Origin of the sequence: Pseudomonas sp. fls2-241-R2A-110 (assembly GCF_030209165.1) — a bacterium.
Classification (GTDB): domain Bacteria; phylum Pseudomonadota; class Gammaproteobacteria; order Pseudomonadales; family Pseudomonadaceae; genus Aquipseudomonas.
This window is the reverse complement of the sequence record NZ_JARVSN010000031.1, coordinates 1-57671: the sequence shown is the minus strand read 5'-3', so window position 1 is coordinate 57671 and position 57671 is coordinate 1. Positions and strand designations below refer to the sequence as shown.

General features: G+C 59.6%; 51 protein-coding genes, 2 tRNA genes and 2 pseudogenes (1 of these 55 running past the window's edge). 36 read left to right on the top strand and 19 right to left on the bottom strand.

Going from position 1 to position 57671, the window contains the following annotated elements:
* From QRN31_RS25165 to QRN31_RS25110, 12 genes are all read left to right on the top strand, one after another.
* Positions 1-959, top strand: the 3' portion of a protein-coding gene (locus QRN31_RS25165) for an NAD(P)/FAD-dependent oxidoreductase (protein ID WP_090180134.1). Its footprint begins 28 nt before the window's first position; 959 of the gene's 987 nt are visible here — the last part of the coding sequence; the start codon falls outside the window, past its left edge; its stop codon occupies positions 957-959.
* Positions 956-1171, top strand: coding sequence for a TIGR02450 family Trp-rich protein (locus QRN31_RS25160; protein WP_285435236.1), 216 nt, complete (start codon positions 956-958; stop codon positions 1169-1171). The genes QRN31_RS25165 and QRN31_RS25160 overlap by 4 nt, the downstream gene beginning before the upstream one ends.
* A 131-nt stretch (positions 1172-1302) precedes the next feature.
* The gene (locus tag QRN31_RS25155) at positions 1303-2265 is read left to right on the top strand and encodes a YbgA family protein (RefSeq protein WP_285435234.1); all 963 of its coding nucleotides are present in this window, start codon (positions 1303-1305) and stop codon (positions 2263-2265) included.
* A gap of 10 nt (positions 2266-2275) precedes the next feature.
* On the top strand, positions 2276-3217 hold the full coding sequence (locus QRN31_RS25150; protein ID WP_285435232.1) for a MerR family transcriptional regulator: 942 nt from the start codon (positions 2276-2278) through the stop codon (positions 3215-3217).
* Between the two features lie 21 nt (positions 3218-3238).
* Complete coding sequence (phrB, locus tag QRN31_RS25145) at positions 3239-4684, top strand: deoxyribodipyrimidine photo-lyase (protein WP_285435331.1); 1446 nt, start codon at positions 3239-3241, stop codon at positions 4682-4684.
* Positions 4677-5099, top strand: coding sequence for a nuclear transport factor 2 family protein (locus QRN31_RS25140; RefSeq protein WP_285435230.1), 423 nt, complete (start codon positions 4677-4679; stop codon positions 5097-5099). Before phrB ends, QRN31_RS25140 begins: the two co-directional genes overlap by 8 nt.
* Entirely contained in the window at positions 5096-5878 is a 783-nt protein-coding gene (locus QRN31_RS25135; protein WP_285435228.1) for an SDR family NAD(P)-dependent oxidoreductase, read from the top strand. The genes QRN31_RS25140 and QRN31_RS25135 overlap by 4 nt, the downstream gene beginning before the upstream one ends.
* Entirely contained in the window at positions 5875-7122 is a 1248-nt protein-coding gene (locus tag QRN31_RS25130) for an NAD(P)/FAD-dependent oxidoreductase (protein ID WP_285435226.1), read from the top strand. The genes QRN31_RS25135 and QRN31_RS25130 overlap by 4 nt, the downstream gene beginning before the upstream one ends.
* Entirely contained in the window at positions 7119-7934 is an 816-nt protein-coding gene (locus QRN31_RS25125) for a DUF1365 domain-containing protein (protein ID WP_285435224.1), read from the top strand. Before QRN31_RS25130 ends, QRN31_RS25125 begins: the two co-directional genes overlap by 4 nt.
* Positions 7921-9192 (top strand): SAM-dependent methyltransferase, encoded by a 1272-nt coding sequence (locus QRN31_RS25120; protein ID WP_285435223.1) that lies wholly within the window; start codon positions 7921-7923, stop codon positions 9190-9192. Before QRN31_RS25125 ends, QRN31_RS25120 begins: the two co-directional genes overlap by 14 nt.
* Positions 9185-9688: a DUF2878 domain-containing protein gene (locus QRN31_RS25115; RefSeq protein ID WP_285435222.1), complete on the top strand. Its 504-nt coding sequence runs from the start codon at positions 9185-9187 to the stop codon at positions 9686-9688. Before QRN31_RS25120 ends, QRN31_RS25115 begins: the two co-directional genes overlap by 8 nt.
* Positions 9689-9740: 52 nt before the next feature.
* Positions 9741-10046, top strand: coding sequence for a YkgJ family cysteine cluster protein (locus tag QRN31_RS25110; protein ID WP_208671463.1), 306 nt, complete (start codon positions 9741-9743; stop codon positions 10044-10046).
* 128 nt (positions 10047-10174) lie between these two features.
* Here QRN31_RS25110 and QRN31_RS25105 read toward each other — a convergent pair whose 3' ends face one another.
* From QRN31_RS25105 to hemA, 6 genes are all read right to left on the bottom strand, one after another.
* The gene (locus tag QRN31_RS25105; protein ID WP_285435221.1) at positions 10175-10693 is read right to left on the bottom strand and encodes an acyloxyacyl hydrolase; all 519 of its coding nucleotides are present in this window, start codon (positions 10691-10693) and stop codon (positions 10175-10177) included.
* 115 nt (positions 10694-10808) lie between these two features.
* Complete coding sequence (gene murI, locus QRN31_RS25100) at positions 10809-11600, bottom strand: glutamate racemase (RefSeq protein ID WP_285435219.1); 792 nt, start codon at positions 11598-11600, stop codon at positions 10809-10811.
* Positions 11593-12348 carry a molybdopterin-synthase adenylyltransferase MoeB gene (locus tag QRN31_RS25095; RefSeq protein WP_285435218.1) on the bottom strand — a complete coding sequence of 252 codons (756 nt, stop codon included), beginning with the start codon at positions 12346-12348 and terminating at the stop codon, positions 11593-11595. Before QRN31_RS25095 ends, murI begins: the two co-directional genes overlap by 8 nt.
* The gene (prmC, locus tag QRN31_RS25090) at positions 12342-13172 is read right to left on the bottom strand and encodes a peptide chain release factor N(5)-glutamine methyltransferase (RefSeq protein WP_285435217.1); all 831 of its coding nucleotides are present in this window, start codon (positions 13170-13172) and stop codon (positions 12342-12344) included. Before prmC ends, QRN31_RS25095 begins: the two co-directional genes overlap by 7 nt.
* A complete protein-coding gene (gene prfA / locus QRN31_RS25085; RefSeq protein ID WP_285435216.1) occupies positions 13173-14255 on the bottom strand; it encodes a peptide chain release factor 1 in 1083 nt (360 codons plus the stop codon).
* Entirely contained in the window at positions 14252-15541 is a 1290-nt protein-coding gene (hemA, locus tag QRN31_RS25080) for a glutamyl-tRNA reductase (RefSeq protein WP_285435214.1), read from the bottom strand. The genes prfA and hemA overlap by 4 nt, the downstream gene beginning before the upstream one ends.
* Before the next feature lie 182 nt (positions 15542-15723).
* On the opposite strand from hemA, the gene QRN31_RS25075 reads away from it, so the two are divergent.
* The 8 genes from QRN31_RS25075 (at position 15724) to ychF (ending at position 22644) form a co-directional block, all read left to right on the top strand.
* On the top strand, positions 15724-17448 hold the full coding sequence (locus QRN31_RS25075; protein WP_285435213.1) for a tetratricopeptide repeat protein: 1725 nt from the start codon (positions 15724-15726) through the stop codon (positions 17446-17448).
* Positions 17449-17451: 3 nt separating this feature from the next.
* Positions 17452-18069, top strand: a complete 618-nt coding sequence (gene lolB / locus QRN31_RS25070) for a lipoprotein insertase outer membrane protein LolB (protein WP_285435211.1) — start codon at positions 17452-17454, stop codon at positions 18067-18069.
* A 2-nt stretch (positions 18070-18071) separates the two neighbouring features.
* Positions 18072-18923: a 4-(cytidine 5'-diphospho)-2-C-methyl-D-erythritol kinase gene (gene ispE / locus QRN31_RS25065; protein WP_285435330.1), complete on the top strand. Its 852-nt coding sequence runs from the start codon at positions 18072-18074 to the stop codon at positions 18921-18923.
* Between the two features lie 36 nt (positions 18924-18959).
* Positions 18960-19034: transfer RNA gene (locus QRN31_RS25060), tRNA-Gln, on the top strand.
* Between the two features lie 46 nt (positions 19035-19080).
* The gene (locus QRN31_RS25055; RefSeq protein ID WP_003208392.1) at positions 19081-20022 is read left to right on the top strand and encodes a ribose-phosphate pyrophosphokinase; all 942 of its coding nucleotides are present in this window, start codon (positions 19081-19083) and stop codon (positions 20020-20022) included.
* Positions 20023-20163: 141 nt separating this feature from the next.
* Positions 20164-20766, top strand: a complete 603-nt coding sequence (locus tag QRN31_RS25050; protein WP_131059496.1) for a 50S ribosomal protein L25/general stress protein Ctc — start codon at positions 20164-20166, stop codon at positions 20764-20766.
* Between the two features lie 169 nt (positions 20767-20935).
* Entirely contained in the window at positions 20936-21520 is a 585-nt protein-coding gene (pth, locus tag QRN31_RS25045) for an aminoacyl-tRNA hydrolase (protein WP_046818954.1), read from the top strand.
* A 23-nt stretch (positions 21521-21543) separates the two neighbouring features.
* Positions 21544-22644, top strand: a complete 1101-nt coding sequence (gene ychF / locus QRN31_RS25040) for a redox-regulated ATPase YchF (protein ID WP_008011955.1) — start codon at positions 21544-21546, stop codon at positions 22642-22644.
* A gap of 188 nt (positions 22645-22832) precedes the next feature.
* Here ychF and QRN31_RS25035 read toward each other — a convergent pair whose 3' ends face one another.
* Positions 22833-24050, bottom strand: a complete 1218-nt coding sequence (locus QRN31_RS25035; protein ID WP_285435208.1) for an MFS transporter — start codon at positions 24048-24050, stop codon at positions 22833-22835.
* A 332-nt stretch (positions 24051-24382) separates the two neighbouring features.
* Between QRN31_RS25035 and QRN31_RS25030 the strand changes: the two genes are divergently transcribed.
* Complete coding sequence (locus QRN31_RS25030) at positions 24383-26437, top strand: methyl-accepting chemotaxis protein (RefSeq protein ID WP_285435207.1); 2055 nt, start codon at positions 24383-24385, stop codon at positions 26435-26437.
* A gap of 116 nt (positions 26438-26553) precedes the next feature.
* Positions 26554-26630, top strand: a tRNA-Met gene (locus QRN31_RS25025).
* A 71-nt stretch (positions 26631-26701) separates the two neighbouring features.
* On the opposite strand, the gene QRN31_RS25020 is transcribed toward QRN31_RS25025, so the two are convergent.
* Entirely contained in the window at positions 26702-27811 is a 1110-nt protein-coding gene (locus QRN31_RS25020; protein WP_285435205.1) for a DUF2817 domain-containing protein, read from the bottom strand.
* Positions 27812-27975: 164 nt separating this feature from the next.
* Here QRN31_RS25020 and ggt point away from each other — a divergent pair, with 164 nt between their 5' ends.
* Positions 27976-29820, top strand: a complete 1845-nt coding sequence (gene ggt, locus QRN31_RS25015; protein WP_285435203.1) for a gamma-glutamyltransferase — start codon at positions 27976-27978, stop codon at positions 29818-29820.
* A gap of 54 nt (positions 29821-29874) precedes the next feature.
* On the opposite strand, the gene ddlA is transcribed toward ggt, so the two are convergent.
* On the bottom strand, positions 29875-30969 hold the full coding sequence (gene ddlA / locus QRN31_RS25010; protein ID WP_285435201.1) for a D-alanine--D-alanine ligase: 1095 nt from the start codon (positions 30967-30969) through the stop codon (positions 29875-29877).
* Positions 30970-31107: 138 nt separating this feature from the next.
* Here ddlA and QRN31_RS25005 point away from each other — a divergent pair, with 138 nt between their 5' ends.
* The 4 genes from QRN31_RS25005 (at position 31108) to QRN31_RS24990 (ending at position 34430) form a co-directional block, all read left to right on the top strand.
* Entirely contained in the window at positions 31108-32358 is a 1251-nt protein-coding gene (locus tag QRN31_RS25005; protein WP_285435199.1) for an MFS transporter, read from the top strand.
* Positions 32359-32449: 91 nt separating this feature from the next.
* On the top strand, positions 32450-33262 hold the full coding sequence (locus QRN31_RS25000) for an AraC family transcriptional regulator (RefSeq protein WP_285435198.1): 813 nt from the start codon (positions 32450-32452) through the stop codon (positions 33260-33262).
* An 88-nt stretch (positions 33263-33350) separates the two neighbouring features.
* Positions 33351-33719: a cupin domain-containing protein gene (locus tag QRN31_RS24995; RefSeq protein ID WP_285435197.1), complete on the top strand. Its 369-nt coding sequence runs from the start codon at positions 33351-33353 to the stop codon at positions 33717-33719.
* A gap of 186 nt (positions 33720-33905) precedes the next feature.
* Positions 33906-34430 (top strand): hypothetical protein, encoded by a 525-nt coding sequence (locus tag QRN31_RS24990; protein ID WP_090179997.1) that lies wholly within the window; start codon positions 33906-33908, stop codon positions 34428-34430.
* A 10-nt stretch (positions 34431-34440) separates the two neighbouring features.
* On the opposite strand, the gene QRN31_RS24985 is transcribed toward QRN31_RS24990, so the two are convergent.
* The 4 genes and pseudogenes from QRN31_RS24985 to QRN31_RS24975 all read right to left on the bottom strand — a co-directional run bounded on the left by QRN31_RS24985 (position 34441) and on the right by QRN31_RS24975 (position 37862).
* Positions 34441-35040: a flavin reductase family protein gene (locus tag QRN31_RS24985; RefSeq protein ID WP_285435194.1), complete on the bottom strand. Its 600-nt coding sequence runs from the start codon at positions 35038-35040 to the stop codon at positions 34441-34443.
* A 57-nt stretch (positions 35041-35097) separates the two neighbouring features.
* Positions 35098-35535: pseudogene (locus QRN31_RS31695) on the bottom strand (methyl-accepting chemotaxis protein); the annotation flags it as partial.
* Between the two features lie 150 nt (positions 35536-35685).
* A pseudogene (locus QRN31_RS31690) lies at positions 35686-36324 on the bottom strand (PAS domain-containing protein); the annotation flags it as partial.
* A 224-nt stretch (positions 36325-36548) separates the two neighbouring features.
* A complete protein-coding gene (locus tag QRN31_RS24975; protein WP_285435191.1) occupies positions 36549-37862 on the bottom strand; it encodes an MFS transporter in 1314 nt (437 codons plus the stop codon).
* 216 nt (positions 37863-38078) lie between these two features.
* Between QRN31_RS24975 and QRN31_RS24970 the strand changes: the two genes are divergently transcribed.
* The 5 genes from QRN31_RS24970 to QRN31_RS24950 all read left to right on the top strand — a co-directional run bounded on the left by QRN31_RS24970 (position 38079) and on the right by QRN31_RS24950 (position 46196).
* Complete coding sequence (locus QRN31_RS24970) at positions 38079-39497, top strand: short-chain fatty acid transporter (protein WP_285435189.1); 1419 nt, start codon at positions 38079-38081, stop codon at positions 39495-39497.
* 218 nt (positions 39498-39715) lie between these two features.
* Positions 39716-41416: an acid phosphatase gene (locus QRN31_RS24965; protein WP_285435188.1), complete on the top strand. Its 1701-nt coding sequence runs from the start codon at positions 39716-39718 to the stop codon at positions 41414-41416.
* A gap of 117 nt (positions 41417-41533) precedes the next feature.
* The gene (locus QRN31_RS24960; RefSeq protein ID WP_285435187.1) at positions 41534-43231 is read left to right on the top strand and encodes a molecular chaperone HscC; all 1698 of its coding nucleotides are present in this window, start codon (positions 41534-41536) and stop codon (positions 43229-43231) included.
* An 11-nt stretch (positions 43232-43242) separates the two neighbouring features.
* A complete protein-coding gene (locus QRN31_RS24955; protein ID WP_285435185.1) occupies positions 43243-44949 on the top strand; it encodes a J domain-containing protein in 1707 nt (568 codons plus the stop codon).
* A gap of 74 nt (positions 44950-45023) precedes the next feature.
* Complete coding sequence (locus QRN31_RS24950; RefSeq protein ID WP_285435183.1) at positions 45024-46196, top strand: hypothetical protein; 1173 nt, start codon at positions 45024-45026, stop codon at positions 46194-46196.
* Between the two features lie 107 nt (positions 46197-46303).
* Here QRN31_RS24950 and can read toward each other — a convergent pair whose 3' ends face one another.
* On the bottom strand, positions 46304-46948 hold the full coding sequence (can, locus tag QRN31_RS24945; protein WP_285435181.1) for a carbonate dehydratase: 645 nt from the start codon (positions 46946-46948) through the stop codon (positions 46304-46306).
* 141 nt (positions 46949-47089) lie between these two features.
* Here can and QRN31_RS24940 point away from each other — a divergent pair, with 141 nt between their 5' ends.
* Entirely contained in the window at positions 47090-47494 is a 405-nt protein-coding gene (locus QRN31_RS24940; RefSeq protein WP_285435179.1) for a serine kinase/phosphatase, read from the top strand.
* Positions 47495-47551: 57 nt separating this feature from the next.
* Here QRN31_RS24940 and rimI read toward each other — a convergent pair whose 3' ends face one another.
* Together rimI and QRN31_RS24930 are read right to left on the bottom strand one after the other, a co-directional pair.
* On the bottom strand, positions 47552-48004 hold the full coding sequence (gene rimI / locus QRN31_RS24935; protein WP_090179968.1) for a ribosomal protein S18-alanine N-acetyltransferase: 453 nt from the start codon (positions 48002-48004) through the stop codon (positions 47552-47554).
* Complete coding sequence (locus tag QRN31_RS24930; RefSeq protein ID WP_285435325.1) at positions 47997-48737, bottom strand: energy transducer TonB; 741 nt, start codon at positions 48735-48737, stop codon at positions 47997-47999. The genes rimI and QRN31_RS24930 overlap by 8 nt, the downstream gene beginning before the upstream one ends.
* A 206-nt stretch (positions 48738-48943) precedes the next feature.
* Here QRN31_RS24930 and mksB point away from each other — a divergent pair, with 206 nt between their 5' ends.
* From mksB to mksF, 3 genes are read left to right on the top strand one after another with little or no spacing between them, the layout of a single operon-like run.
* Entirely contained in the window at positions 48944-50218 is a 1275-nt protein-coding gene (gene mksB / locus QRN31_RS24925) for an Mks condensin complex protein MksB (protein ID WP_285435178.1), read from the top strand.
* Positions 50208-50909, top strand: a complete 702-nt coding sequence (mksE, locus tag QRN31_RS24920) for an Mks condensin complex protein MksE (RefSeq protein WP_222588453.1) — start codon at positions 50208-50210, stop codon at positions 50907-50909. Before mksB ends, mksE begins: the two co-directional genes overlap by 11 nt.
* The gene (gene mksF, locus QRN31_RS24915; protein WP_285435177.1) at positions 50906-53746 is read left to right on the top strand and encodes an Mks condensin complex protein MksF; all 2841 of its coding nucleotides are present in this window, start codon (positions 50906-50908) and stop codon (positions 53744-53746) included. The genes mksE and mksF overlap by 4 nt, the downstream gene beginning before the upstream one ends.
* Positions 53747-53958: 212 nt before the next feature.
* On the opposite strand, the gene QRN31_RS24910 is transcribed toward mksF, so the two are convergent.
* The 3 genes from QRN31_RS24910 to QRN31_RS24900 are packed head-to-tail and all read right to left on the bottom strand — an operon-like array spanning position 53959 to position 57527.
* Positions 53959-56265 (bottom strand): PqiB family protein, encoded by a 2307-nt coding sequence (locus QRN31_RS24910; RefSeq protein WP_285435175.1) that lies wholly within the window; start codon positions 56263-56265, stop codon positions 53959-53961.
* Positions 56258-56881 (bottom strand): paraquat-inducible protein A, encoded by a 624-nt coding sequence (locus tag QRN31_RS24905; protein ID WP_285435174.1) that lies wholly within the window; start codon positions 56879-56881, stop codon positions 56258-56260. Before QRN31_RS24905 ends, QRN31_RS24910 begins: the two co-directional genes overlap by 8 nt.
* A complete protein-coding gene (locus QRN31_RS24900) occupies positions 56868-57527 on the bottom strand; it encodes a paraquat-inducible protein A (RefSeq protein ID WP_285435172.1) in 660 nt (219 codons plus the stop codon). Before QRN31_RS24900 ends, QRN31_RS24905 begins: the two co-directional genes overlap by 14 nt.
* Positions 57528-57671 lie beyond the last annotated feature (144 nt).

Below are 57671 nucleotides of genomic sequence, written 5' to 3'. Positions count from 1 at the left end.
CCGGCATCGCCGGGCTCTCAGCCGCTCAAGCCCTGACAGACGTCGGGCATGTCGTTCAACTTTTCGATAAAAGCCGCGGCAGTGGCGGACGCATGTCGAGCAAGCGCAGTGATGCGGGTGCTCTGGACATGGGCGCCCAGTATTTCACTGCCCGCGACCGTCGCTTCGTCACCGAGGTCCAGCGCTGGCAAGCCAAAGGCTGGGTCGCCGAATGGACGCCGCAGCTTTACACCTTCCATGGCGGCCAGCTCAATCTGTCGCCCGATGAACAGACCCGCTGGGTCGGCACACCCCGCATGAGCGCCATCACGCGCGGCTTGCTCGGCGACCTGGAAGTGCATTTCGCTTGCCGGATCACTGAGGTCTATCGCGGTGAAGAACACTGGCATCTGCAAGACGCCGAAGGCTTCACGCATGGTCCGTTCAGCCACGTGATCATCGCAACGCCAGCCCCTCAGGCCACAGCTTTGCTGGCTGCCGCCTCGAAACTGGCAGGCGCCGCCGCCGGGGTCAAAATGGAACCGACCTGGGCGGTCGCGCTGGCGTTCGATACGCCGCTGGACACCCCCATGGAAGGTTGCTTCGTGCAGGACAGCCCACTGGACTGGCTGGCTCGCAACCGCAGCAAGCCGGGACGCGACAACACCATGGACACTTGGGTGCTGCACGCCACAAGCGCCTGGAGCCGGCAACACATCGACCTGTCCAAGGAAGCGGTGATCGAGCAATTGCACGGCGCGTTCGCCGAACTGTTGCACGATTCCATGCCCGCCCCGACCTTCAGCCTGGCCCACCGCTGGCTCTACGCCCGCCCCGCCAGCAGTCATGAATGGGGCGCACTGGCGGACGCCGATCTGGGCTTGTACGTGTGTGGCGACTGGTGCTTGTCCGGGCGTGTCGAAGGCGCCTGGCTCAGCGGTCAGGAAGCCGCTCGCCGCTTGCATGAACACTTGCAATGAACCGCATTAACCCCAGCAAATTGCTGCTGTCGAAATGGACAGCAGCCCACCCGCAAAAGCGCGAAAAACACTTTCTGGTGACCGAGCTGTTCCGCGATGAGGCGGGCACTGTGCTGACCGTCGAGTTGCAGGCAGTGTTGACCCAACGCAATCAGCGACTCGAATGGCAAGCCCTCAAAGACAGCGACACCTGGTTGTCGGGCTGGAAATAGCGCCCACGCCGGAAATGCCCCTCCGCGAAAAACTTATACAAACAATTTGACTTGTACACCTTTGAACCTATGATGAAGTCATGTTGTACAGAGCCATCACTTTGTACAGGTTTAGATTCGAGGTGTTTCCAATGTGCGAACAGCCAGCGACCAAACCGAAAATCGCCATCAGCGCCTGCTTGATGGGGGCTGAGGTGCGCTTCAATGGTGGGCACAAGGAATCACGGTTGTGCAGCCGAACCCTGACTGACTATTTCGAGTTTGTTCCAGTGTGCCCCGAAGTCGCCATTGGCCTTGGCATACCGCGCGAACCGATTCGGTTGGTCGGCAATGGTGACCATCCCGAGGCGGTCGGCACCGTCAATCCCCAGATCAACGTTACCCGACCGCTCGCCGAGTACGGACAGAAAATGGCCGCGGAACTGGACGATATCTGCGGCTACATCTTCATGCAGAAATCCCCGTCCTGCGGCCTCGATCGGGTCAAGGTCTATCACCCTAACGGTTCTCCGGTGGACGGGGGTGGACGCGGCATTTACGCCCAGGCGTTCTGCACGCTGCACCCCGACTTGCCGGTGGAAGAAGACGGTCGGCTCAACGACCCGGTATTGCGCGAAAACTTTCTCACCCGGGTGTTCGCCTACAGTGCCTGGCAGCAACTGTTGCAGGAAGGCCTGACCCGCCGTGGCCTGACCGACTTTCACTCGCGTTACAAATACCTGTTGATGGCCCACAACCCGGTGCAATACAAAACCCTGGGTAATCTGCTGGGCAACATGGGGCAGACCGATCCGCAGGAACTGGGCCCGCGCTATTTCAGCGAGTTGATGGCGGCATTGAAAAAATGCGCCACACGCCGCACCCACACCAACGTCCTGCAACACATCAGTGGCTATCTCAAACAAGCCATCAGCCCTGAAGACAAACAGGAAATGCAGCACGTCATTGGCCAGTATCGCCACGGCATCGTTCCGCTGGTGGTGCCACTGACTCTGCTCAAACATTTCTTTCGCCAACACCCGGATCCGTACATTGCGCAGCAGGTTTACCTGCAGCCGCACCCGGAAAACCTCAGCCTGCGAAACGCAATTTAATGGCAATGTCATGAAAAGCCCCCTCGACAGCAGCGCCATCGAAGACCTGGGCGCCGACTTCAAGAAAGCCCTGGACGAAGGCTGGCTGCCGATACGTGAAGTAGCGCGCCAAACCGGAGTCAACGCCGTGACACTGCGAGCCTGGGAGCGGCGTTATGGCCTGATCGTGCCCCAGCGCACGCCCAAGGGTCATCGCCTGTTTTCTGCCGAACACGTGCAACGGATTTTGACGATTCTGACCTGGCTCAATCGCGGTGTCGCCGTCAGCCAGGTCAAGCAACTGCTCGATACGCCCCAGGCCTTTTCCGAAGTCGTCGAGAACGACTGGCAGGTGCTCTGCCAGACGTTGCTGCAGGCCGTCACACACCTCAACGAACGCACCCTGGATGACACCGTCAACCAGGCCATGGCGCTGTATCCGCCCCGCACATTGTGCGAACAACTGCTGATGCCATTACTGGCAGAACTGGAACAACGCTGGCAGGGCCAGTTCGGCGCGCAGATGGAACGCGTGTTTTTCTATTCCTGGCTGCGCAGCAAATTCGGTGCGCGCATCTACCATAACAATCGCCAGTTGCGCACTGCGCCGCTGCTGTTGATCAATCAATCGGACCTGCCACTGGAACCTCACCTGTGGCTCACCGCCTGGCTGGTCAGCAGCGCCGATTGCCCAGTGGAAGTCTTCGACTGGCCACTGCCGGCGGGTGAACTCGCCTTGGCGGTCGATCACCTGCAAGCACGCGGCGTACTGCTGTATTCCAGCAAAGCCATGAATCTTGCGCAGCTGCCGAAACTATTGAACGGCATCAGTTGCCCAAAAATGATTGCCGGACCAACGGTATGCATCCACCTCGCCGAGTTGTCCGTAAAAACCAGTGAGATCGCTGATTTGTTCTTGGCCGAAGACCCGTTATCGGCCCAACAGGACCTGGTTCAGCGAGGACTTATTTAAATGAAACGTGCGGACACCACCATGCAATTGATCTGGCTGCGCAGCGACTTGCGCCTGCATGACAACACCGCCCTGTCGGCGGCCGCCGAGCGCGGCCCGACAGTGGCGGTTTACCTGTTGAGCCCCGAGCAATGGCTGGAGCACGATGACGCGCCGTGCAAAGTGGATTTCTGGCTACGCAACCTCAGTGAGCTTAGCCGCGAGTTGGCCGAGCTGAACATCCCCTTGCTGATCCGCGAGGCGTCGCGCTGGGATGATGCTCCCAAAGTGCTGCTCGATCTGTGTCGGCAATTGAAGATCGACGCGGTGCACGTCAACGAGGAATACGGCATTCATGAGAGCCGTCGTGACACGGCCGTGGCTGAAACGCTGAAAGCCAACGGCATCGACTTCTCTAGTTACCTCGATCAATTGCTGTTCAAGCCGGGCACTGTGCTGACCAAGACCGGTACGTATTTCCAGGTGTTCAGCCAGTTCCGCAAGGTCTGTTACGAGCGCCTCCACCGTTCGCTCCCCCGGTTGGTTGCAGCCCCCGCTGCGCAGACGCCGCTGGCGATCAGCAGCGACCTGATCCCGTCAAACGTTCCCGGTTTCGAAACCCCGGGCGACAGCTTGCGCGCGCTCTGGCCGGCCGGTGAACGCGAGGCCTGCCGGCGCCTCGACTCCTTCGCCGATGCCCAGATCGACTATTACAAGAACGAGCGCGACTTCCCGGCCAAACCCGGCACCAGTCAACTCTCGGCGTATCTCGCCGCCGGCGTGATTTCCCCTCGCCAGTGTTTGCACGCCGCACTGCACAGCAATCAGGGCGAGTTCGAAAGCGGCAAGGTCGGCGCGGTCACCTGGATCAATGAACTGTTGTGGCGTGAGTTCTATAAACACATTCTGGTGGGCTACCCACGTGTTTCGCGTCACCGCGCCTTCCGCCCTGAAACCGAAGCGTTGGCCTGGCGCGATGCCCCAGAGGAACTGGCCGCCTGGCAAGAAGCCCGCACCGGCCTGCCGATCATCGACGCCGCCATGCGCCAACTGCTCGAGACCGGCTGGATGCACAATCGCTTGCGCATGGTAGTGGCGATGTTCCTGACCAAGAACCTGCTGATCGACTGGCGTGAGGGCGAACGTTTTTTCATGCGCCACTTGATCGACGGCGACCTGGCGGCGAACAACGGTGGCTGGCAGTGGAGTGCTTCGACAGGGACTGACTCAGCGCCCTATTTCCGTATTTTCAATCCGCTGAGCCAGTCGGAGAAGTTCGACGCCGAAGGCGTGTTCATCAAGCACTGGCTTCCAGAACTGGCCGGTCTGAACAAAAAAGAAGTGCACAACCCGGCGAACCTTGGCGGCCTGTTCGGCGTGGCAGATTATCCATCACCGATCGTCAACCTCAGCACTTCACGCCAGCGGGCCTTGGCCGCGTTCAAAAACCTGCCATCACGACAAGACGCAGGAGGGGCTCATGAGTGATTTCCTGCGGCGTTTTGCCCAGCTCTTCGTGCAGTTGAACAAAGACAATTTGCAGCGTCTGGGTGAGCTTTACACCGACGACGTGCGCTTCACCGATCCTCTGCACGAAGTGCAAGGTCTCGGACAACTGAGCCACTACTTCGGCGAGCTCTACGCCAACGTCAGCGACCTGCGTTTCGACTTTCACGGCTTTGACCAGATTGGCGATGGCGAGGGTTACTTGCGCTGGATCATGAGCTACCGTCATCCACGCCTGGGGGGCGGCCGGCTGATTCGCGTCGAAGGATGCTCGCACCTGCGCTGGCGCGACAAGGTTTATTGCCAACGGGATTATTTCGATGCCGGGGCACTGCTTTACGAACATTTACCCGTATTGGGTCGGGCGATTGCCTGGCTGAAAAGGAGAATGGGATGAATCTTGTACCTCCACGGCGGTACTGGCTGACCGGAGCCAGCAGTGGCATCGGCGCCTCGCTGGCCGAAGAAATTCTGAAGACCGGCGCTCATCTGGCCGTGAGTTCGCGCACTACAGCGGTATTGAAAGTTCTGTCCCAGCGCTATCCCGGGCAAGTGCTGGTGGTACCGGGAGACCTGACCAACAGCCAGGAAGTACGCGAGATCGGTGAGCAAATTGCCCGGCAATGGGGCTCTCTGGACACCGTCATTCTCAACGCTGGCACCTGCGAATACGTCGACGTTCAGCAGTTCGATTCGTCGATTGTCGAGCACGTGGTGCGCACCAACCTGCTGGCGAGCGCCTATTGCATCGAGGCCGCGTTGCCGCTGCTACGCAAGGGCACGGCGGCGCATCTCGTCGGTATGGCTAGTTCGGTGACGTACCTGCCGCTTCCGCGGGCCGAAGCCTATGGCGCATCGAAGGCCGGGTTGCGTTACCTGTTCGAATCCCTGCGCATTGATCTTGCGCCCGAAGGCATCGATGTCACGGTGGTCAGCCCGGGGTTTGTCGAAACGCCGCTGACCGCGAAAAACGACTTCCCGATGCCGCTCAGTTGGCCGGTCGCCAAAGCCGCCCGGCACATCTTCGCCAAACTCAAACACCACCCACTGGAAATCGCCTTTCCGGGGCTGTTCATGGCGGTTCTCTGGCCACTGTCGAAAATGCCCAACCGCGTCAAACTGGCAATCGGCAAGCGTATGGTGCGCAGACCTCCACCGATGCAGGATGTGCCATGAACATCGCCATTATCGGCAGTGGCATCTCGGGGCTGACCAGCGCCTACCTGCTCAATCGCAGTCACGAGATCACCCTCTTCGAGGCCAGCGACAGGATCGGTGGGCACACGCACACCGAGGACGTGAGCGTCGATGGCCAGCGCCACGCCGTGGACATGGGTTTCATCGTCTTCAACGACTGGACCTACCCCAATTTCATTCGCCTGCTGGGTCAGATCGGGGTGGCGTTCAAGCCGACGCAAATGAGCTTTTCGGTCACGGACCCGGACTCAGGCCTGGAGTACAACGGCAATACCCTCAACAGCCTGTTCGCCCAACGTCGAAACCTGTTGTCGCCAGGGTTCTGGGGCATGCTGCGCGACATCCTGCGCTTCAACAAACAAGCCCGGCGCGACCTGGATGAAGGCCGCATCGCTGCCGACATCACGCTGGACCAATACCTGAAAACCAACGGCTACGGCGAGCGATTCATCCTGCATTACATCGTGCCGATGGGGGCCGCGATCTGGTCGATGTCCATGGCCGACATGCTGGGGTTCCCGCTGCAATTCTTTATCAGGTTCTTCAAGAACCACGGCCTGCTGTCCGTCAATAATCGCCCGCAATGGCAGGTAATTGAAGGTGGTTCCAGTGCTTACATCAAGCCATTGACGGCGAGCTTCAAAGACAACATCCGCCTCAACTGCCCAGTGACCCGGGTCGAGCGCGACGAAGCAGGTGTAATCATCCACAGCGCCGCCGGCAGCGAGCGATTCGACAAAGTGGTCTTTGCGTGCCACAGCGATCAAGCCCTGAAGTTGCTGGCCAAGCCCAGCGATGCCGAAAGCTCCATTCTCGGTGCCCTGCCCTACGCCGACAACGAAGTGGTGCTGCACACCGACACAGGCCTGTTGCCCGTGCGAAAACTGGCCTGGGCCAGCTGGAATTATCGACTCGGCGGTCCCGGCCACATACGGACTGCGGTCACCTATGACATGAACATTTTGCAGGGCATCCAGAGCGATACCACGTTCTGCGTCAGCCTCAATCAGAGCGCCGGCATCAGCCCGGGCAAAGTGCTCGCCAAAACCACCTTCGCCCATCCGCAATACAGCCTGGCTGCCGTCACCGCGCAAAACCGCTGGGAAGAACTGGATGGCGCGCAACACACTTGGTATTGCGGCGCCTATTGGGCCAGCGGCTTTCATGAAGACGGCGTGGTCAGCGCCTTGCGCGTGGCGCGCTCGTTTGGAGAGGTGTTGTGAACAGCGCCCTCTATAGCGGCTGGATCGCCCATCGGCGATTCGTCCCCAAGCCTCATGCATTCCGTTACCGGATCGGCCTGCTGTACCTGGACCTCAGCGAGCAAGACGCCGTGCTCGGCCTGTCCCCGCTCTCGGGGCGCAGTCGCTTTGCGCCGTTTTCATTTCGCCAGAGCGATTATCTGAAAACCTATACCGGCAGCGGCACGCCTCTGATTGATGCGGTGCGAACCCTTGTCAGCCAAGCCATTGGCCACGCGCCACAAGGTTCGATCTGTCTGCTGACCCAGCCACGCAGTTGGGGCCTGTCGTTCAACCCGGTGAGTTTTTTCTACTGCCATGAAGCAGACGGGCAACTGGCGGCAATTCTCTGTGAAGTCACTAACACCCCGTGGCGCGAGCGATATCACTATGTCCTGCCAGCCAAAGCCCCGGAGGACCTTGGCGATTTCCATCAGCATTTCGCCGTGGCGAAGGCATTTCACGTGTCGCCGTTTTTGCCTCCGGATCTGGAATACCGAATGAGCTTCAGCCCGGCCGCGCAAAAGCTTGGCGTGCACATGGCGGACTGGCAGGGCGAACTGAAAGTGTTCGACGCCACGCTCAACCTCAAACGCGAAACGCTGGATCGCCGCAGCCTGCACCGTTACCTGTGGCGTTTTCCCTGGATGACAGCGAAAACCTGTCTGGCGATCTACTGGCAGGCCCTGCGCTTGCTGCTCAAGCGTATGCCGATCTTTGCTCATCAGGCTGCCGATGGCAGCTTTAAAACCGCCCTGATTCCGCCCAAGGATCGCCGTCATGAAATCCTCTAGTGCTTCGGCCAAATTCAATCTGCTCAGCACCCACGGCCTGACCGGATCGTTACTGCGCCGCGGTGTGTTGCGGCAACTGGCGCATCTGCAACACGGGCAACTGGTGGTCATCGAGGACGGCGACAGGCAGGTCTTCGGTAACGCGGGCAGTCATTTGCTGGGGGAAATCCATATTCTCGACGCGGCTGCGTGGGGACTGGTAGCCAGCAATGGATCGATCGGCGCCGGCGAAGCGTTTATCCACGGCTACTGGACTTCGCCGGACCTGACCGCTGTGGTGCGTGTTTTTGTCAGCAACCTTGAGGTGCTCGATGCGCTGGAAGGTGGCTTGGCAAAGCTTGGCCGGCCGTTCGTTCAAGGCCTGCACTGGCTCAATCGCAACACCCGCGAGGGCTCGCAGAAAAACATCGCGGCGCACTACGACCTGGGCAACGACCTGTTTGAGCAGTTTCTCGACCCGACCATGATGTATTCAGCCGCGCAGTTCCTCACGGACGAAGACACCCTGGAGCAGGCCCAACTGAACAAACTGGAACGGATCTGCCAAAAACTCGCGCTGAAACCGAGCGACCACTTGCTGGAAATCGGCACCGGATGGGGCAGCATGGCGCTCTATGCGGCACAGCAATACGGCTGCAAGGTCACCACCACCACGCTTTCAAAAGAGCAGTACGCGTATACCGCACAACGAATCGAATCCCTTGGCCTGCAAGACCAGGTCACGCTACTGCTCAAGGATTACCGCGACCTCACCGGGCAGTACGACAAACTGGTGTCGATCGAAATGATTGAGGCGGTGGGGCATCGCTTCTTGCCGGTGTATTTCAAGCAATGCGCGCACCTGCTCAAAAGTAACGGCTTGATGCTCCTGCAGGCGATCACTATCCGCGAACAACGGTACGAGCAGGCCAAAGGCAGCGTCGACTTCATTCAGCGTTACATCTTTCCCGGCGGCGCCCTGCCCTGTGTGCAGAAGATGCTGGAAGTCATCAGTCGCGACACCGACATGAACCTGTTGCACATGGAAGATTTCGGCCTGCACTACGCACGAACCCTGCGCCTGTGGCACGAGAATTTTCGCCGCGCCCACGGTCGCCTGAGTGAATTGGGCTACGACGAGGCGTTCTTGCGGCTGTGGGAATTTTACCTGTGCTACTGCGAAGGGGGATTTCTGGAGCGCACCATTGGCACCGCGCAACTGTTGTTGGCTAAACCGTCGGCGATGCCGGCGCCACTGCTGGGCCGCTTTGATGCTTGAACGCCTCGCCAATGCCCTGTTGTTTCAGCTTGGCTGGTTTGCCTGCGTGCTCGGAGGTGACAGTCTGTGGTTGTTGGTGGCGCTCACGGCGCTGGTGATTCATCTGCTGTGGATAAGTCGTTGGGCCGATGAAGGCCGATTGATCCTCAGCATTGTGCTGCTGGGCACCACCGTCGACAGTTCACTGCGCTGGCTGGGCGTGTTCGAGTTCAAACAGATCGCGCCCTTGATTCCGCTTTGGCTGATGCTGTTGTGGGCATTACTGGCAACCACGCTGCGTCATTGCCTGCAATGGAGCGCTAATCCATGGTGGCTCGCCAGCTTGCTGGGCGCCGTGGGTGGGCCGTTGTCGTATTACGCCGGCGGACAACTGGCTGGCGTGCAGTTCCCCTACGGTGAGGTGCCAACGCTGCTGGGCATTGCAGTGCTCTGGGCAGGACTATTTCCCACCTTGCACTTCATGGCCCAGCGGCTGGCGTCAGACACGCGCAGCTAGCGTCCGTCAGGCCTTTCACACAGCATCGCCCCACTGCCTTACACTGCGCGCCATGAAAACCATTCCCCACACGCAAATCGCCGAATCGGCCGTCACGTGCTCGACCTGCGCGGCATGCTGCTGCCAGCTCGAAGTGATGCTGATCACGGACACAGGCGTGCCTGAACGTTTTATCGATACCGATGATTGGGGTGGGGAAGTCATGCTGCGGCTGGATGACGGCTGGTGTGCGGCGCTGGACCGCAACAGCATGATGTGCACCATCTACGAAAAACGCCCGCTGATCTGCCGGGAATTCGAGATGGGCGCGCCGGAATGCATCGAAGAACGCCAAGGGATCACCACGGCGTATCGCTAGACTCGAATTCACTTAAGACCAATGTGGGAGCGAGCCTGCTCGCGATGGCTGCTCACCAGCCAACATTCGTGTCGAATGTTAAACCGCAATCGCGAGCAGGCTCGCTCCCACCTTTAATGCATCGAGTCTTACAACGGCATCGTGTAGTGCAATGCATAACTCTCTACACCGTCGTTCCAGCTACTCAGCCCGGCGTTGGAATAGTGCGTCGCACGAATCCCGACTTCATGTCCGCCCGCGAAGCGCACGCCAAACCCTATCCGGTCTTCAAACTGGAAGGACTCGCCCATTCTGCTGTCATCAAGTTTGGTATGGGAGAAAAATGCGACACCAACCCCCGCCTCGACATAAGGTTTGACGGTCTGGCCGGCAAACTCATAAACGAACACCGGAGAGAAAGACAAGCTGTTGTTGTTGGAGGTCTTGTCGGCTTCCCAATAGGTGTAGGCACCACTCCAGTAACCGGTCAGACGACCGACGTCACTTTGCAACCAACTCTTGTCCCAGTCGAACTGCATGCCCAGTCGATAGGTCATGGTTGAATTACCGGTCTCGCCGACCCCGAACTCCACGCCTGCCGCCTGCGCGGTAATGCTTTGCCCCATCAGTGCGGCCGCAATCGCAGCCAAGCAGAATAGTCGCTTCACTAGAAACATCCTTTTGCGAACGATGTCGTATGGTTTTTTTGTTGCTTCTCGCTATAGAAGTCGACGTTTAATCAGAAGTTCACCCCAATTATTCGTTGTTCCTCCAACGTTTCACTTACTGCTCAAAGCTTCGCACAACACCAGACGAATTCCACAGGATCGGCAAGATATTTCTGAAATGTTCCGGATCGGAACTCGTCCAGAACTGTGCAGCACTAGCAGGTCCTTGGGCGAGCAATTCACGCTCGGCCAACAGGCGCTGAAGTTGCCGCGCTACAGCGGCGCCGGTGTCGATCAGGCTGATGTCTTCTGGGATCATCTGCTTAAGCAACGGCTTTAGGAAGGGGTAATGCGTGCAACCGAGAATAATTGTGTCGCATCCGGCACCGAGCAGCGGCCCGACATAACTGGCCAGTAACTGACGCAATGCCTCGCTGTGCAGATCGCCGTTTTCAATCAGCTCTACCAGGCCCGGGCATGGCTGGGTAATGACCCGCACATCCGTGGCGAAACGGTCGAGCAAAGCGGCGAACTTGGCACTCTGCAACGTGCCGGTTGTGGCGAGCACGCCGACCACGCCGCTGCGGGTGGCGGCAGCGGCCGGTTTGACTGCGGGCTCCATGCCGACGATGGGCCATTGCGGGTAATCGCGCCGCAAGTCCGCGACTCCGGCGACCGTCGCCGTGTTGCAGGCCAGCACCAGGGCCTTCGCGCCTTGCTGCTGAAAAAATTCGGCCATGACACTGCAGCGCTGTTGGATGAAGGCGGGGGTTTTCTCGCCGTAGGGAACATTGCCGCAGTCGGCGACGTACAGCAAAGACTCGTTGGGCAGCAGACGCTGGATTTCGGCCAGCACCGAGAGCCCACCGACGCCGGAGTCGAACACGCCGATCGGCGCTTCACGCATGTGTCGAACCACAGACGCTGCAACCCGGATCACGTTTGACCCGCAACTCACGAAAGCGCGAACCCAGGGCATCGATCAATAACAGGCGACCTACCAGCGGCTCGCCGAAGCCGACCAGCAGCTTCATCGCCTCCAGCGCTTGAAGACTGCCCACCAGCCCCACCAAAGGCCCGACGACCCCGGCTTCGCTGCACGTCAATTCGGCTTCGCTGCCATGCCCGTATAAACAGTGGTAGCACGGACTTTCCGGGCGGCGCGGGTCGAACACCGACAATTGCCCTTCGAGCCGAATCGCCGCACCACTGACCAGGGGTTTGCGAGCAGCCACACACGCAGCGTTGACCGCTTCGCGGGTAGAGAAATTGTCGGAGCAGTCCAGCACCAGATCCACGGCGGCCACCGCGGCGGCCAGGGAGTCTTCGTCCAGTGCGGTACGGTGGGCGACCAGTTGAATCTCGGGATTGATCGCAGCCAGCCGGCGAATCGCCGAGTCGACCTTGCTCAGGCCAACGCTGTCGGTGTCGTGAATGATCTGACGTTGCAGGTTGGTCAGATCCACACTGTCGAAGTCCGCCAGATGCAGCTCGCCGACGCCGGCCGCCGCCAGGTACAGCGCAACCGGTGAGCCAAGTCCGCCGAGACCAACGATCAATACACGGCTTTCCTTGAGTCGCAACTGGCCGTCAATGTCGACGTGCTGCAACAGAATCTGCCGACTGTAGCGCAACAATTCCTGATCATTCAGCACGGCAGGCGCCCCAGGCTGATACGTTCGTGACCGCCCAGATCGGTGCGGCTGTGGACTTCTTCAAAACCACGACTGAGCAGCAAATCACGCACGGCCGTGGCTTGATCGTAACCGTGTTCGAGCATCAGCCAGCCACCCGCCTCAAGATGATCCGGCGCCTGGGCCACGATCAGCCGCAGGTCATCCAGCCCATCGACGCCTGCGACCAAGGCACTGGCCGGCTCAAAGCGCACGTCACCTTCCACCAGATGTGGATCGGCCGAGGCGATGTAAGGCGGGTTGCTGATGATCAGTTGAAACTGCTGACCTTGCAGGGCGCTGAACCAATGGCTGCTCAGCACGCTGGCGTTGTTCAGGCGCAGGCGCTGGCGATTGCGTTCTGCCAGGGCCACGGCTTCGAGCACGCGATCCACCGCGGTGACTCGCCAGGCCGGACGTTCGCTGGCCAGGGCCAGGGCAATGGCGCCGCTGCCGGTGCCGAGGTCGAGGACCTTGGCGGGGGTGGCTGGCAACAGTTCCAGAGCGGCTTCCACCAGCAATTCAGTGTCCGGGCGCGGAATCAGTGTGTGCGGCGCGACTTCCAGATCGAGCTTCCAGAAACCTTGCTGGCCGAGAATGTACGCCACCGGCTCACCGCCACGGCGACGTTGCAGGTATTCGGCAAACTTCAGCGCCGCCTCGCTCGGGACAATGCGCTCGGGCCAGGTGTGCAGGAAACTGCGGGACTTGCCCAACGCCGCAGCCAGCAGCAATTCGGCATCCAGGCGCGCCGTGGGCGAGTCGGGTAAATCGGCGGCGCGCAACAAACTGGCAATGATCGTCATTTACTCACCTATCGCCGCCAGTTGGTCGGCCTGGAACTCGGCGAGCAACGGCTCGATCACCGCGTCGACGCCACCCGCGAGGATTTCGTCGAGGGAATACAGCGTCAGGTTGACCCGGTGGTCGGTGACCCGGCCCTGGGCAAAGTTATACGTGCGAATCCGCTCGGAGCGATCGCCCGAGCCGACCAGCAACTTGCGCTCGCTGGCGATGGCATTGGCCGCTGCGCTGGTCTGCTGGTCATTGAGTTTGGCCGACAGCCAGGACATCGCCCGGGCACGGTTCTTGTGCTGGGAACGTTCTTCCTGGCACTCAACGACAATACCCGACGGCAAGTGCGTGATGCGGATCGCCGAGTCGGTCTTGTTGACGTGCTGGCCGCCGGCACCGGAAGAGCGGTAAGTATCGACCCGCAAATCCGCCGGGTTGATCTCGATCGCTTCCTGCTCGTCAGGTTCAGGCAACACGGCCACGGTGCAGGCCGAGGTGTGGATGCGCCCTTGGGATTCGGTGGCCGGAACCCGTTGTACGCGGTGCGCGCCGGATTCGAATTTCAGCTTGCCGTAGACGTTGTCGCCTTCAACCCGGGCGATGACTTCTTTATAGCCGCCGTGCTCGCCGATGTTCTCCGAGAGGATTTCCACCCGCCAGCCACGACGCTCGGCATAACGCGAATACATGCGGAACAGGTCGCCGGAAAAGATCGCCGCTTCGTCACCGCCGGTGCCGGCGCGGATTTCGAGGAACACGTTACGGCCGTCGTTCGGGTCCTTGGGCAGCAGCATGCGTTGCAGGCTGGCTTCGATCTCGATCAGTTGCTCCTTGGCTTCGCGGACTTCTTCCACGGCCATTTCGCGCATGTCCGGGTCGCTGTCCTTGAGCAGTGCCTGGGCGCCTTCGAGGTCACCTTGCACCTTGAGCAACTGTTTATAGGTTTCGACAATCGGCTCGACTTCCGCGTATTCCTTGGAATACATGCGGAATTTGTTCTGATCGGAAATGACTTCGCCGTCGCCAAGCAAGGCGGTCAATTCCTCGAAACGGTCCTGGAGGATGTCCAGCTTATTGAGCAGTGACGCTTTCATTGCGGTTTCTTATCCGAAAAGCTATCCGATGAGCCCTCATTCAGGGCAAAGAGTTCCTGGGCCATGGCCAGCGCATCAAGGCGGCCTTCGGCAGAGAGCTTTTTCAACTGCACGCTCGGTGCGTGCATCAGTTTGTTGGTCAAGGCGCGCGCCATTTGCACCAGCACGTCTTCGGCGCTGCTGCCGTTGGCCAGCATGCGCTGGGCCTTTTGCAATTCTTCGTCGCGCATGCGCTCGCTTTGTTGACGATATGCCTTGAGCACATCCACCGCCGCGAGTTCGCGCAGGCGCACCATGAAATCTTCGGCGCCCACCGCGACCATCTCTTCCGCCGCCTGGGCTGCACCTTGGCGACTCTTGAGGTTTTCGGCGACCACTTCGTGGAGATCATCGACGCTATAGAGGTAAACGTCGTCCAACTCGCCGACTTCAGGCTCGATATCGCGCGGTACGGCAATGTCTACCATGAAGATCGGTTTGTGCTTACGCAGTTTCAACGCGCTTTCTACCGCGCCTTTGCCGAGGATCGGCAACTGGCTAGCGGTGGAGCTGATGACGATGTCGCTGCGCACCAGTTCGGCCGGAATCTCCGAGAGCAGGACCGCATGAGCGCCAAACTGCTCGGCCAGAATGCTGGCGCGCTCCAGGGTACGGTTGGCGACAACGATGCGCTTTACACCCAGTTCATGCAGATGACGGGCGACCAGCGTGATGGTCTCGCCGGCGCCGATCAGCAAGGCCTGGCTGCGCTGCAGGTCACTGAAAATCTGTTTAGCCAGGCTGACCGCGGCAAACGCCACGGACACCGGGTTTTCGCCAATGGCGGTGTCCGTACGCACCTGCTTGGCCGCATTGAAGGTGGCCTGGAACAGGCGACCGAGCAGCGGACCGATGGTCCCGGCCTCGCGCGCCACGGCGTAGGCCGATTTCATCTGGCCGAGAATCTGCGGTTCGCCCAACACCAGCGAGTCGAGCCCGGAGGCGACCCGCATCATGTGACGAACTGCCGCATCATCTTCGTGCACATAACTGCTCGCGCGCAGCTCTTCGAGGCTCAAATGATGGTAATCGGCCAGCCAGCGCAACACGATGTCAGCCGAAAGGTGATCCTGTTCTATATAGAGTTCACTGCGATTGCAGGTGGAGAGGATCGCAGCTTCGCGGCTGTCGGTGAGGCGGCAGAGCTGCTGCAAGGCCTCCACCAGCTGCTCAGGGGTAAAGGCCACGCGCTCGCGGACGTCTACTGAAGCAGTCTTGTGGTTAATACCGAGTGCAAGGAAGGCCATTCAAGGTCGCTGATGGTGACGTGAAGCCGGCAATTGTCCTACTTCGACAGAGCCAGAACAACTACCGCTGACTATTGTCCCAATGACCTGCCTCTATAAAGGCCTCATTCGAGACTCGGTTATGTTTGGCCGAAGGCTTGTGTCATGATGATCTGACCGCAGGTTAGTCGTCCTCTTCCTATATGAATAGATCTTCCGCGTTGCTCCTCGCTTTTGTCTTCCTCAGCGGCTGCCATGCCTTGGCACCCGTTTCGTCGGACGGTACGTCGCCGGTCGAAGACAGCACTCCAGCCCCTGAAAAGCCCAAGGTTTACAGCTCATTCAGTGAAGAAACCATCTTCAGCCTGCTGAGCGCCGAACTGGCTGGCCAGCGCAATCGTTTCGACATTGCGCTGGACAACTACGTGACCCAGGCCATCAACACCCAGGATCCGGGCATTTCCGAGCGGGCCTTCCGCATCGCCGAATACCTGGGCGCCGACCAGGCCGCTCTGGACACCGCGTTGATCTGGGCGAAAAACGCCCCCAACGATCTCGAGGCGCAACGAGCCGCTGCCGTGCAACTGGCTCGCGCCGGGCGTTATGACGACTCCATGGCTTATATGGAGAAGGTCCTGCAAGGCAAGGGCGACACGCATTTCGACTTCCTTGCCCTGTCCGCGGCCGATACCGACCAGGACACGCGCAATGGCCTGATGAAAAGCTTTGACCGCTTACTGCAGCGCCATCCGAACAACAGCCAGTTGATATTCGGCAAGGCCCTGTTGCTGCAACAGGACGGTGACGCCAAGGGCGCACTGACCCTGCTGGAAAAAAATCCCCCGGAAGAAGGCGAAATTGCGCCGATCCTGTTGCGCGCGCGCCTGCTGCAATCGCTCAATCGTGGCGACGAAGCCCTGCCGTTGCTGCAAAAAAGCATCAAGAAATACCCGGACGACAAGCGCCTGCGCCTGACTTACGCGCGCATGCTGGTTGAACAGGACCGTATGGATGACGCCAAAGTCGAATTCTCAAGCCTGGTTCAGCAATACCCGGAAGACGATGAACTGCGTTATTCCCTGGCACTGGTCTGCCTGGAAGCCAAGGCGTGGACTGAAGCCAAGGGCTACCTGGAAGACCTGATCGCCCGGGAAAGCCACGTCGACTCCGCGCACCTGAACCTGGGCCGTATTGCTGAAGAGCGCAATGACCCACAAGGCGCGCTGATCGAATACGCCCAGGTCGGCCCCGGTAACGACTATCTGCCGGCGCAGTTACGCCAGACCGACATTCTGATCAACAACGGCAGGACTGCCGAAGCGCAGCGACGCCTGGCGGCGGAGCGCGACGCGCAGCCCGATTACGCGATCCAGCTGTACCTGGTCGAAGCCGAAACCTTGTCTGCCAACAAACAGCCCGACAAAGCCTGGCAAGTGCTGCAAACAGCACTGCAAAAATACCCGGACGACCTGAACCTGCTTTACACCCGCGCCATGCAGGCGGAAAAACGCAATGACCTGGCGCAGATGGAAAAAGACCTGCGACTGATCATCAAGCGCGACCCGGACAATGCGATGGCGTTGAACGCCCTCGGCTACACCCTGTCCGACCGTACGACGCGTTACGCTGAAGCCAAGGCCCTGATCGAACAGGCGCACCACATCAATCCGGAAGACCCGGCGGTGCTCGACAGCCTGGGCTGGGTGAATTTCCGCCTGGGCAATCTCGATGAAGCCGAGCGGTATCTGCGCCAGGCCCTGGAGCGTTTTCCCGATCAGGAGGTGGCCGCCCACCTGGGCGAAGTCCTGTGGGCCAACGGCAAGCAACGCGAAGCCAAGCAAATCTGGGGCAAGTTCCTCAAGGAACAACCCGACAGCCCCGCCCTGCGCAGCACCATCAAGCGCCTGACCGGATCAGAGACTCTTTAAGTTATGTTTTTGCGCCACCTCATCGTTTTCAGCTTCATCGCCCTGCTCGCCGGTTGCGCGGGCTTCGGCGCCCGCGAATCGGTCCAGGGTCAAGGCAACCCGGCCCAATGGCGCCAATACAAACAGCAATTGACCAGCCTCGACGGCTGGCAGATCAACGGCAAAATCGGCATCCGTGCGCCCAAGGATTCGGGCAGCGGCACTCTGTACTGGCTGCAGCGACAGGATTACTACGACATCCGCCTTTCCGGCCCGCTGGGTCGAGGCGCAGCTCGCTTGACCGGTCGCCCGGGCAAAGTGTCGCTTGAAGTGGCCAATCAGGGTCGCTATGACTCAACGACGCCCGAGGCGCTGGTCGAAGAACAGCTCGGCTGGAAACTACCGGTGTCCAATCTGGCCTGGTGGGTTCGCGGGCTCCCGGCCCCGGACAGCAAAAGTCGCCTGACGCTGGATGCCGACAGCCGCCTGGCCAATCTCGAGCAAGATGGCTGGCAGGTGGAATACCTCAGTTACGCCGAACAAAACGGCTATTGGCTGCCCGAGCGGATCAAACTGCACGGCACCGACCTTGATGTCACGCTGGTGATCAAGGAATGGCAACCACGCAAACTGGGGCAGTGAACATGACAGCTCATCGCTTGACGCTGCCCTCCCCGGCCAAACTCAATCTGATGCTGCACATTCTCGGTCGCCGTGCAGACGGCTATCACGAGTTGCAGACGATTTTTCAGTTTCTCGATTACGGCGATGAAATCACCTTCGCCGTTCGCGATGACGGCGTGATTCGTTTGCACACCGAATTCGATGGCGTTCCTCACGACAGCAACCTGATTGTTCGAGCCGCAAAAAAACTTCAGGAGCAATCCGGTTGTGCGCTCGGGATCGACATCTGGATCGAAAAAATATTACCCATGGGCGGTGGCATCGGTGGCGGCAGTTCAAATGCCGCGACAACTTTGCTGGGCCTCAACCATCTCTGGCAACTGGGTTGGGATGAGGATCGGCTGGCCGCTTTGGGCTTGACGCTGGGCGCGGACGTCCCGGTTTTCGTGCGTGGGCACGCGGCTTTCGCCGAAGGCGTGGGGGAGAAACTGACCCCTGTAGACCCCGAAGAACCGTGGTATCTCGTGCTTGTGCCGCAAGTCTCTGTAAGTACAGCAGAAATTTTTTCAGATCCGTTGTTGACACGTAACTCTTCTCCCATTAAAGTGCGCCCCGTTCCCAAGGGAAACAGTCGAAATGACTGCTTACCGGTGGTAGCAAGGCGTTATCCAGATGTACGTAACGCTTTGAATTTGTTAGGTAAATTTACCGAAGCAAAACTCACCGGAACTGGAAGTTGTGTGTTTGGGGGCTTCCCAAGCAAAGCTGAAGCTGATAAAGTCTCGGCCCTTCTTACAGAGACCCTTACAGGGTTTGTAGCAAAGGGAAGCAACGTTTCGATGTTGCATCGCAAGCTGCAAAGTCTGCTCTAAAGGAATCGATTACTGGGTAATCGTTGCAACAGATACAGGGGCGTCGCCAAGCGGTAAGGCAGCAGGTTTTGATCCTGCCATGCGTTGGTTCGAATCCAGCCGCCCCTGCCATTTTCCTATACTCATCCAGGTTACCCTCAGCCTTCAGGTACTGCGCGTGTCCAAGATGATGGTCTTTACGGGGAACGCTAACCCCGATCTGGCTCGGCGTGTTGTACGTCAGCTGCATATCCCTCTCGGTGACATCTCTGTTGGAAAATTTTCCGACGGCGAAATTACAGCCGAGATCAATGAAAACGTCCGCGGTAAAGACGTCTTCATTATTCAGCCGACTTGCGCTCCGACCAACGATAACCTGATGGAACTGGTAGTGATGGCTGATGCCTTCCGCCGCTCCTCGGCTACTCGTATCACTGCTGTTATTCCTTACTTTGGTTATGCCCGTCAGGATCGCCGTCCGCGTTCCGCACGTGTGGCTATCAGCGCGAAAGTCGTTGCTGACATGCTTACCGTAGTCGGCATCGACCGTGTTCTCACGGTTGATCTGCATGCTGACCAAATCCAGGGTTTCTTCGATATTCCGGTAGATAACATCTACGGCTCCCCGGTTCTGGTGGATGACATCGAAGATCAGCGCTTCGAAAACCTGATGATCGTGTCCCCGGACATTGGTGGCGTCGTGCGTGCACGTGCTGTTGCCAAATCCCTGGGCGTTGATCTCGGGATCATCGACAAACGCCGTGAGAAAGCCAATCACTCTGAAGTGATGCATATCATCGGTGATGTCGAAGGGCGTACCTGTATTCTGGTCGATGACATGGTCGATACCGCCGGCACTCTGTGCCACGCGGCAAAGGCCCTGAAAGAGCATGGCGCTGCCAAGGTTTTCGCCTACTGCACACACCCTGTGCTGTCCGGTCGGGCGATCGAAAACATCGAAAATTCCATGCTGGACGAACTGGTGGTGACTAACACCATCCCGTTGTCCGCTGCTGCACAAGCCTGCTCGCGTATCCGTCAACTGGATATCGCGCCGGTAGTTGCCGAAGCGGTTCGCCGCATCAGCAATGAAGAATCGATCAGCGCGATGTTCCGTTAAGGGCCCTGCCCTTCTCGACCCTCTCGTTGACGAAAAGCGCCCCGCCCCGGCATTCCTGTCGGGGCGGGGCTTTTTTGCCCATATCGCCTTTAGCGCTGGTCGCAAACGCTGGGGCGAATGTGGTTATTTTGGAGATACAACATGAACGATTTTACTCTGAATGCTGAAGTGCGTTCCGACCTGGGGAAAGGTGCGAGCCGCCGCCTGCGTCGTCTCGCAAGCCTGGTTCCAGCTGTAGTTTACGGTGGCGAAAAAGCCCCTGAATCCATCAGCATGCTGGCTAAAGAAGTTGCCAAACTGCTCGAAAACGAAGCGGCTTACAGCCACATCATCGAGCTGAACGTTGGTGGCACCAAGCAAAACGTAATCATCAAGGCTCTGCAGCGTCACCCGGCCAAAGGCCACGTGTTGCACGCTGACTTCGTACGCGTTGTAGCTGGCCAGAAACTGACCGCTATCGTGCCTGTACACTTTGTTGGCGAAGAAGCTCCGATCAAGAAAGGCGGCGAAGTTTCGCACGTTGTTTCGGAAATCGAAGTGACCTGCCTGCCGAAAGACCTGCCTGAATTCATCGAAGTCGATCTGGCTAACGCCGAAATCGGTTCGATCATTCACTTGTCCGACCTCAAAGCCCCTAAAGGCGTTGAGTTTGTTGCTCTGGCACACGGTGATGACAAGGCTGTTGCCAACGTCCACGCTCCACGTGTTGCTCCAGAAGCTACCGAAGAAGGCGCAGCAGAGTAATTTCACTCTGTTCGCCGGAGTGACTGGAAACATCGCGGGCTAGAGCGTAGCGAGAAAGCGGGCGAGAACGCGAAGTTTACATACTGGTAAATGAGCACTTGTCGTCCACTTTCGCCGCACACACTGATCGCGGCGATGTTATCCACCACTCCAGGAAAGGGCCCCTATCGTGACTGCCATCAAACTGATCGTTGGCCTGGGAAATCCAGGCGCTGAATACGAACAGACCCGGCATAACGCAGGGGCCCTTTTTGTTGAGCGCATCGCGAACGCACAGGGTGTCAACCTTGTGGCCGATCGCAAATATTTCGGCCTGACCGGACGCTTTTCGCATCAGGGTCAGGATGTTCGTCTGCTGATTCCCACCACGTACATGAACCGCAGCGGCCAGGCCGTCGCGGCACTTGCAGGATTTTTCCGCATCAAGCCTGAAGAAATCCTCGTGGCGCACGATGAACTCGACCTGCCTCCCGGCGTTGCCAAACTCAAACAGGGCGGCGGACATGGCGGTCACAACGGGTTGCGCGACATCATTGCGCAACTGGGCAATCAGAATACCTTCTACCGCTTGCGGCTTGGCATTGGCCACCCGGGCGTAGCCAGTATGGTTTCAAATTTCGTCCTGGGTCGTGCGCCACGCGCCGAACAGGAAAAACTCGATGCCAGCATCGACTTTGCCCTCGGCGTGCTGCCGGATATCCTCGCCGGGGAATGGAACCGCGCGATGAAAAACCTGCACAGCCAGAAGGCCTGACTCTTACTCCTCGGGGAATTACCATGGGATTCAATTGCGGCATCGTCGGCCTGCCTAACGTCGGCAAGTCCACCCTGTTCAACGCCCTGACCAAATCCGGGATCGCGGCCGAGAACTTCCCCTTCTGCACCATCGAACCGAACACCGGTATCGTGCCGATGCCGGATCCGCGCCTGGAAGCCCTGGCGGCTATCGTCAATCCAAAGCGCATCCTGCCGACCACCATGGAGTTCGTCGACATCGCGGGCCTGGTAGCTGGCGCCTCGAAAGGTGAAGGCCTGGGCAACAAGTTCCTCGCCAACATCCGTGAAACCGATGCCATCGCCCACGTGGTCCGCTGCTTCGAAGACGAGAACGTGATTCACGTCTCCAACAGCGTCGACCCGAAACGCGACATCGAGATCATCGACCTGGAACTGATCTTCGCCGACCTCGACAGCTGCGAGAAGCAACTGCAGAAAGTCGCCCGCAACGCCAAGGGTGGTGACAAGGACGCCGTGGTCCAAAAAGGCCTGCTGGAGCAATTGATCGCTCACTTCACCCTCGGCAAACCAGCGCGCACACTGATGAAGAACATGGGCGCCGACGACAAAGCGGTGATTCGTGGCTTCCACCTGCTGACCACCAAGCCGGTCATGTACATCGCCAACGTCGCTGAAGACGGTTTCGAGAACAACCCGCTGCTGGACATCGTCAAGGCCATCGCCGAAGAAGAAGGCGCCATGGTGGTTCCGGTCTGCAACAAGATCGAAGCCGAAATCGCCGAGCTTGAAGACGGCGAAGAGAAAGACATGTTCCTCGAGGCCCTGGGCCTGGAAGAACCTGGCCTGAACCGCGTGATCCGCGCCGGCTACGAAATGCTGCACTTGCAGACCTACTTCACCGCTGGTGTCGAAGAAGTCCGCGCCTGGACCGTCCGCGTCGGTGCCACCGCACCACAAGCCGCTGGCGTGATCCACACCGACTTCGAAAAAGGCTTCATCCGCGCCGAAGTCATCGCCTACGACGACTTCATCCAGTACAAGGGCGAAGCCGGCACCAAAGAAGCCGGTAAATGGCGCCTGGAAGGCAAGGACTACATCGTTAAAGACGGCGACGTGATGCACTTCCGTTTCAACGTGTAAGACATCCGCCGAAGAAAAAGCCGCGTTTAGACGCGGCTTTTTTGTGCCTGAAATATTTATCCACCACACCACCGAACACCTGTGGGAGCGAGCTTGCTCGCGATAGCGGTGTCTCAGTCACCACCTTCGCTGAAGGTTAGACCGCCATCGAGAGCAGGCTCACTCCTACAGCGGGACGGTGTGAATGTTCAGGCCTTTTTGGTTCTCGGCAGGAAGATCGCCAACACCCCGAACAACGGCAGGAACGAACACAGCAAGTACACGTATTCGATTCCGTGCAGGTCCGCCAGATGCCCCAACAGCGCGGCGCCTATGCCACCGAAACCGAACATCAAACCGAAGAACACGCCGGCAATCATCCCGACATTGCCGGGCACCAGTTCCTGCGCATACACAACAATCGCCGAAAACGCCGAGGCGAGGATGAAACCGATCACCACGCTAAGAATGCTGGTCCAGAACAGGTCGACGTGAGGCAGGATCAATGTGAACGGCGCTACACCGAGGATCGAGAACCAGATCACCGCTTTGCGGCCGATCTTGTCGCCAATCGGCCCACCAAAAAAAGTCCCCGCAGCCACTGCGCCCAGGAACAGGAACAGATGCATCTGGGAACTGGCCACCGACAGGTCAAACTTCTCGATCAGGTAGAAGGTGAAGTAACTGGTGAAACTCGCCATGTAGAAATACTTGGAGAACACCAGCAGCCCGAGCACCACCAGCGCGCTGATCACCCTGCCCTTCGACAAGCCGTGGGTCGCCGCCTGACCTTGCTTGAGCTTGAACAGGCTCAAGTGGTTGGCGTACCAGCGACTGATCCGATAGAGCACGAACAGCGCAAACACGGCGAACAATCCAAACCAGGCCACATGGCCCTGACCGAAAGGAATGATGATCGCCGCCGCCAACAACGGGCCAAAGGCTGAGCCGGCATTGCCACCGACCTGAAAGGTCGACTGCGCCAACCCGAATCGCCCACCCGACGCCAGCCGCGCCACACGAGAGGCTTCCGGATGGAACGTCGACGAGCCGATACCGATCAAGCCCGCGGCCAACAGAATCATCGGGAAGCTGCCAACCACCGACATCATCAAGATCCCGATCAATGTGCAAACGGTCCCGGCCGGGAGCAGCCACGGTTTGGGATGACGATCAGTGTGGTAACCCACCCACGGCTGCAACAGCGAAGCCGTCAACTGGAAGGTCAGCGTAATCAAGCCGACCTGAGTGAATGTCAGGCCGTAGTTGGCCTTGAGCATTGGATAAATCGACGGCAGTACCGATTGGATCAGGTCGTTGATCAAGTGCGCCAGCGCCACTGCGCCGATGATGCGCATGACCAGCGGGCTGCTTTGTGGAGTCGCGGATGCCGACGTCGCGCCGGTCGTTGCGTTACTGATAGCCATGAGAATTTCCGTACAGCGGATGGGTGCACAGGGGCAGGTGCATCAATGTGCCATTTTTCAGTGCAGCAGCGCCATCCCCTTAGCCTGCTAACGACCTCGGCGTCCATCGCTAAAAAGGTGATAGCGCAACGCCATGGTCTGAATCTTGCCTTGTTAATCCGCTTCAACGCGGCCCCTTACAAAGGGGACCGAGAATGGGAAGTTTCACCACAGAATCAGCCTACAGAGCTGACAAGGGTGAACTTTCGAGGCCTTTAAAAAGGGCACACGTCGCGGTCGCAACGATCTCGGCGCACGCCATTGGTGCGTGGTGTTCAGAGGAGTCATGGGGCATGTCTTTTTTATCACCGGGGATCGGGTTGCTGGGGCGTTTTGGCTTCGCACGCAAATTTCAGCTGTTGTTCCTGCTGTTTATCCTGCCGCTGGCGGGCAGCCTGTTGATGATTGGCCAGGACTATCGCGCCAAACTGAACCTGATCTCTGGCGAACGCGCCGGGGTTCATCAACTGCTTGCCCTCGATGCGCTCGATAACCTGCTCGCCGCCCAGCGTGACCGCGCAGCCCGTTGGCGCGCGACAGAAACCAATCGCCAGCCGACACCGGCGACCCTGGCGGCGATGGCCGCATTTGAGGCGGTACAACCCGCTGTCGCCCAAGCGACCACGGACCTCGGTAATGCACTGAAAACCGAAGGCGCCGAGAGCGAAACCCTGGCCCGTTACCAAGCCCTGCAAAACGCCCTCAATGGTCTGGACTCGAAAAGCCTGAGCAGCGTCGGTTGGTGGCCCGATGGCTACGATCGCTTCACCAATGCCTTGACTGCGCTGCAAGCATTGCGCGAGCAGATTGCCATGGATAACCGCCTGACACTGGCACCGTGGCTGGAAACCTACTTGCTGACGCAAATCTCGACGCAGCACGCGCCTGACCTGATCGAACGGGTCGGTCGCCTGGCCAGCGTCGGGCAGGCGTCGGTCGTTTCCGGGCAGTTCACCCTGCAAAGCCGTCTGCAATTGCGCGATTTGCGCAGCCGCATTGGCGATGCCCGCGAACAGCTGGTGAAAACCGCCGCCCTCCTGGAAGCCCGCCTGCCCAGCGCCTTGCAAAGTTGGGCCGGGCAATACCACGACAGCCTCAAGCATCTGGACGCAAGCCTCAAAGTCCTCGATGACGGCGTCTTCGGCGGCAGCATCACCCTCAAGCCCGACGACTTCGAACACAGCCTAGACGCCCTGCTCTCCGACCTCGCCGCGCTGCGCCAGCAGTCGTTGGTATCGCTTGATCAACGTCTGGATTACTACCATGGCTCAGCGATCAGCCAGTTCATTCTGGTGGCGACGATTTTTGGTTGCCTGCTCTTGGCGGCACTGTACTTGTTCATCTGCTTGCAGGCCTCGATCCGACGCAGCGCCAGCGGCATCACGCTGTTGGCCGAAGCATTGCGCGACGGTAACCTGAGCCTGCAAGTGCCGGTGCAAGGACGTGACGAGCTGGCAGCCATCAGCACCGCCCTGAATGTCGCCGTGGTGCAGTTGCGCAACAGTTTGCTGGGGGTCGATCACGAAACCTTGCAGGTCAGCAACGCGGTGCGCACCCTCAACCATCACTCCAGCGGCGCCCTTGGCGAAGTGGAAGCGCAGCAATTGCAGATCAGCCAGATCGCCGCCGCCGCCACACAACTGGCGGCCACCTCACAAGGGGTCGCGCAGAGTTGTGAACAGGCGTCCGGCAGCGCGCAACACACGCAGCGCATCGCCGCCGACAGCAGTCGTGACAGCCAGCGCACCACCGCGAGTATTCAGCAGCTCAACCAGCGCTTGAATGACACGGCCGCCGCGCTGGGCCGGGTCAGCGAACAAGGCCAGCAGATTCAATTGGTGGTCGACACCATTCGCGGCGTGGCCGAACAAACCAACCTGTTGGCGCTCAATGCCGCCATCGAAGCGGCCCGTGCCGGTGAGCAAGGTCGCGGGTTCGCCGTGGTGGCCGACGAAGTGCGCAGCCTGTCGCAGCGCACTCAATCCTCTACCGCGCAAATCGCCGGCACCGTCGACAGTCTGCGCAACACCGTGAATGAGGCGGTAAGCCTGATGGAAGCGGCATGCACTCAGGCGCAAAGTGATGCCAAATCGGTGACGGGCCTGGGCGAACGCCTCGGGGAAATTGCCCTTGCCGTGCAAGGCGTTACCGACACGCTGGCGCAGATCGCCACGGCGGTGGAAGAGCAAGCCAGTACCGCCGACGAAGTCAGCGGCAACATTCAACAGGTCGATCAAGCGGCGGTCCGGTTGCTTGAAGGCGCGCGGGCGGTGAACCTGGCGGCCGACACCTTGAGCCAGGGCAGCAAGGCCTTGAGTGCCAATACCGGGAGATTTCAGCTCAGTTGACGCCCTCCCCCGACCCGATTTTTCGGCTCAGGTGGATAAGCGGTTGAAAGCGTAGAGAAATATTTTAGATTTACGCTTGACGCATCTGCATTACCGGTGAATAATGCGCGCCACTTGGCTACATAGCTCAGTTGGTTAGAGCATAGCATTCATAATGCTGGGGTCCGGGGTTCAAGTCCCTGTGTAGCCACCAAGTACTAAAAACGGCTTACCGAAAGGTAGGCCGTTTTTTTATGCCTCGAGAAAAGTGCCCCTGACACTGCGTCAGGAGCCAATCCCCGGCAACGCCGACAGCGCCCGCTCCCAGATCTGCCAGGTGCGCAGCCAGACCATCGCCTGCCAGTCTGTGTCGGCGGGATAGAACTGCTCCAGCAGATTCAGTTTGATCTCACGCCCCACGGCATCGCTCGGGTTACCGTGCAGGTGCAGCCAGTGGTCATCGCGCAAATGACGATGAACCTCCGCCCCGGGATATGTCCCGCACTCAATCACAAACGGCATCAACCGCACCTGAGGCAACGCATTGATCAATGCCCGCGAGGTGTAGCCCGTCGCCGTTGCCGCCACACCGGTTTCGCTCAACGTGTCAGCGCCGGTCAGCAACGTGTAGAGCCATGGGCCGTAAATGGCCTGAGCATCGCGCAGCGCCGGATAAGCGGCCTCGGTGATCGTCAGCAACATCGGATGACCGTACTCGCCCGCACCCGTGTGCAAGTCGAAACACATCGCGACCTCGGCATGGGCAATGTGTTTTTGCATGATTTGGTGCAACGTGCGGTTCGACCAGCTCGGCGCCAGCCCGCCATAAAACAGACCATCGGGATGACTGTGCTGGCCGCCCTCGACAATCGACATGACCGCCGGCCAGCCGTGTTGGCGAATCTGAGCATCGAGCAAGGCGTCGGCGCGGTCCCGCTCGGGGCCTCGCAGCTCAGCGACGGCATAGATTTCATGCAGAGTGGCATAAGCCCGATTGTCCGGCAGTGGCCGGGTAAAGTTCAGGTGATTGCGGTTCAGGTCGATGTTGTCTTCATTGACCCGACGCAGCCACGCGGTGCCCCAGGGGTTGATCAGATGGATCATCACCACCGCGACATCGGCGGGCAGTGAACGCTTGCCCAGCTCCTGCATCCACTTGATCTGACATCCCGAGCCATAGAAGCCTTCGACGCCATGGGTGCCGCTCAGGGCGATCAGCAGTCGCTTGGCGCCGGGATCGCCCAATACCGCGACGTCGGTGCTCAGAGGCTCGCCAAAAGGCCCTTTGAGCGGATGCGGATACTCGGTCAACGTCGCGCCGGCCGCGGTCGCTGCCGCGAGGAATTGCTCACGTTGGGTGCGGTAACTTGGCTGGGTGGGAAACTCGGTCTGCATGTCTGCCTCTTGTTGATTTTCTGGCCAGTCTGTTGCCCTCGACCCTACAGAAAATCCGTCGATTCATGAAGGGCAAAAGCGTCTTTGCCGTAGTCCATGGTTTGCACGCGACCCTGTCGGCCGATAAAGTCCACTGATCTTTTCCCACGGACGGAGTGCCCAACGTGTTCTCAGCCTTCCACTTGAGCCGCTATCGGCTGTCAGCTTTTTCGCTGATCGTCACCGCACTGACCCTTGCCGCGTGCAACGTTGCCTCGACCTCCACCACCACCTCGACCTTACCGCTCGCACCGGAAGTCGCCTCCGGTTATCGCACCGACCTGCAAACCCGCCACGCCTCGAAACACATGGCGGCTGCGGCCAATCCGCTGGCGGCCGAAGCCGGGCGAGAGATGCTGAGTCAGGGTGGTTCGGCGATCGATGCCGCGATTGCGATGCAAGCGGTGCTGACGCTGGTGGAACCCCAATCGTCGGGGATCGGTGGCGGCGCGTTGATTGTCTTGTGGGATGGCAAGAATGTGCGCACGTACGACGGCCGCGAAACGGCGCCGGCCGGCGCCACCGAGAAACTGTTCCTGCAAGCGGACGGCACGCCGATGCCGTTCACCCAGGCGCAGATCGGTGGCCGTTCGGTGGGGACACCCGGCGTGTTGCGGGCGCTTGAGCTGGCCCACCAGAAACACGGGCGCCTGCCTTGGGCAAGGCTGTTCGAGCCGGCCATCAAACTGGCGGAGCAAGGCTTCGCCATCTCGCCGCGCCTGCATCAGCTGATCGCCTCAGACACGTCGATTCGACGTTCACCAGACATGCTGGCGTACTTCATGAATGCCGACGGCAGCCCGAAAGCCGTCGGCACGCCACTGAAAAACCCGGCATTGGCCGCGGTGTTGAAACGCATTGCCCAAGAGGGGCCGAATGCGTTCTATAAAGGACCGGTCGCCCAGGAGATCGTCGCCAAGGTTCAAGGCCACAACAACCCCGGCAGCCTGTCGCTGAACGATCTCCAAGGCTATAAGGCCAAGGAGCGCGCGCCGCTGTGTACCGACTATAAGCGCTGGCAGGTTTGCGGCATGCCACCACCGTCGTCGGGCGGGATTGCCGTGGCGCAGATCCTCGGCACGCTCCAGGCGCTGGAAACCCGCGACCAACGGTTCGCCCTCCCGCCGCTCAAACCGCTTAAGACCACCCGGCCTGCGGGCATCGAACCTGCACCTGAAGCCGTGCACCTGATCTCCGAAGCCGAACGTCTAGCCTACGCCGACCGCGCGCTCTATGTGGCCGACAGCGACTTTGTGCCGGTTCCCGTCAAAGGCCTGGTCGACCCGACCTACCTGGCCAGCCGCGCGGCCCTGATCGGCGATCGCAGCATCGGCACGGCCAAACCCGGCACGCCGCCGGGCATCCAGGTCGCCTACGCACCGGACCGTTCGCCACTGCGCATCTCCACTTCGCAAGTGGTCGCTGTCGATGACGAAGGGGGGGCGGTGTCGATGACCACCACCGTGGAGTCCGCGTTCGGCTCGCACCTGATGGTTCAGGGCTTCATGCTCAACAACCAGATGACCGACTTTTCGTTCATCCCCGAAGAGAACGGCCAGAAAGTCGCCAACCGCGTCGAGCCTGGCAAACGCCCGCGTTCATCGATGGCACCCACGCTGATCTTCGACCGCCAGAGCGGCGAATTCCTCGCCACACTCGGCTCCCCTGGCGGCTCGCAGATCATCGAATACGTGGCCAAATCCACCATCGGCCTGCTCGACTGGAACCTCGACCCACAAGCGGCGATCAACCTGCCAAACTTCGGCAGCCGCAACGGCCCGACGGAGCTGGAAGAGGGGCAATTCAGCGCCAGCTTGATTCAGGCCCTGAAGGACAAAGGGCACAGCGTGAGCGAGATCGACATGACCAGCGGCACCCAGGCGATTGTTCGGGTCAAGGATGCACAGGGGAAGGCTTCGCTGGCGGGCGGGGCCGATCCTCGGCGTGAGGGGGAGGCGTTGGGGGATTGAGTCCTACACAGAAAAGGCTTACCGAAGGGTAAGCCTTTTCTATATTGAGTCCGCTCAACGAGTGATCTTCAACGTCTGCCGCGCCTTGTGCTTCTCCAGCGCCAGATCGATCAAGCGGCTCACCAGTTCGCTGTAGGTCATGCCAGTGGCCTGCCAGAGCTTGGGATACATGCTGATGCGGGTGAAGCCGGGCAATGAGTTGATCTCGTTGATCAACACTTCGCCGCTGTCGGTCAGGAATACATCGACCCGCGCCAGCCCGGAACAGCCCAGCACCTGAAACGCTTCGACGGCCAAGGCACGGATGCGCTCACTGGCTTCGCTGCTGATATCAGCCGGCACCACCACTTGTGCCGCTTGAGCGTCGATGTATTTACTGTCGTAAGAATAGAAGCCACTGCGCACCACGATCTCGCCGCAACCGCTGGCGATGGCGTCTTCGTTGCCGAGCACCGCGCATTCAATCTCGCGGCCACTGACGGCGGACTCGATCAACACTTTTTCATCGAAACCCAACGCCAGTTCCACGGCCGCCGTGTACTCGGCTTCGTCGTTGACCTTGCTGACACCCACAGAAGAACCCTGATTCGCTGGTTTGACGAACAGCGGCAGGCCAAGCTTGCCCTGGACCTCGGCGAAGCTGGTGCGCGCCGCACTGGCGCGGGTCAGGGTCACGAACGGCGTGACCGCCAAGCCAGCATCTCGCAACAGACGCTTGCTGAAGTCCTTGTCCATGCAAACCGCGGAGCCCAACACGTCGGAGCCGACAAACGGCAGATCAGCCATGCGCAGCAAGCCTTGCAGGCAACCGTCTTCCCCCAGCGTGCCGTGCACGATCGGGAAGATCACATCGACGTGGCCCAGCAGTTCCTGACCGGACGTTTCCACCAACTGTTGACTGGCCTTGCCCGGCACCACGGCCAGTTCGCGGTTGGACTGGTTGAGTGCAATCAGGGCCGGATTTTCCTGGTTGAGCAGGAAGTTCGAAGGGTCGTTGAGGTGCCAGTGGCCTTGTTTGTCGATACCGATCAGCACCGGTTCGAAGCGTGACCGGTCCAGCGCATCGACAATATTTTTCGCCGATTGCAGAGACACTTCATGCTCAGCCGAACGACCACCAAAAATAACCCCTACCCGCAGCTTGCTCATTGCCTGGCCCCCTTTGTGAATGTGCTGTTTCATAACACGGCCGACCGGATGAGTTAAAGACTGAAACTTCGGTCCGTCTCGATGAGTCAGTGCTAATACGCACTCTGCACCTGCGCTCCCGTCACGAAGAGGCCGCCCTTGAACGTTCACTCCGACCGTCGCAACGCCCTCTCACTGGACGGGCTCAATTTCTTTCTCGCCGACGTGCGTGATGGATTAGGGCCGTACCTGGCGATTTATTTGCTGGCGGTGCATCACTGGGAGCCGGCCAGTATCGGGCTGGTGATGACGCTGGCGGGGATTGCGGCGCTGTTGACGCAAACGCCGGCCGGCGCACTGATCGACAGAACGCATCGCAAACGCGGCGTGATCGTTGTCGCGGCTCTGTTGGTCACTGCGAGTTGCCTGCTGTTGCCGTTCATTACTTCGTTCACGCTGGTGGCCATGACCCAGGCGCTCAGTGCCGTAGCGGCGTCGGTATTTGCGCCAGCGATTGCGGCGATTTCCCTGGGGATCACCGGACCTGGGGCCTTTACCCGTCGAACCGGGCGCAACGAAACCTTCAATCATGCAGGCAATGCTATTGCGGCGTTGCTGGCCGGTGGTTTTGCCTACCTCTTTGGCCCGGTGGCGGTGTTTTACCTGATGGCGCTGATGGCGTTGGCCAGCGTGATTGCCATCAGTTTTATTTCCCCGCACGCCATTGATCACGACGTGGCACGAGGCTTTGATCCCGACGGCCCCTCCCACGACATAAACCCGTCAGGCTTGAGTGTCTTGCTGCACAACCGGCCGCTGCTGGTGTTCGCCATCTGTTGCGGCTTGTTCCATTTGGCGAATGCGGCGATGTTGCCGCTTGTCAGTCAGAAGCTGTCCTTGGTGAATTTGCAGATGGCCACGCCGTTGACTTCGGCCTGCATTGTCGCGGCGCAACTGGTGATGGTGCCGGTGGCGTTACTGGTGGGGTGGAAAGCGGATGTGTGGGGACGCAAACCGTTGCTGCTGGCCGGTTTCCTGATCCTGCCATTGCGCGCGGTGCTGTATCTGCTGTCGGATGATCCGTACTGGCTGGTGGCGGTGCAGTTGCTGGATGGCGTCGGCGCGGGTGTGTTCGGGGCGTTGTTTCCGGTGGTGGTCAAAGACTTGACCCGAGGCACCGGACGTTTCAATGTCAGCCTCGGTGCCCTGTCGACCGTGTTTGGCCTGGGAGCGGCCTTGAGCAACGGCCTCGCCGGATTAGTGGTTCAGCAAGCGGGGTATGACGCGGCGTTCCTGACCCTGGCCGGGATCGCGGCGACAGCCTTTGCGTTGCTGCTCCTGGCCATGCCCGAAACCCTCAACCATCGGCCAGCGATGCGCGCCGAACAGCCGATAGCAACCGTCAGCTAATGGCGAGGTGAACAACTTTTGCCGGCGCCTCCAGACAGGTAGCGGGTCACTGGGTTACCGTATTCTCAACTGAGTTCAAGACATCACTTCCATGACCTGGCACACCCCGCCCATTGATTGGTTCCACCGCGCGCCCGACGTTGGCGGGGTTCAGCGTTTCGAGGCGTTTTTTGCGGGCCACGGTTACGACCTTCACCGCCACGACACCTATGCGATTGGCCGCACCCTGGCCGGCGTGCAGAGCTTTCAGTACCGTGGCGCCTGGCGCCACAGTCTGCCGGGCGGAACGTTGGTGCTGCACCCGGACGAAGCCCACGATGGCGAGGCGGGCACCGAGGCCGGATTCAAATACCAGATGATGTACATCGAACCGGCGCTGATTCAGCAGATCCTCGGCGGTAAGCCGCTGCCCTTCATCAAGACCGGATTGTCGACCGACCCGCGCCTGTTCGCCGCCACTGACGTATTGCTGCGCAGCCTCGATTGCCCTCTCGATCCTCTGGAGGAACAGGACGCGTTGTTCGATCTGGCGCAGGCCTTGAACAGCGTTTCGGGAGCGACCTCCTCCCCACGCCAGAGCTTCGACTACGTGGCCGCGGAGCGCGCGCGGGCGTTCATCCACAGCGCACTGGATCGCACCGTAACCCTGGAGGAACTGGCACGACACAGCGGTCGTGACCGCTGGAGCCTGTCGCGCGATTTTCGCCTGTTGTTCGGCACCAGCCCTTATCGCTATCTGACCATGCGTCGCCTGGACCTGGTCCGCTCGCTGCTGATCCAGGGCCAGTCACTGGTCAGCGCCGCGCTGATCGCCGGCTTCAACGATCAGAGCCACATGACCCGGCAATTCAGCAAGACATACGGCCTCTCGCCCGCACGCTGGATGAAGATGCATCGCCGCTGAGCCACGCGCAAAGCCACGCACAATCGTACAAGAAGCCTGCCGACGGGCTGGTTAACGTGGGTTCACGATCAACCACGAGGCCTGCTTCATGAACGCTTACCACAGCCTGAACTTCGCTGAAAAAATCGCCCGGATCGACGCGCACTGGTCGCCGCGAGTCATTGCCGAAATGAACGACTACCAGTTCAAAGTGGTGAAACTGCTGGGGGATTTCATCTGGCACGATCACCTGGATACCGACGAAACCTTCATCGTTCTCGATGGGCAACTGCGCATCGATTTTCGCGATGGCCACGTTCTGGTGAATGCAGGCGAAATGTATGTGGTGCCAAAGGGAGTCGAGCACAAACCCTCTGCCACACAGGAAGTAAAGTTGCTGTTGATCGAGCCCAAAGGTGTGTTGAACACCGGCAGCGAAGGTGGCGAACGCACCGCTCAGAACGATGTATGGGTGTAAAGCCCGCAGACCACAGCACGGTAGGAAATGCCTTCCAACACGTTCGGAAGCTTCATACATAAGTGTTTCAGCGGTTGTTTTAAAGTGTTTCACGGAGCGCAGACGTCACAGTTTGACCCATCGGTCTGACTGCCAAAGGCCTCTGCGCCCCTCCACTTTTTCACAACCACCAAGGCGTTACATTTGATGAGCAACCGTTGGAAGAGCAATTCGCGCAAAGATTCCGGTGTGTTTTTGAGACGCTTTAAAACAGAGCTGATCGTGGGCTTCATTCTTGGCGCGGTGCCCCTGTTGATCAACTCGACCAATCAGGCCGAACTGCAAGCCATTCTCCAGTCATTGCTGGCCAGCGCCCCTATTCTCAATCATGGTGGATGCCTGCTGACGATCTATGTCGCGGTGTGCATCCACAAGAAAATCCATCGGTTGAAAAGCGACCGCATGCGCGACCGGTTCGAGACGATCTACAAGGTCACGGCGGAAGTCGGGACCAGTTTCCTGACGCTGCTGCGCACAGGGCTGGGGGCGATCGTCGGGTTTCTGATGATCGCCCCGTTCATGGACGAGGCGCCGATCTCGCTGAACCATTGGCTGACCACGGCCCTGTATTGCGCCATGACCCTGGTGTTCTCGGCATCGGTGTCATTGTTGCACGACTTTCTGATGACCCGCCCGACACGCAGCCATCCGAAAAATCACATTCGTTTGTAAGGCCCCGGGCTTAAGCCTTTAAAGTCTTGCCGTCCACCGGATCGCCGATCGTCAAGAAATGCCCGCCCGCGACGTGGTGCAAGGTGCGCAAGGCATCGTGCCCTTCGAAGTGCCAACGGCCCTCGCTGAACACCCGCTCATCAGCCTGTGCGGCAATCACTTCGGCCAGGAATAGATCGTACTGCTGATGGTTGTCAGGCTCTGGCAGCAGCCGGCATTCCAGCCATGCAACACAGCCTTCAAGCAAGGGTGCGTCGATCAGCTCACCGTTGAACGTCTGCAGGCCATAGGTTTGGAACTTGTCCTGGCCCTGGCTTTGGGTCAGTTCCAGGCCCGATGTCGAGCCGACGGTCTGCACGATGTCGGCCTGAGCAGCGCAGGGAACGTTCAATACGAATGTTCCCGAGGCTTCCAGCAGTTGCCGGGTCCAGGTGGATTTATCCAGCACCACGGCAATTTTTGGCGGTTCGAAATCCAGTGGCATGGCCCAGGCGGCGGCCATGATATTGCGTTGGTCATCATGCGCCGCACTGACCAGCACGGTCGGCCCGTGATTGAGCAGGCGATAAGCCTTGGACAAGGGAACCGGACGGCGGTGAGAAACGCTCATGAGGGCTGCTCCTGGGGAAAACGCCGATTGTAGCGATTTCCACCAGGAGGGCAGGCATCAAGTCGCCAGCTGATTGGCAAACTGTCCGACCGCGTTCACCACTTTCTGCGCACCGTCCTGAATCTCGACGATCACTGTGCCAGCCTCCGCTGCCAGCGCCAGACCTTGTTCGGCCTGGAGTTGGCCGTCGGTCATCAGGGCCACGGCATTGCGCGCCATGTCCTGGTTCTGGCGCACCACGCCGACGATTTCATCGGTGGCCTGGCTGGTGCGCGAAGCCAGTTGCCGGACTTCGTCCGCAACCACGGCAAAACCCCGCCCCTGTTCACCGGCACGGGCCGCTTCGATGGCCGCGTTAAGCGCCAGCAGGTTGGTTTGTTCGGCAATGCCGCTGATGGTTTTGACGATGGTGCCGATGACCAGCGATTGCTCGTTCAGTGCTTCGATGCCTTCGCCGGCGGTTTGCATGTGCTTGGCCAGGTCGCGCATCACATTCACCGCCTGCGTCACCACCGTCGTGCCGCGCTGGGCGCTTTGGTCGGTTTGCTGCGAGGTGCTATAGGCGATGTTGGCCGCTTCGGCGACCGCCTGTTCCTGATTGACTTGATCGGTTATCACGGTGGCAAACTTCACCACTTTGTAGAGCTTGTTGTTGGCGTCCAACACCGGGTTGTAGGACGCCTCCAGCCAGACCACCCGACCGTGGCTGTCCACACGCTTGAAGCGCTCGGCAACGAACTCACCCGCGTTCAAGCGACGCCAGAAATTCTGATACTCAGCGCTGTTGTAGTCCTCAGGCTCGCAGAACATGCGGTGATGTTTGCCTTTGATCTGCGCCAGGCTGTAACCCATGCCGCTGAGGAATCGCTCGTTGGCCATCAGCACGTTGCCATTGAGGTCGAACTCGATCACCGCCGTGGAACGCACCAGAGCGCCGATCAGGTTCTCATGTTCGCGGGACGCCTCGATGGTGCGGGTCAGGTCGCTGGAGTAAATCGAGAAACACTTGATCTTGCCGTTCGAAGACCGCACGGGTTGCGCAATCGAACGCAGCCACGCTTCCTGGCCATTACCCCGCAGCAAACGCACGGTGCCGGCAAAATGCTCACCACGGTTGAGTGCGGACTTGAAGCGGTGATGGAATTCATCGGATTTCACATGAGCCGGAACGATGTCCTCGATGTGCCGCCCGATCAGGTCGTTGCTCTTGTAGAGCATCTCGTCGATGAAGTTCTGGTTCACCGAATGAATGCGCCCTTCGGCATCAAGGGTCAAGACCAGCATCTCGCTTTCCAGACTGTCCCTCACTTGCTGAAGGCTGGAGAGTTCCTCGCGAAGAGCCGACAGCTCCTGCTTTAAGCGTTTGTTGAACATGGGAAAGTACCGATGGACAGGGATAGAAAGCGGTATGCAGCCTAGCCATCGGCCTTATGGGTATTTTCTGAAGAGTGTTTCAGTCTTGTCCTACAAAAATAGTTCCGGCATCGACACGACACCCAACCCTTTATTCATATCGTGCCAGCGGCCGGACAGCGCTCGACTCGTGGCATCCGGGTGCCGAAATACGCCGCGCTGCTCACGCCCACCGCGCCCATCACTGCACAGAAGATCACGCAGATCCAAGGGCTCCATGGCATCAGACCGATCAGCAACAGCGGTGTGATACTCGCCCACGCCGCGTAGGCAATGTTGTAGGTGAAGGAAATTCCCGAAACGCGGATCCGTGCCGGAAACAGGCTGACCATCACCGACGGCACCGCCCCGACAACCCCGCAACCAAGGCCCGCAATGGCGTACGCCAAGCCGATCCAGTTGCCACCAATGATCAGGCACGTATAGAGCACACCAATGCCCAGCGGCAGCAGCAGGCTATAGAGCATGACGGTGCGCCAGGCGCCGATGCGATCGACCAGCAGCCCGGCGAGGACGCAGCCGATGTTCAGGAAAACAATGCCCAAGGCACTCAAGGCGAAGGTGTGGCTGGCGGTCATGCCGAAGGTTTTCTGCATCATGGTCGGGGTAATGACCACGAACACCACCACCGCCGATGTCAGTACGCAGGTGAGGATCATGGCCGGCAACATCGCCAGGCGATGTTCACGCAAGACCGTGCGCAGCGGCAGTTCGACCGCCGCATCGCGCTGGGCCTCCATGGCCATGAACACCGGGGTTTCACTGAGCCAGCGACGCAGCCAGACACCAATCACACCAAACACGCCGCCCAACAGAAACGGGTAGCGCCAGGCGTAATCAAGGATTTCTGCCGGGGTGAAGGCCTGCGCCAGAAAGGTCGCCGTCAGGGCGCCGATCAAGTAGCCGAAGGTCAGCCCGGCCTGTAGAAAGCCCAAGGCATATCCGCGATGCCCGGCCGGTGCGTGCTCGGCAACGAACACCCAGGCGCTCGGCACTTCACCGCCCACCGCCGCGCCTTGCAGAACCCGCAAGACCAACAGCAGCAGCGGTGCGAAATAACCGATCTGAGCGTAAGTCGGCATGATCCCGATCAACAGGCACGGCAGCGCCATCATCAAGATGCTCAGGCTGAACACCTTCTTGCGCCCCAATCGGTCGGCGAAGTGCGCCATCAGGATTCCTCCCAATGGACGCGCCAGATAGCCGGTGACGAAGATGCCGAAGCTTTGCAGCAAACGTAGCCACTCGGGCATTTGCGGCGGGAAGAACAGCTGGCTGAGGGTCAGCGCAAAAAATACGAAAATGATGAAGTCATAGATTTCCAGCGCACCGCCAAGGGCCGCAAGGCCGAGGGTCTTGTAGTCCGAGCGGGAAAACGGCGCCGGGCGCGCATCGGTGTTGGCAGTCATGAAAAGAACTCTGGCACAGGCAAAAACCAAGGCGCTCATGGTCTACGCAAATGCGCCCACGGACAACCCGTTAGACCAAAGTCTCAGACTGGCTAAACTTCGTCACAAAAAATGACTGATTGATTTACTGTTGGCACCTGTCCAGACGGGCCTTTGAAGTGTCTTTTTAAAGCCCCCCGCGGACCACAATAAACACAAAAAATTCGAGGTAGTCCCGTGGCCGCTGATATCGAAGATACCCGCTCCGCCCGCTTTGCCCTGCGCTGTTCAAGTTTTGCCGAACGCTGGTTCCCCGATTCCTGGGTATTTGCGGCTCTGGCGGTGATCATTGTCGCCGTGGCAACGATGGTCATGGGCGCCAAACCCACTGATGCGGCGATGGCTTTCGGTGACGGTTTCTGGAGCCTGATCCCGTTCACCATGCAGATGGCGTTCGTGGTGATCGGCGGTTATGTGGTCGCCAGCTCGCCTCCCGCAGTGAAGCTCATTGACCGTTTGGCGCGCATCCCGAAAAACGGCCGTTCGGCCGTGGCCTGGGTCGCGCTGATTTCCATGGTCGCGTCCTTGCTGAACTGGGGGTTGTCATTGGTGTTCGGCGGTCTGCTGGTGCGTGCCCTCGCCCGCCGTGTCGACCTGAAAATGGATTACCGCGCCGCTGGTGCCGCCGCCTATCTGGGGCTTGGCGCTGTGTGGGCCTTGGGTCTGTCGTCCTCCGCGGCGCAATTGCAGGCCAACCCGGCCAGTCTGCCGCCGTCGATTCTGTCGATCACCGGCGTCATTCCCTTTACCCAAACGATTTTTCTCTGGCAGTCCGGCGTGATGTTGCTGGCGTTGATCGTGGTCTCGCTGATCATTGCCTATGCCACCGCACCGGGGCCGAACACGGCCCGTGACGCCCAAGCCTGCGGCATCGACCCGAGTTTCAACCTGCCACCGCTGCAACCGCGCACCCGCCCCGGCGAATGGCTGGAACACAGCCCGCTGCTGATCATTGTGCTGGTGCTGCTGGCAGCAGGATGGTTGTTCCACGAGTTTTCGACCAAACCTGCGATCAGCGCGATCTCGGGCCTGAACACTTACAACTTCCTGTTCATCATGCTCGGCGCCTTGCTGCACTGGCGTCCGCGCAGCTTCCTCGATGCCGTGGCCCGTGCGGTGCCGACCACCACTGGCGTGCTGATCCAGTTTCCGTTGTATGGCTCGATCGCCGCGCTGATGACCACCGTCAAAGGCACCGACGCACAGACCCTGGCCCACCACATCTCGACGTTCTTCGTCAGCATCGCGTCCCACGATACGTATGCACTGCTGATGGGCGTGTACTCGGCGATTCTCGGTTTCTTCATCCCGTCCGGCGGCGGCAAGTGGATCATCGAAGCGCCGTACGTCATGCAAGTGGCCACTGACTTGAACTACCACCTGGGCTGGGCCGTGCAGATCTACAACGCCGCCGAAGCCCTGCCGAACCTGATCAACCCGTTCTACATGCTGCCGCTGCTGGGCGTGCTCGGGTTGAAGGCGCGGGACTTGATCGGCTTTTCGTTCGTGCAGTTGCTGGTGCACACGCCGCTGGTGCTGTTCCTGCTGTGGGCGCTGGGGACAACGCTGACGTACACGGCACCGGTGATGCCGTAACCGTTTCAAGGACACCATAAAACACTGTGGGAGCGAGCCTGCTCGCGATAGCGATGTTCCAGTCGACATCAATATTGACTGTAACGACGCCATCGCGAGCAGGCTCGCTCCCACATTTGCAATTCGCTCGTATTCAGGGTCGTCACCCTTCTGTCACATCCCGCTGCTAGCGTCCCGCCGAAACATATTGCAACAATCTGGGCAAAAAGGAATTCGGCATGAACGACGACAAAGACCCAAGCAACACCCCCGCCCCTGACGACGATCACCCTGCAGACACCAGTCGCCGTCGCTTTCTCGGCGGTGTTGCGGTGCTTGGCGTCGGTGCCACTTTAAGTGCCTGCGGCAGTCAGAGCGACGACTCGGGCAAACCGGGCGAGCATCCTTTGTCCCCCGCGCAAATGGACAAGGCCCTGCATGACCAGGTGAAAACCGTGGTGGTGATCTACGCCGAGAACCGCAGCTTCAATAACCTGTTCGGCGACTTCCCAGGGGTTGAAAAGCCGCTGTCGGCGCTCAAGCCTGCCGAGTATCAACAACGTGATCGCGATGGCAGTCTGTTGCAGGCGCTGCCACCGGCGTGGGGCGGCGTGCTGCAGATTGGCCCGCAAACCCTCGATGGTGTGACTTACCCCAGCGAAACCCAGTTTCAGGAGCACCTGCCAAACGCGCCATTTGCGCTCAAGGGCCCCAACGCTGAAGATTTGCCGTTTGGGCTGGTGACGCGCGACCTGTGGCACGTGTTCTATCAGAACCAGATGCAAATCAACGGCGGCAAGAATGACAGTTTCGTCGCGTGGGCCGACTCCGGCGGATTGACCATGGGCCATTACGCCCAGAGTCGATATTCCCTGCGCTTGTGGGACGTTGCCCGGGAGTTCGTTCTCTGCGATAACTTTTTCCAGGGCGCCTTCGGTGGCTCGTTTCTCAACCACCAGTACCTGATCAGCGCCACTGCGCCGTTCTATCCTGACGCAGCCAACTCCGTGGCCAAGGCGCAGATCGCGACGCTGCAAAGCGATGATCCGCTGGATCCGCGCCTCAAACCGCTGGAGAAATCCCCCGCCAGCGCCATGACCGGCCCACCGCAATTCGGCCCCAGCGCACTGACGCCGGACGGCTATGGCGTCAACACACTCGCGCCGCCCTACTGGCCGACCTGGATTCGTGACCCGCAGCGCCCGGCGTATGCCAAGCCTGACCTGCCGAACGTGCTGGTCCCGCAGACCCACGAGCACATCGGCGACAAGCTCTCGAAGAAGAACGTTGACTGGGCCTGGTACGCCGGGGCCTGGCAAGCGACGCTGGATCAGTACAAGGATTCTGGCGGCATTCCGAAAATCCCCAACTTCCAGTATCACCATCAGCCGTTCAACTACTTCAAACAGCAAGGGCCCGAGAACCCTGCCGAGCGCAGCAAACGGCTGCGGGACGCAGGCTTGGGCGATGAGTCGAGCACCAACCTGTTCTTCGCCGATGCCGAGGCCGGCAAACTCCCGGCGGTGAGTTTCTACAAACCCCAGGGCAACCTGAACATGCACGCCGGTTACGCCGATGTAGCGTCCGGCGACCGGCACATCGTCCGCGCCCTGAAAGTGCTGCGCGAAAGCCCGCAGTGGAAAAACATGGTGGTCGTGGTCACTGTCGATGAGAACGGCGGCTGGTGGGACCACGTAGCACCGCCAAAAGGCGATCGCTGGGGACCGGGCTCACGGGTGCCGGCCCTGGTGGTTTCGCCGTTTGCGCGCAAGGGCACGGTGGATCACACCGTCTACGACACGGCATCGATTCTGCGGCTGATCACACGGGTGTTCGGGCTTGAGCAACTCGACGGACTCAAGCAGCGCGACCAGGCGATGATTGCCAGCGGACAGAAGCCAATGGGTGACTTGACCAACGCGCTTGTGTTCGACGTCTGAGGGCTGGAACACGCTCCGTCGAAAATAATAGCTCAATGCCACTACTTTCCTTTACCGGCCCGCTGCTCCGGGAATATCCTTGCGTTTTTTTGCAGGCCGTAAAGGGAGTTCATTGCAATGATCGTAGGGATTGACCTGGGGACCACCAACAGCCTTGTCGCCGTCTGGCGTGGAGAATCCAGTGAATTGGTGCCCAATGCCCTGGGCCAGTTCCTCACACCCAGTGTGGTTGGCCTCGATGATCAGGGCCGCGTTTTGGTGGGCCAGGCCGCCCGTGAGCGTTTGCACACCCACTCACGCCAGACCGCTTCGCTGTTCAAGCGCCACATGGGCAGCGCAACCGAAGTGCGCCTCGGGGACCGAACCTTCCGTCCCGAGGAGCTTTCGGCGCTGGTGCTCAAAAGCCTGAAGGAAGACGTGGAACGGGCCTTTGGCGAAACCGTGCACGAAGCCGTCATCAGCGTGCCGGCCTACTTCAGCGATGCCCAGCGCAAGGCGACGCGCATTGCCGGTGAGCTGGCCGGCCTGAAGGTCGATAAGCTGATCAACGAGCCGACCGCCGCCGCCCTGGCTTACGGGCTGCACCAACGGGACAAGGAAACCTCGTTCCTGGTTTTCGACCTTGGCGGCGGCACCTTCGACGTGTCGATCCTGGAGCTGTTCGATGGCGTCATGGAAGTGCGTGCCAGCGCCGGCGACAACTTCCTCGGTGGCGAGGATTTCGACAGCGTGCTGCTCGAGCACTTTCTCGAACACCATCGCAACACTGATCATTTCCCCGACCGCGCCAGCATCATCCAGCCTCTGCGTCGTGAAGCCGAGCGCGTACGCAAAGCGTTGGGTCAAGACGCCAGCGCCGAATTCAGCCTGAGGGTCGATGGCCAGCAATGGACGCAAACCATCACCCAACAACAATTGGCCAGCCTCTACACACCGTTGCTCGAACGCCTGCGCACGCCGATTGAACGGGCGCTGAGAGACGCGCGCATTCGCGTCAGTGACCTCGACGAAATCCTGCTGGTGGGCGGCACGACGCGCATGCCGCTGGTGCGCAAACTGGCCGCCGGGCTGTTCGGGCGTTTCCCCTCGATCAGCCTCGACCCGGACGAAGTCGTGGCCCATGGCGCGGCCATTCAAGCAGCGCTCAAGGCACGTTCCGCCGCACTGGAAGAAGTGGTGCTGACGGACGTCTGTTCCTACACGTTGGGCATCGAGACCTCGACCCAGGTCGGCCAGCAATTCGAAAGTGGCCATTACCTGCCGATTATCGAGCGCAACAGCATCGTGCCGGTGAGCCGGGTCAAGACCGTCTACACCCTGCACGATAACCAGGAACATGTGCTGCTGAAGATCTATCAGGGCGAAAGCCGCCTGGTCAAAGACAACGTGGCGCTGGGCGAACTGGACATCAAAGTGCCGAAACGCAAGGCTGGCGAAGTCGCGCTGGACGTGCGCTTCACCTATGACAACAACGGTTTGCTCGAGGCCCAAGTGGTGGTCCCATTGACAGGTGACCTGCACTCGCTGGTGATCGAGAACAATCCCGGCGTGCTGACACCCGAGGAGATTCAGCAGCGGCTCGCGGGCCTGGCACTGTTGAAGATTCACCCTCGCGATCAGCAGGTGAATACTGTTTTGACCGCACGTCTTGAGCGTCTCTATCAGGAAAGCCTGGGGCAGATGCGTGAACAGATCGGTCATTGGGCCAAACAGTTTCAGCACGTGCTTGATTCTCAGGACGAACGCCGGATTCGTGAGGCGCGCAGTGAGTTGACGCAGCAATTGAGCTCACTGGACAACGGCCTCTGGCAGTAAGGAGCGCCAACATGGATTGCTGGTCATTACTGCAGTTACCCGAAGACGCCGACGCGCGCACCATCAAGCGCAGTTACGCGCGACTGCTGAAAACCTTCCGGCCCGATGAAGACCCCGAGGGTTTCCAGCGTTTGCGCGAAGCCTATGAGCATGCGCTGGAAGCTGCCCAATGGCGGGCCGAAAATGCTTCGCCCGAGTACGACGTCGCCATGGCCGAAGGCGCAGAACAGCCGAATCACGCCAACCTACAGGCGTGGTCCGCTGTGCTCGACCTTCAACCGCTGAACATCGAAAACCCTCCCTTTCTGCACCCCTTGAAACTTGAAAGTCCGCCTCCGCTACGCTCGCTGAACCTTGCACCTTTCCATGCTAAGCCATTGCACGAGCCGCTTGTCGCGCCGCAGGCGTTAGCGGCGCGGGCATTGATCGACGGACTCACGGAACAGAACCTGACCGAACGTTGGGCGCAGGCACAACAACAGCAATGCGCCCAAGCGTTTGAGCAGTTGTTGCTGGCGCTGTGCTTCGATCATCCGGGTCTGCGCAATCCGGTCGCTAAGTGGGCAGTCCAGCACCTCGATTGGTTGGCGCCCTGGCAAAACGTTCAAATGACCGATTGGCAGCGAGACGCCCTCGCCAGCGGTTTGCTGCAGGATTATCGGCAGGCGTTGCAGGAATTGCTTGAAGGCGGCAAGGAGCGAGAGTTTCTCACCTTGCTCAAAAACTATACGGCGCAGCCTTGGCTACAAGTGTTTGATCGTCGCCAGGAATGGCAGCGAATCATCCTGCAACTGTTCAGCGATACCGAATGGAGCCTGCCGCTGTTTGACCGCGTCGGGCAGGTGTTTGGCTGGGACGACGAAAAAGGTATTCATCCAGAGCCTGCGTCGACGTGGGCGGCCTTGATGGAACGCTGCCATCAGGAGAGTTTTTACGAAAACCTGCGCGCCAAGGCGCAAGACAGCCGGACCTGGGCCGCCGACGTTCAGGCCGCGCAGTTGCTGATGAACCCGATGAAGGATGGCCAACAGAAGAAAATGATCGACGGCTTCGGCCAGAACGAGTGGCAGGCCTGTCATGACCTGGCGCAAACCCTCAAGTGGCGCTATCCGCAATTGCGTTTACGGTTGCCCCATGCCGATGTCTTTCACTGGCGACGTTTTTTGCCACGCCCCATCGCCGACGAAACCTGGGTGCAGGTCTGGGCGAGTATTGCCCTGGCGATGTTTTTGTTTTATTTGCCGACCGAGCACAAATCCCTGGGCTACAGCATCGGCATGCCGTTGATATTGGCCTTCGTTCCGGTCTGTTTTTTGCGCTTCGCCCTGAGTTGGTGGGTGCCGATCACGTCGCAATTTATCGTCCAGGACCTTTGGCTGACCGAGGGCCTCGTGCCCCGGCACTGGAACCCGGACACCCGCTGGCTGGTGATACGACATGGTGGACCACAAGCCGTGCTCGCGTTGCTGTTCGGGATCATGCTCGGTTGGCCGGGCGTGGTGACTTACCTCGGCTTTATGCTGATCGGTCTCCTGCACAAACGGCGCATCGGGCAGCTCGACCCTGAACTCAGCGCCCGACGGCCATGGCTGACGGCGCTGCATTGGGCGCACTTGAGCCCGCTGCAGTTGGTGTTTTTGCTGTTCATGGTCGGGGGCATCCTCGTGTGCCTGATGTATTACCCGGACTATCACCTGACTCGTTTGAGGTTCAGCTGAGCGATTGTCGGCCGATCTGCTTAAGTAGCTATGGCCCGCGATTAACGCGGGTCCACGCTGAAAAGGATCTGAGCATGTTAAAACTGACAGGACTTACCCTCGCGGCGCTCACCCTGAGCGCCGCCGCTCACGCCGACGTCGATCTGAAACTGGGCAGCACCGAACGCGTCACGCGGCTGTTCTCTTATCCCAACAACTGCAACGTCATCTGCTTCCGTCATTGGACGCTTGAGCAGACCGTCGAGCATTACCTGACCCAAAGCGTGCAACGCGATGGTTACAGCACCGCGAAAGTACGGGTCAAAACCGATAACGACCACCTCTACGCCGACATCAGCGGCGTGCCAAAGGGTTACGAAAAACCGCTGGCCAGGCTGCTCGATGCGGGCGACCTCGCTTACTCCGGCGCAAAAAAACTCAACGTCGATGGCAAATGGGCCTACAGCTGGTATCTGTTCCTGCCGCTGGGCATGGCTCTGGAAAATCGCAAAAGTGTCGAACTGTTGCACTTCCCGCCGGATTACTCCCTGACTCAGGCCCAGGACTACCTGCGCTCGGCCACCACGGATCGCTGGGCCACACTGCTGACGGACAACGGTATTCCAGCCGCCCAGACGCCGGGCTATCAGACCATCATCGACATCGCGCCGATTGCCGCGCCGGCCACTGCTGGCAAGGATCTGGAAGGTGTCTACGGTTATTTCAAGGACTACCAGACCACCATGGTCAAGGAAGTCAGCCAGAACGCCCACGGTGCGGCATTGCCGATGGTTGCCTTCGGCGCGCCGGTGCGTAACTGGATCAAGCAGCAATATGGCCCGACCGTGAATGTGCTGGGGCTGGCCACGATCAGCCCGAGCGCCGGGGTGAACGTGCCGGTGCTGGGTTCCAATCACCCAAGTTATATCTGGTACGCCGCCGATCCGGCCACCTACACCGGCGAAGACGCCCAGGCGAAGGCCGATGCCGCTGGGCTGACCGTCATGGGGCAGGATTTGAGCGCCGCCTGCTGGCAAGCCGGCATGGGCAGCAAACCGGGCAGCGATCCTGCCGTTCAGCTGAAAAGCTGCACGCAGACCTGGCAAGTGACCCAGAAAGAGAAAACCTGTGAGCTGTTCTACACCTCGATCCGCAACCTGACGCCTGAACAAGCCGTGGCCAAGTGCGCGACGACGCCGATCCAATCGCAGCTCAAACAGCTGCAAGCCCCGGCGCCCGAGACAGCGGTGCCAGTGCCAGCGCTGTAATCGCCTGTAGATGTTGCGCGTGAGCGATGGCTCACGCGCAATGTCATTCAGCTCATGCGCCCGATCACCTGCTGTTTAGGCGTCGGCGTAATCTCAGTCGAAACGCTCTACTGCGTTTCAACCGGACGCAGACGGTACTGCGGCGGCAGTTGCTCAAAACCGCTGATGGTCGTGTTCAGGCTTTTCCAGCGACCGTCCTTGATGCCATAGATGCAACCGTGGATCGACAGGCTCTGCCCGCGATGCCAGGCGTTTTGCACAATGCTGGTGTGCCCGACGTTGGCGACCTGCTGGATCACGTTGAGCTCGCAAAGACGGTCTACCCGCTCCTCTTCGGTCGCCAGCACGGCCAGTTCTTCACGCTTTTCGTAATAAAGATCACGAATCGAGCGCAGCCAGCCGTCGATCAGGCCCAGCTGTCGGTCCTGCATCGAGGCACGCACGCCGCCGCAGCCGTAGTGGCCAGTGACGAGGATGTGTTTGACCTTGAGCACGTCGACCGCGTACTGGATCACCGACAGGCAATTGAGGTCCGTGTGCAGCACCACGTTGGCCACGTTGCGGTGGACGAACAGGTCGCCCGGCAACATGCCGACGATTTCGTTGGCCGGCACGCGGGCATCGGAACAGCCGATCCACAAGTATTCCGGCGTCTGTTGACGGGCCAGCTTGGAGAAGAAGTCCGGATCTTCCTGTTTGATCGCTTCGGCCCAGCGTTCGTTGTTATCAATCAGATCTTGTAATTCGTTCATGCTGTAAAGCCTCAAGAATGATGCGCTGGTTTGACAGACAACCGTCCGTCGAGGTCACGCGCTTGATGCAACTATGGCCGGTGGAATTCTCAGGAGCCCCGTGGGTCCACCTTAGTAAGGCCCACAGTATGAGGAATTGCCATGACTGATTCACGACGTCCGTACGATGCGGCGCAACCCGAGCCCATCGATGATAACGAAGACCGCATGGGCTCGCTGCATGAGCTTGATTTCGACGAGGAAGAGCCCAGCACCAGAATTGGCGATGAACTGCCGGAAAACGAACGCGAGCGATTGATGCCCCGCGAACGCGTGCGTGAGGCCGGAATGACGGGCGCCTCGACCAATGACCATGAACCCACCGATGACGACATGAGCCCGGAAACGTTGATTCGTGAAGACGGCGCGCGCGATGCTCATGAGGCCGGTGAAGGCAATCAGGCAGATTGGGATTTAAGCATTGTCGATGAAGACGACATTGGTGGAGGCAATGGGCTGGATGAAGAGGAACTGGCGCGGCGCGATCCGATGGACGGTAATCGTTGATCTTTAGTGCCCGTCAGGACCCCATCGCGGGCTTGCCCGCGATGTTCTTGAAGTGACTCAATCCACCAATGTGCAGGCCATGACCACCGCATCTTCGCGACCGCCAACCGCCGGGTAGTAATCCCGCCGCCGCCCGATCTCGTTAAACCCATAGCGCTCATACAACTTGAACGCGCCACGGTTGCTGTCACGCACTTCCAGGAAACACTCGCGCGCCTTGGCTTCATACGCCCGGGACATCAAGTGCTCAAGCAGCGTCAAGCCCAGGCCGCGCCCCTGGTTTTCCGGTTTGACCGTGATGTTCAGCAGGTGCGCTTCATCAAGGATGATCTGCACCACGCCATGACCGACCTGCTGCTGCCCTTCGAACATCAGCCAGATCTGGTACTTGCCCAACCCGTCCAGAAAAATCCCGCGAGTCCAGGGATGGCTGTACGCCGCGTATTCAATTTTCAGGACAGCGTCCAGGTCCGCCTCGGTCATCGGGCGAAACGATACAGCGTCACTCATTCGATTCTTTCCAACGCGCCATCAGCCGACGCATGGCTTGCCAGACATCAGCCTTACGCTGTGGCTCTTCCATTAATAATTCCAGGCCCGGCAGGGCCCAGACCGAGCCCAGGCCTTCGACCTGGAGTTCGCGATTGAAGGATTCTGCATTCGCCTCCCCGGCAAAACGCACCGCCGGCAGGCCGATCAGCCACACGCAGACGCACGGTGCGTCTTCCAGGCGGGCCGAAAGAAACCCCTGCACAAAATCACGGGCGGCTTCAGGACCTTGATCCATGGTGCCCCGCACCAGCAACGGCCAACGCACGGGCTCGCCGACAATCTGCGGGCTGTCCGGCAGACCGGCGGCACGCAGCATGTCCTTGAGCAACAGATAGGCGGGATCGCGGGTCTGGAAGGTTTCGCCTGTGGGTAACTCCACCAGCAGCAGGCAACGACCGGCGCGCAGCAATTGCAGGGCGAAACGCGGTGGCGGCACGACCGGAGCCTTGAGCGCGACCGGCGCCTCCTCTTCCTCGACCTTGGCGTTCGTGCGCGTGCTGGCGAGGGAAGGACGTGGCACCTCGATTTTCACCCGTTCGGCCGGTTTGACCACGGGTTCCACGGGCGCTTCGGCCACAGGAACCGGCGCCACTGGCGCGACGACCAGAGGCTCGGGAATCTCCAGCAGCTCGGGGCGCGAAGGCGCGGCAAAGGGCAATTCGGTGCGCGGCAGCCAGTTGACCACCTGCATGGCGGTCAAATAGGCGCGGCGACGGGACTCGATAAGCAAAGGTCGGCCACTTGTGGATAACTAAAGTGCGGTGATTCTACCGCCCTTCGCTAAAGATCGCCCGCTGTTGATCGATAGAAAACCGACACTCCGTCCCGAGAGTGAATCGACACGCCTGTGATGCAGTACAATCGCGGCTTTTAATCGCTAACCAGCCGGCCATTCCGATGATCGAACCCAAGCGCGTCTTGCGCGCCCTCGCTGAACACTGGGCACTTCTGGAGCCACTGTGCGAGCACTTCGACCAGGGCACCTTGAGCCTCAACGAACTGCGCACGCAGCTGGCCGCCCAGCAACTCGACAGTACGCCGCAGGACATCACCAGCCTGCTGGACGTGTGGATCCGCCTCGACATTCTGGTTCCGGTGGCGAAAAGCCCGAACCGTTTCGAGCTCAACGCACAGATTCACGACTTCCTCGCTTACCTGCGCCGTGAGCACCGTCTGGGCCTGTGCCTGGAAATCGAAGCCTACTTGCGTCACCTCGAGCGTCTGGCCGGTTATATCCAGGACGCCTTCGACATTCGCGACGGCCACGACCTGGCGCGCCAGTTGCGTCTGCTCGACATGCGCGTGCGCGACGTTCTGAAGAAACTCGACAACGACGAACAGGCACTGGTAGCCGTGGCCGAACGGGCCAAGACCAGCGACCGGCAGATTCCGCTGCGTCAGCGTTATGCGGAAGTACTGGCGACCTGGGACGAATACGTCGAGCCGATGATCGATCTGGTGAACGCCGACGGCGCCTTCGAACAAGGCGTGCGCAAGGTCGAAACCGTACTGCTGAAGATGCTCAGCGAACAGCAGCGCCTCGGCCATCTGGTCGATGACGACATGCTGCTGCGCACCCACGCGCGCATCCTCGAAATGCAGACCAGCGCGCAACTGACCTTGCGTCATGCCCGCGAACTGCTGCTGCCGCTGCGTGAAGAGGCCCGCCGCCACAACGCCGTGACCCGTGGCGCGGCGCTGGCCCTGTCGGCCATTCGCCGTAAAGGGATCGATGCGGTGCCACAAGCCGCTATGCCGATGTTCACCCGGCCGCAAAGCACCTTCCTCGGCAGCGCCAGTCAGGTCGAAGCCTACGTGTATGCCCTGGCCCGATTCGAGCCGAAACCGGCGCGTTTCCCCAAGGCTCACAAGACCCAGAAAGGCGAAGCGCCACGCGCGCCACGCACGGCTCGGGAAATGCTCGAACGCTGCGAAGACGCCCTGCCGATGCCGGACCTGATGACCTGGCTGCTGGAGCAGGAACCGGACGGCGCCACCGACGAATTGCTGTATTGGTTCTCGCGCCTGTCTCGCGAGAAACGTTTCAAACGCGAGCGTCTGGAACGTCGCGATTACCACACTCATGAGCACCAGGTCAGCCTGCGCTCCTTCGCCCTGCTCTCGGCCCGCGACACCGCCGAGGATTCTGCGAGCACCCCACATGCATCTTGATCTAAACGAACTGTCCCAGCTGGCGCCGATCTTTCGCGAGCTGTTCAAGGGTTACCACGTCAGTCGCCGCGACCCGGAGCTGTACGCCCAACTGTCGAACTTCCAGGACCAGTACCGCACGCTGTTCAAGGCATTGGGCTTTGAACTGGTCTGCGACACCCGTGGCTTCTACTACTTCGTCCCGGACCTGGCCGCCGCCGCCGTGAACAAGACTGCCCAGCGTCTGGCGCTGTTCACCTTCATCCTCGTCGAGCACCTGGCCGACCAGGGCCGTGACCCGGTCGCCGTGCTCGATGGTGGCAGCCTCGGTCGCGATGAATTGCCTTCCTTGCTGGAAAAGTACCGCGACCTGTTCATTCAGGCCGAAGTGCAGACCGTTGAAGATCTGGAAGAAAAGATCATGCGCCGCATGACCCAACTCGGCTTCGCTGGCGAAGAAAACGGCATCTATCGCTTCCTGCCGCCGATGCACCGTTTCCTCGATGTGTGCTTGTCGGTTCAGCAGGACCGCGATCTGGCGGCCAGCCTGCACAGCGTCTTGCCGTTGCCAGTTCCAGTCCTGATCGATGACGACAGCGACGAAAAACTGCTGCAAACCGACGATCCGCTGGACCTTAGTGACTTCGAAGAAGAAAGCGAAGAAGACGCCATGGCCCGCGCCATTGCCGAAGAACAGGAGACCGACGCATGAGCAAGGAACGCTACGGCATCCGCCGCTTCGCCCTTTTGAACACCGCCGGTTACAGCCTCGGGCTGTTTCCACTGGAAGAACCGTTGTCGGTCTACGGCGCGAACAACCTCGGTAAATCTGCGTCGATCAACGCGCTGCAGTTCCCGATTCTGGCGCGCATGTCGGACATGAGTTTCGGCAAGTACAGCCTGGAACAATCCCGACGGTTCTACTTCGCCTCGGACACCAGTTACATCCTCGTTGAAGTCGCGCTGCCCCACGGTCCACACGTGATCGGCGTGGTCGGTCGCGGCCCTGGCGGTGGTTTCGGTCACCAGTTCTTTGCCTACGCCGGCAAACTGGATCTGGCGCACTATCAGAAGAACGATACGTGCCTGCGTCAGAAAGAGCTGTTCACCAACCTTGAACGCGAAGGCCTCAAAGCCTACGAACTCAAGCCGGATGAACTGCGCCGCCTGCTGGTTGGTGGTCACACCTCGGTTCCGCTGGACCTGACACTGATCCCGCTGCGCTCCACCAGCGAGCAGAGCCTGAAGACCTTCCGCGCCCTGTTCATCAACCTGCTGCACATGCGCGAAATCACTGCAGCCAAGCTCAAGCAACTGTTCCTCGATGCCTTCGAACACAGCTTGCGTTCCGGCAGTGTCGATTACATCGCCGCGTGTGAAGAAGCCTTCCGCGATGTGCGACGCATGGAGCAGGACTACAACTCGCTGGTCACCGCCGGCCCGTTGGTTGAAGCCCTCGCGGCAGGCGTGACCCAGCGCAATATCCTGCGCGGCAAGTTGCACCGGATCTCGCCGCTGCTCGACTCGTTGCTCGGCACCTGGTCGGACTACGCCAGTGCGCGCAAGGAAGAGCTAACGATTCAGGCCGAACATTACCGCAACGAACAGGACGCGCTGCAAAACGATCAGCGCGGTGGTACGCAGGAGTTGATGCGCCTGGAACGGGAAATCACCGGTATCCAGCGCTGGCTCGGTGAACTGTCTGCGCTGAAGAATCGATTTGCCTTGGTCGATGACGTCAAAGTGCTGGAGCAGCAATTGCTCGCGGCCAAGGACGCGCACGACGAACTAGCCGGTGCGCTGGCCCAGTCGCGGCAGTTCAGCGCCGAAGATCTGGAAGAGCGTCTGCGCGATCTGGAAAAACGCCTGAAGTCGGTCAAGCAGCAACTCGACCACGCCGACAACAACAGCTACGCCCGTCTGCGCGAGGAGTTCTCGCAACAGGACGTCGAGCGCCTGATGCGCCTGTTCAACAGCACGCTGTTCAGCCTGCCGCTGGGCGAGCACGGCATCACGCTGGACGAGGACGGTCAGTGGGTCAAATCCATGGAGCTGATCCTCGACGGCTTCAAAGGCGAGCGCTTCGAAGTGCCGGGTCTGTCCATCGACATCTCGAACATCGAGCCCCCTGCCCTGCAGGCCCTGGCTGACCGCGCGGCGTTGCGCGATCAGAAAGAGCGTCTGGAAAAAGAACTCAAGCAGCTCAAAACTCAAGCTGCCGTGGCCGCTGATCGCGCCGCGAGCAAGACCCAGACCGAAGCGCTGTATCAGCAAGTGCTGGATGCGCAGAAAGCCCTGGAAGATTTCCGTCGCACGCAGACCCTGACCGCCGAAGAAGGCGACAAGCTCGAACAACTGGCGCAGATGGAAGCCGCGCAGGACGAATTGAAGCGTTCCAGCGATGCCTTCACCGAACGCGTCCAGCAACTGTCGGCCAAGCTGCAACTGGTTGGTCGACAAATCGGCGACATGGAAGCCAAGCAACGCACCCTCGACGATGCCCTGCGCCGTCGTCAGCTATTGCCGGCAGACCTGCCGTTCGGCACGCCGTTCATGGACCCGATCGACGATTCCATGGACAACCTGCTGCCGCTACTCAACGACTATCAAGACAGCTGGCAAGGTTTGCAGCGCAGCGATGGTCAGATCGAGGCGCTGTATGCACAGGTTCGCCTCAAGGGCGTGGCCAAGTTCGACAGCGAAGACGATATGGAGCGTCGACTGCAACTGCTGATCAACGCCTATGCACACCGCACCGACGAAGCCCTGACCCTCGGCAAAGCGCGCCGTGCGGCGGTCACCGACATCGCCCGGACCCTGCGCAACATTCGCAGCGACTACGACAGCCTCGAGCACCAACTGGCACTGTTCAACCGTGAGATCAACAAACGTCAGGTCTCCAACCTGCAGAGCTTCCGTATCGTACTGGCGCCGAACAAGGAAGCGCTCAAGCACATCGACCAGATCATCCACAGCGCCGGCCAATACGAAGAAGGCGAAACCCTTTCCGTCTTCGACCTGAGCCAAAGCGCCGAGCAGGACAACAAGAACGAAGAGGCCAAGGAATACCTGGCGCGGCTGGTGGCGGCGAACCACAACCAGCTCGGCCTCAAGGACTTGTTCGAGTTGGCGTTCGAGATCACCAAGGTCAACGGCCAGCCGGTGATCCACACCGACATCGACGGCGCTGCTTCCAATGGCACCACGATGACCATCAAGGCGCTGACCAACATGTATTTGTTGCTGCACTTGATGGACCGCGACCAGGCCGGTCGTGTGCGCCTGCCGTACTACCTCGACGAAGCGGCGGACATCGACGAGAAGAACCAGGCCGCGTTGCTGGAGACCAGCCTGCAACTGGGCTTCGTACCGATTCTGGCGAGCGTGAAACCACAGGTCTGCGCCAGTGTGGCGATTGACCTGGAAGGTGGTAGCGGACCTAACGGGATCTACATCGATGAGGCGGACTGGAAGTACATTCGCCGTCACGATGAGGTGAAGGCCGTAGTTAACGTTGAAGCGGATGAGCCGGAGCTGGATGCCGTCTGACCTGCATCAATCGAAGGCAATGAAAAGGCCGCGATCCAATGGATTGCGGCCTTTTTTGTTTAGAGCTGGACATTGTACGTGAGCTTGAGGGCCCCTTCGCGGGCAAGCCCGCTCCCACAGTGGTCAGCGCCGTTTGCAAATTTTGTGTACGGCCCAAATCAATGTGGGAGCGGGCTTGCCCGCGAAGGCGTCATCACCGACGCCAATTAACCCTACTGCTTACCGAGGGCAATCTTCGGCGCCCAGGTCAGCCACTCATCTTCGAACTTGTCGAATAGCGGGAAGGTTTGCTCAGCCCGCGCCGGGCTGCCCATGCGCTCACCGTCCGGCGTAGCGAAGGCGATACCGCCCTGAATCAGTGTCTCAAGCGACTCGGTACGAACCGTCGCACCTTTGAACAAGCCATAGTCGAAACCGAAACCACTGGTGTTCCAGAAACGCGTGCCGCTGCGTACCAATGGCGCGTACTTTGGCTCGATCAGGATGTGCACCAATACACGATCTGCCGTCTGGCCGAGCTCATAGCTTGTCACCTTGCCGACAGTGACCTCGCGGTAGGTAACAGGCACACCGATCTTCAACGAACCACGGCGCGCGGCGCTCAATACCAGGCTCAAACCGGCTTCTTGCTTGGCCGTTTCCGGTGGATTGGCCAGGGCGACAAAGTTTTTCTGCGGTCCAAGATTCTTCAGTGCCGGCTGCACTTCGATGTATTGACCAGTGACCAAGGTCTCGAGGTTCGAGGTCTTGATCAGCCCAAGTTCAGGCTTGACCACCCAGAACTGGCTGCCGACCCGGGCGATACGCTCAGGGACTTCGGTGATTCGCGCGGTGAGCAGGACCGATTGCAGGTCATCGCTGAGGTCGACGTCTTCGACCTTACCAACGTCCAGGCCTTTGAATCTCACCGCCGTGCCACTGTGTAAGCCATCAGCACGGTCAACCTTGATGGTCACCACGGTGCCTTTGAGATTCGCCTCTTCATGGCTGGGGAACAGACGGAAACGAGGGATGCGCTTCTTCAATGGCGCATTGGCTCGCGGGGTTTCGAATGCAATGCCCCCGGCCAACAGGCTTTGCAGCGACTCACTTTTGACCTGGATCCCGCCGGTCAATCCACCCGTGAGCGTGACACCGCTGGCATTCCAGAATCGCGTAGAGGCATTGACCAGTCCTTCGTATTCTTTCTCAATGTGCACGCCAATGACCAATTGCTTCTTGACCTTGGAGAACTGATAACTCTGGACCGAACCGACCTTGACCTGTTTGTAGAGAATCGGGCTGCCGACTTCCAGTGAGCCCAGGTTTTCGGTGAACAACACCAGGTGCAGACCCGGGGAGCGCAAGTCCAGCGGCGGCGCTTTCGGACGCGCCACGAACTCACGTTGCGGCGCCGCACCTTTGTCGCCCGGTCGCACGGCTATGTAGTTACCTTTGACCAAGGCTTCCAGACCGGTGATGCCGGCGAGCGAGATCGACGGTTTGACTACCCAGAACTGAGTGCCTTCGACCAGATAATCTTCGGCCAATGGATCAAGGGTCAACTCGGCCGTGGCGGCGGACAGGTCTGGATCGATCTTCAGCGCTTTGAGATTGCCGACCTGGATGCCTTTGTACATGACCGGCGTGCGACCGGCCTGCAAGCCTTCGAAGTCACTGAGCTTGACCTTCACCCGAATACCGGCGGCAGCGGCGTCGAAGTCTTCATAGAGACGGAACGGCAGGCTTGGATCGGTCGGTGGGCTGTCCTTGCGGTTTTCCGGTGTGGCGAACGCTATGCCGCCAGCGACGATGCTGGCCAGGGATTCGCTGCGCACTTTCACGCCCGACAGGTTGGCGTCGATGCTGATGCCGCTGGCGTTCCAGAAACGCGTGTGTTTGCGCACCAGGTTGGCGTAGGTCGGCTCAATGAAGACTTTGAGCTCAACCGTGCTTTGATCTTCGGAGAGCACGTAGCTTTTGACCTGCCCGACCTTGATTTGCTTATAGAACACTGGGCTGCCGCGACTCAGCGAGCCGAGACGATCAGCCTTGATCGTCAGGTGTAGACCGGGTTTGGCGTCCGACAGCGGTGGTTCTTCGGCCAATGCTTTGAACTTGCGAGTGGGTTCGCCTTCGCCGGGACTGACGGCGACGTAGTTACCCGAGACGAGGGTTTCCAACCCGGTGATACCGGCAAGCGTCACGCTTGGTTTGATCAGCCAGAAGCGTGTGCCCGTCTTGAGGTAGGGCTCAACGTCCTTGTTCATCTCAATGGTGGCGATGACGCCTTTTGAACTGCCTTCATCATCGAGCTTGAGGGCTTTAACCTTGCCAACCGACATGCCTTTGTAGACCACCTCGGTTTTGTTGGCCTGAATACCTTCACCGCTTTCGAAGCGCACCTGAATCTCGATGCCGTTTTCGCTATAGGCACGCCAGCCGAGCCAGCCGCCGATGATCAATGCGATCAGGGGCAATACCCAGATGGCAGACCAGTTCGAGGCCGGTCGGGTTTTAGCTACAGGCAAGTCATTCATGGTCGTCGTCCGACTCCGTGTTATCCCAAATCAGTCGGGGATCGAAAGTTACTGCGGCAAGCATCGTCAAAATCACCACACTGGCGAAAGCGATGGCGCCAAGATTGGCTTCGACGCTGGCAAGCCGTCCGAAATTCACGACCGCCACCAGGATGGCGATCACAAAGATGTCCAGCATCGACCAGCGGCCGATGAACTCAATGAAGCGGTACATCCAGATTCGCTGTCGTGCCGAGAGTGGTTGGCGGCGCTGCACCGAAAACAGTAGCAACGCGATTCCCACCAACTTGAACGTGGGTACCAGAATGCTGGCGATAAAAACCACGGCGGCGATGGGAATCATGCCGTGTTGAACCAACTGAATGACGCCGGACATGATGGTGCTCGGATCACCCTGCCCCAAGGAACTGACAGTCATGATCGGCAGCATATTGGCCGGGATATAGAGAATCGCCGCGGTTATCAGCAGCGCCCAGGTACGCACTAGACTGTTCGGCCGACGGACATGCACGAGCGCACCACAACGGGTGCAGCTCTGCTCGTCGGTGTCCGCTTGCTGCTTGTTCAATTCATGACATTCGGTACAAATCAGAATGCCCGCATCAATCGCCCGCATGGGCATTCTCTCCTGACAAAGCCTGCCAGATCTGATGAGGCGACATCACCACCTCCAACCAGACCTGGACCAACAACAAACCGATAAAGCACGCTAATCCAAGGCCTACGGTAATGGCTGCCATATCTGCCAGTTTGACGATCGCCACCAGTACGCCCATGAGGTAGACCTCGAGCATCCCCCAGTCCCGTAGATGGTGATAAATGCGGTAGAGCAGCAAACCGTAGCTGCGTCCGATATCAAAGCGGATGCTCAACAACACCATTAATTGGCAGAGCAACTTGAGCAGCGGGATCCCCATGCTGCACAGGAATACAACCACCGAGACGCCTTGCATGCCGGTCTCGAACAAGCCGACAACGCCAGTCCAGACAGTGTCTTGCGAGGACTGCCCGAGTAGATTGAGCTGCATGATGGGTAAAAAGTTCGCCGGGATGTACAACAATAAAGCGGCGATGACCAAAGCGAGACTGCGATGCACGACATTGTGTCGATGAGCATAGAGCTCGTAGCCGCAGCGCGGGCAGAGTGCTTTCTCGCCTCGGGCGAGTTCAGGCTTGCGCATCAGCAAGTCACACTCATGACACGCTACCAGGTCTTCCAGCGGTAATTCTGACAGCCTTGAGGTGTCAACCGGATCTGGCATAAGAGGCTCTGGCTCCGAAAAAGTTGGACCTATTCTAGTGTCATGAACCAAAAATAACTGTGCAAATTTGTGCTATCACGGACGAGCATTTTCCTGCGGGCAAAACAAAACCCCTACCTGCATACGCAGATAGGGGTTTCGGAA

What these genes read in the sequence shown, in the direction of transcription:
- QRN31_RS25135 (WP_285435228.1), top strand. Translation starts at nt 5,096, where the DNA reads ATGAATCTTGTACCTCCACGGCGGTACTGGCTGACCGGAGCCAGCAGT.
- QRN31_RS24905 (WP_285435174.1), bottom strand. Translation starts at nt 56,881, where the DNA reads ATGCGGGCGATTGATGCGGGCATTCTGATTTGTACCGAATGTCATGAA.
- QRN31_RS24955 (WP_285435185.1), top strand. Translation starts at nt 43,243, where the DNA reads ATGGATTGCTGGTCATTACTGCAGTTACCCGAAGACGCCGACGCGCGC.
- QRN31_RS25050 (WP_131059496.1), top strand. Translation starts at nt 20,164, where the DNA reads ATGAACGATTTTACTCTGAATGCTGAAGTGCGTTCCGACCTGGGGAAA.
- QRN31_RS24950 (WP_285435183.1), top strand. Translation starts at nt 45,024, where the DNA reads ATGTTAAAACTGACAGGACTTACCCTCGCGGCGCTCACCCTGAGCGCC.
- prmC (WP_285435217.1), bottom strand. Translation starts at nt 13,172, where the DNA reads ATGACGATCATTGCCAGTTTGTTGCGCGCCGCCGATTTACCCGACTCG.
- rimI (WP_090179968.1), bottom strand. Translation starts at nt 48,004, where the DNA reads ATGAGTGACGCTGTATCGTTTCGCCCGATGACCGAGGCGGACCTGGAC.
- QRN31_RS25035 (WP_285435208.1), bottom strand. Translation starts at nt 24,050, where the DNA reads ATGGCTATCAGTAACGCAACGACCGGCGCGACGTCGGCATCCGCGACT.
- QRN31_RS24960 (WP_285435187.1), top strand. Translation starts at nt 41,534, where the DNA reads ATGATCGTAGGGATTGACCTGGGGACCACCAACAGCCTTGTCGCCGTC.
- QRN31_RS24965 (WP_285435188.1), top strand. Translation starts at nt 39,716, where the DNA reads ATGAACGACGACAAAGACCCAAGCAACACCCCCGCCCCTGACGACGAT.
- QRN31_RS24990 (WP_090179997.1), top strand. Translation starts at nt 33,906, where the DNA reads ATGAGCAACCGTTGGAAGAGCAATTCGCGCAAAGATTCCGGTGTGTTT.
- QRN31_RS25000 (WP_285435198.1), top strand. Translation starts at nt 32,450, where the DNA reads ATGACCTGGCACACCCCGCCCATTGATTGGTTCCACCGCGCGCCCGAC.
- QRN31_RS25160 (WP_285435236.1), top strand. Translation starts at nt 956, where the DNA reads ATGAACCGCATTAACCCCAGCAAATTGCTGCTGTCGAAATGGACAGCA.
- QRN31_RS25140 (WP_285435230.1), top strand. Translation starts at nt 4,677, where the DNA reads ATGAGTGATTTCCTGCGGCGTTTTGCCCAGCTCTTCGTGCAGTTGAAC.
- murI (WP_285435219.1), bottom strand. Translation starts at nt 11,600, where the DNA reads ATGCGTGAAGCGCCGATCGGCGTGTTCGACTCCGGCGTCGGTGGGCTC.
- QRN31_RS24995 (WP_285435197.1), top strand. Translation starts at nt 33,351, where the DNA reads ATGAACGCTTACCACAGCCTGAACTTCGCTGAAAAAATCGCCCGGATC.
- QRN31_RS24930 (WP_285435325.1), bottom strand. Translation starts at nt 48,737, where the DNA reads ATGCAGGTGGTCAACTGGCTGCCGCGCACCGAATTGCCCTTTGCCGCG.
- lolB (WP_285435211.1), top strand. Translation starts at nt 17,452, where the DNA reads ATGTTTTTGCGCCACCTCATCGTTTTCAGCTTCATCGCCCTGCTCGCC.
- QRN31_RS24910 (WP_285435175.1), bottom strand. Translation starts at nt 56,265, where the DNA reads ATGAATGACTTGCCTGTAGCTAAAACCCGACCGGCCTCGAACTGGTCT.
- QRN31_RS25120 (WP_285435223.1), top strand. Translation starts at nt 7,921, where the DNA reads ATGAAATCCTCTAGTGCTTCGGCCAAATTCAATCTGCTCAGCACCCAC.
- can (WP_285435181.1), bottom strand. Translation starts at nt 46,948, where the DNA reads ATGAACGAATTACAAGATCTGATTGATAACAACGAACGCTGGGCCGAA.
- hemA (WP_285435214.1), bottom strand. Translation starts at nt 15,541, where the DNA reads ATGGCCTTCCTTGCACTCGGTATTAACCACAAGACTGCTTCAGTAGAC.
- mksF (WP_285435177.1), top strand. Translation starts at nt 50,906, where the DNA reads ATGAGCAAGGAACGCTACGGCATCCGCCGCTTCGCCCTTTTGAACACC.
- ychF (WP_008011955.1), top strand. Translation starts at nt 21,544, where the DNA reads ATGGGATTCAATTGCGGCATCGTCGGCCTGCCTAACGTCGGCAAGTCC.
- QRN31_RS25130 (WP_285435226.1), top strand. Translation starts at nt 5,875, where the DNA reads ATGAACATCGCCATTATCGGCAGTGGCATCTCGGGGCTGACCAGCGCC.
- QRN31_RS24985 (WP_285435194.1), bottom strand. Translation starts at nt 35,040, where the DNA reads ATGAGCGTTTCTCACCGCCGTCCGGTTCCCTTGTCCAAGGCTTATCGC.
- QRN31_RS25115 (WP_285435222.1), top strand. Translation starts at nt 9,185, where the DNA reads ATGCTTGAACGCCTCGCCAATGCCCTGTTGTTTCAGCTTGGCTGGTTT.
- phrB (WP_285435331.1), top strand. Translation starts at nt 3,239, where the DNA reads ATGCAATTGATCTGGCTGCGCAGCGACTTGCGCCTGCATGACAACACC.
- QRN31_RS25020 (WP_285435205.1), bottom strand. Translation starts at nt 27,811, where the DNA reads ATGCAGACCGAGTTTCCCACCCAGCCAAGTTACCGCACCCAACGTGAG.
- ddlA (WP_285435201.1), bottom strand. Translation starts at nt 30,969, where the DNA reads ATGAGCAAGCTGCGGGTAGGGGTTATTTTTGGTGGTCGTTCGGCTGAG.
- QRN31_RS24975 (WP_285435191.1), bottom strand. Translation starts at nt 37,862, where the DNA reads ATGACTGCCAACACCGATGCGCGCCCGGCGCCGTTTTCCCGCTCGGAC.
- QRN31_RS25075 (WP_285435213.1), top strand. Translation starts at nt 15,724, where the DNA reads ATGAATAGATCTTCCGCGTTGCTCCTCGCTTTTGTCTTCCTCAGCGGC.
- QRN31_RS25150 (WP_285435232.1), top strand. Translation starts at nt 2,276, where the DNA reads ATGAAAAGCCCCCTCGACAGCAGCGCCATCGAAGACCTGGGCGCCGAC.
- QRN31_RS25030 (WP_285435207.1), top strand. Translation starts at nt 24,383, where the DNA reads ATGTCTTTTTTATCACCGGGGATCGGGTTGCTGGGGCGTTTTGGCTTC.
- ispE (WP_285435330.1), top strand. Translation starts at nt 18,072, where the DNA reads ATGACAGCTCATCGCTTGACGCTGCCCTCCCCGGCCAAACTCAATCTG.
- QRN31_RS24940 (WP_285435179.1), top strand. Translation starts at nt 47,090, where the DNA reads ATGACTGATTCACGACGTCCGTACGATGCGGCGCAACCCGAGCCCATC.
- QRN31_RS25155 (WP_285435234.1), top strand. Translation starts at nt 1,303, where the DNA reads ATGTGCGAACAGCCAGCGACCAAACCGAAAATCGCCATCAGCGCCTGC.
- prfA (WP_285435216.1), bottom strand. Translation starts at nt 14,255, where the DNA reads ATGAAAGCGTCACTGCTCAATAAGCTGGACATCCTCCAGGACCGTTTC.
- QRN31_RS24900 (WP_285435172.1), bottom strand. Translation starts at nt 57,527, where the DNA reads ATGCCAGATCCGGTTGACACCTCAAGGCTGTCAGAATTACCGCTGGAA.
- QRN31_RS25110 (WP_208671463.1), top strand. Translation starts at nt 9,741, where the DNA reads ATGAAAACCATTCCCCACACGCAAATCGCCGAATCGGCCGTCACGTGC.
- mksB (WP_285435178.1), top strand. Translation starts at nt 48,944, where the DNA reads ATGATCGAACCCAAGCGCGTCTTGCGCGCCCTCGCTGAACACTGGGCA.
- mksE (WP_222588453.1), top strand. Translation starts at nt 50,208, where the DNA reads ATGCATCTTGATCTAAACGAACTGTCCCAGCTGGCGCCGATCTTTCGC.